Source organism: Acinetobacter sp. YH12096 (assembly GCF_013419215.1).
GTDB classification, from domain to species: domain Bacteria; phylum Pseudomonadota; class Gammaproteobacteria; order Pseudomonadales; family Moraxellaceae; genus Acinetobacter; species Acinetobacter amyesii.
Genome location: NZ_VPAM01000021.1, coordinates 1 through 57,671, shown reverse-complemented (window position 1 = coordinate 57,671; position 57,671 = coordinate 1). Strand labels below are relative to the sequence as shown.

Here is a 57,671-nt window from a genome sequence, read left to right as displayed (position 1 = left end):
TAGACAGTGGCAACACAATAGGCTGTTCACAATTCGCAGCCATCGTTTCAATGACCTCTTGGCTAAACAGTCCCGGTTGTCCCGAAACGCCAATCAGTACAGTAGGTTTGGCATTTTTCACCACATCCAACAGTGAAATCATAGATTCGGCATCAGCCCAATGTGCAACATTGTCTGTAGATTGGGCAAGTTTACGTTGGAAATCTAAAAGATTCGGCTGATTTTCAGTAATTAAACCAAAGCGATCGACCATAAACACCCGCGCACGCGCTTGAGCATCGGTTAAACCTTCCGCCACCATTTGCTTGATGATCTGCTCTGCAATCCCGCAACCTGCTGAACCTGCACCTAAGAATGTGACGATTTGATCTTTGAGCTGCTTGCCTGCTGCACGTGATGCCGCAATTAAACTTCCGACAGACACCGCTGCTGTTCCTTGAATATCATCATTAAAGCAGCAAATTTTATCGCGATATTTTTCCAATAAAGGCATCGCATTTTTTTGTGCAAAGTCTTCAAATTGAATCAGCGCTTTTGGCCAACGTTGTTGAATGGCTTTAATCACGTCATCGACAAATTGATAATATTCTTCACCGCTGATACGAGGCTGACTCCAACCCATATAAATCGGGTCATTCAACAGCTGTTGGTTATTGGTTCCGACATCTAAAGTAATCGGCAATGTATAGGCTGGACTGATCCCACCACACGCGGTGTACAGTGACAACTTACCAATCGGAATCCCCATCCCCCCAATGCCTTGGTCACCAAGTCCAAGAATACGTTCACCGTCCGTAATAACGATCACTTTCACGTTCTTTTTATTCACGTTATGAATAATTTGGTCAATATGATCACGGTCAGGATATGAAATAAAAATCCCACGATGACGACGATAAATGTCCGAGAAGCGCTGACAAGCCTCCCCCACTGTTGGTGTATAGATGATCGGCATCATCTCACTGAGGTGGTTTTCAATTAAGTGATAGAACAATGTTTCATTGGTATCTTGAATATTGCGCAGGTAAATATGCTTATTGATATCACTATTAAATGCACAATATTGCTGATAAGAACGCTGACTTTGTTCTTCAATGCTTTCTGTAACGTGTGGAATTAAACCGTGCAAATTAAAGCTCTTACGTTCATCTTCATTAAACGCAGAACCCTTATTTAAAAGTGGGAGTTCTAAAAGTGTATTTCCGGCATAAGGAATATATAAAGGTCGTTTCGTTTTCAAATTTTCACTGGGCATTATTTAACTCGTTTAATTAATCTTTTGTTTCGCACTGCAAAAAGCGAAATGCACAAAAGTGACTATCTCGTTATTTGTTATAGCCTATCCTGATTCGAGCGCTTTGGGGCATTTAGTAAATTGATAGTAGTTTTAGTTAGATTTTATAATCTGATAACTCGATCATGCATCCAATCATCGCAACGCCTATTTTGGCTGAAATGTATACGACTTTTAGCGAATCTTAGAAAATAACAAAAATAATTAATGATTAAATTTCAATCAATTAAATAAATTCAAAACAAAGCCTTAATTTTGGTAGGTCTTTGGTAGGTGTGAATTTAAAACATCCCTCGCAATACTCAGTTTAGGTGAGTATCACCCATAACAAATGACAATGAATGGTAGAAGGAATCGCACCATGGCTTTTAAAAATATTGCAGATCAAACAAACGGTTTTTACATCCCTTGTGTTTCACTTTTTGGCCCCGGCTGTGCTAAAGAAATTGGTGCAAAAGCGCAAAATCTTGGCGCAAAGAAAGCGCTTATCGTGACCGATGCCGGTCTTTACAAATTTGGTGTAGCAGATACGATTGCCGCATATTTAACTGAAGCTGGCGTAGAAAGTCACATCTTTCCGGGCGCAGAACCCAACCCAACTGACACCAACGTGCATAGCGGTGTTGATGCCTACAATGACAATGGCTGTGACTTTATTGTCTCTCTCGGTGGCGGCTCTTCTCATGACTGTGCCAAAGGCATTGGCTTAGTCACTGCCGGTGGTGGTCATATTCGTGACTATGAAGGCATCGATAAAAGTACAGTTCCAATGACTCCACTCATTGCGATTAATACCACCGCAGGTACGGCATCAGAAATGACCCGTTTCTGTATTATTACCAATACCGACACCCACGTTAAAATGGCGATTGTCGATTGGCGTTGTACCCCTCTTATCGCCATTGATGACCCGAAACTGATGATTGCGAAACCTGCGGCGCTCACTGCAGCAACCGGTATGGATGCATTAACACATGCGGTCGAAGCTTATGTTTCTACAGCAGCCAATCCTATTACCGATGCTTGTGCTGAAAAAGCCATTGCAATGATCAGTGAATGGCTCAGCCCTGCCGTCGCCAATGGCGAAAACCTAGAAGCACGTGATGCAATGAGCTATGCACAGTACTTAGCAGGGATGGCATTTAACAATGCATCTTTAGGTTATGTCCACGCGATGGCCCACCAACTCGGCGGCTTCTACAACTTGCCACATGGCGTATGTAATGCCGTGCTGTTACCACACGTTTGCGAATTCAACCTGATCGCCTGCCCTGACCGCTATGCACGTATCGCGCAGCTCATGGGTGTGCCAACCGATGGTTTAACGGTGACTGAAGCGGCTTATGCAGCGATTACAGCAATCCGTGAACTCTCTGCTTCGATTGGCATTCCATCGAGCCTTTCTGAACTTGGTGTGAAAGAACAAGACCTCAGCATCATGTCTGAAAATGCGCAAAAAGATGCCTGTATGCTCACCAACCCACGTAAAGCGACTCATGCTCAAGTGGTTGATATTTTCAAGACAGCGCTTAAAGCCAATGCCTCTGTGGTCGACTTCAAAGCAGCCGTTTAAGTTAAGCCCAATAGGTCTTCATGTTTAAGTGACCCAAGTGCCTACATTACCCTTTGAGTCTGGTGATGTAGGCTCAACTGAATCCATTTCACCTTTTATTTCAGGAAAGCGACTATAGATTGGTCGCTTTCATACTGAGGTCACTCTTTTTTAGTCCGCATAACAGCATCGATTATTCATTTGACAAAAGCTCATGGCTCATCAAGGATAAAGCATAATGTCCAATAATATTGATGAGTATAATAATGAGCCATTCACCAATTCAGTATCAGCCTGACATTTTGGGCGCAGGCTATGAACAAGCCACGCTGACCTTCCCGGATGATTATGAAGGCCCTGTGGTTGCCACACTGGTTCGCAAAAAAGCAGCGGCCCCCACCTCCAAAGCGGTGCTCTATATCCATGGCTTTATCGATTATTTTTTCCAAACCGAAATGGCGGGACGCTTCAATCAGCACGGTTTCGACTTTTATGCCTTGGATTTAAGAAAATATGGCCGCTCCATCCGCCCGCATCAAAAATACTATAATGTGCATGAACTATCTGAATACGATGCCGAAATAGATCAAGCCCTAACGATCATTGCTGATGAAGGTCATGATGCCTTGCTGCTCTGTGGTCATTCTACCGGTGGCTTAACCACCACTTTGTATGCAGCCCATCATCCAAATCATCCTTTAATTCAAGCCCTTTGGGTCAATAGCCCATTTTATGATTTCAACATGAATCCAGTGAAACGCGCACTGGGTATTCCACAGCTGAGTAAATTGGCAAAAACCTTTCCCAATTTAAAATTCCCAAGTGAACTGAATAAGTGGTACACCGCCAGCTTACACCGCGAACTCAAGGGTGAATGGGACTTCAATTTAGACTGGAAAAAGACCCGCTATCCAATGGTGTATTTAAGTTTCGTGCGGACAATTTATGAGGCTCAAAAAGAGATTCATCGAGGTATCAGCCTAGATGTACCGGTCTTGGTCATGCACTCGCATCAAACTAAAAATCCCAAAAAATGGGGTAAAGCAGCGCAGACCACTGATGTGATTTTAGGTGTAAAAGATATCCAAAAATATGCCAAGAAAATTCAGGGCGATGTCACCATTCAAAGCATACACAATGGCTTGCATGATTTAGTGCTTTCGGAAAAAACCGCGCGTGAACAAGTCTATACCCAGCTCTTTCAATGGCTGGCCAATAAAGGTTTTTAACAGCCCGAATGACATTGCAACTTACTGTTTTAATTTCAACAAGGTCTGATGTACGGGATGCGATCTCGGCATCAGCTCGATCAGGCGTTCAACCGCATCAATAGCTTCAGGAAAACGCGCGACATGCTTGAGCAGAACATCTGTTTCTTTGGCATTAAAAATCGCTTGGCTCAATCGTGACTCAAGACAATCACGCCATGCCCCTAAAAAAGGACTTTCGGTTTTGGCCAAGAAAACCCCTGAACACAGTTTTAACGCCGAATCGAGATAACCTGCATCTAAGGCTTGCTCGGCTTGCAAAAAATCGGCTTCGACTTGCGCCAATAAACGATAGGGTCTTGAGCCTAACATGCCGCCCAAAATATCGCGTAGCTGCGACATTTCCGCTTTTAAAGTCCCAACACTCACCTTGCGTTCACCATATAAGGCTTGATGCAATGTATCTAAGGTCATGCCTTGTGGACATAGCGCCAAGATGGTCAAAATTTCAATTTGCCGTGGGGTCAGCACCATCACTTTGCCATTAAATAACACTTGCGGCACTGCAAAGGCCCGAATGTACAAATGCTGTTTTTGAAAATCGAGCAAAGCCGATTGAATAATCGAAGCGCAGCGTTCAGCCGCAAGTAGCCCTAAACTATTGTGGTTTTTCCACACGGTGGATAAATCAACCACGCCCAAAATTTGCTGCGTGTGTGGATCGATAATTGGTGCTGCATAGCAGACCCATTCATGTACAGACGGCATATAATGTTCATTTGAAAACACACAACTCGACTGTTGGGTTTTTAGAGACAACGCTAAAGCATTGGTTCCGACCAATTCTTCGCGCCATTGCCCACCTGCAATAAAATGCACACTTTCCGCAGCACTTTGCATTTGCCGACTCGACGCACTCCAAATAATCGTGCTACCCACATCACCCACGGCAAGTACCATCGACGACTGTTCGGCAATGTGTTTTAAATCTTCGGCACAATGTTGCAACGCATGATGCAATGCCGACTGTTGTTGACTTTGAGGGCTTAAATTTACCAAAGGCGCAGCACTCCGATTTTCCGGAATTTCCGCCTGCGCCGATCGCTGCCAAGAACTCGCAATGCTCTCATTCAATTGCGAAGTTTGCTGCTTTGACAGACTCATGCCCTGCCTTAACCGTTCGACATTCTGTCGTTTTTCAGATAAATCCTTCTGTATCATCATTCATTATTCTCACAACAATTCATGACTAAAAATCCGTTTCCTGGCTTTTGTTTTTAAGACTGAAAAAAAATATTGTAAACCTTCTTGTCTCCAACCTTTTTCCAACCTTATACAGGCTATGCTAATCAAATAATGTACAAAAGTACCTTATACCAAAGCTGTAGATTGCCACAGATGGGCAGCCCAACAAGATCATAATAAACAAGCAAAGGAAAATTCATATGCGTTATGTCGATCCTAATCAACCCGGTTCAAAAGTTCAGTTTAAAGCTCAGTATGAAAACCTGATTGGTGGCCAATGGGTCGCGCCAGTGAAAGGTGAATACTTTGAAAATATCTCCCCTGTAGACGGTAAAGTTTTTACCAAAGTGCCACGTTCTTCTGCTGAAGATATTGAATTGGCTTTGGATGCAGCGCATAAAGCCAAAGCCCAATGGAACGCCTCTTCCCCAACCGCACGCTCAAATATTTTATTAAAAATTGCCGATCGACTTGAAGAAAACCTAGAGCTCCTTGCGGTCGCAGAAACATGGGACAACGGTAAACCGATTCGTGAAACCTTAGCCGCTGATATTCCACTGTGTATCGATCACTTCCGTTATTTTGCCGGTTGTATCCGTGCCCAAGAAGGCGGCATTTCTGAAATTGACGAAAATACCATTGCGTACCATTTCCATGAGCCACTTGGCGTGGTCGGGCAAATTATTCCGTGGAACTTTCCAATCTTGATGGCGGCTTGGAAACTTGCTCCAGCATTGGCTGCGGGAAACTGCATCGTGTTGAAACCTGCGGAGCAAACGCCTGTCAGCATCTTGGTCTTGGCTGAACTCATTCAAGACCTACTCCCACCGGGCGTGCTGAATATTGTGAATGGTTATGGTGTTGAAGTCGGTCGTCCATTGGCGACCAATCCACGCATCTCAAAAATCGCCTTCACAGGTTCAACCGCTGTCGGTCAAATGATCATGCAATATGCGACTGAAAATATCATTCCTGTGACTTTAGAACTTGGTGGAAAATCACCAAATATCTTCTTTGAAGACATCATGGACAAAGACGATGAGTTCTTAGATAAAACACTCGAAGGTTTTGCCATGTTTGCGCTCAACCAAGGTGAAATTTGCACATGTCCATCACGTGCATTGGTACAAGAAAGCATTGCAGATCGATTCTTGGAAATGGCAGTAGAACGTGTGAAACGTATTAAGACGGGTCATCCACTCGATACCGATACCATGATTGGTGCACAGGCATCGCAAGAGCAGCAAGACAAAATCTTGGGCTGTATTGCGACAGGTAAAAATGAAGGTGCACAGCTCATTACTGGTGGTGATCCACGCAATGAAGTCGGTACAGGTTTCTATATTGAACCAACCATTTTCAAAGGCACCAATGACATGAAGATTTTCCAAGAAGAAATCTTCGGCCCTGTGCTTTCAGTAGCAACCTTTAAAGACTTTGATGATGCCATTAAAATTGCCAATGACACGATTTATGGTCTAGGTGCAGGGGTTTGGTCGCGTTCAGCACATACTTCATATCGTGCGGGTCGTGCCATTCAGGCGGGCCGTGTATGGACCAACTGTTATCACATCTATCCTGCACACGCTGCATTCGGCGGCTACAAAAAATCAGGGATCGGCCGTGAAAATCACAAAATGATGCTTGATCATTATCAACAAACCAAAAACCTCTTGGTGAGCTATGACACCAAGCCGATGGGCTTCTTCTAAGTCTTGATTTGAGTTAGATCATAAAAAAGCGAATCGAGGTTCGCTTTTTTCAATTTTTTTAAATGCTCCATACATGTATCACCAAGCGTTACTGTCCTTGTAAAGCATCCTCTACAAAATGTAGATGATCTACACCCCAATACAGCTCATCATTCACAAACCAACTTGGCGCCCCAAACACACCCCGTTCAATAGCTTCTTCGGTCACCACTTTCAGCTCAGATTTGACTTTTTCATCATCCAACCACTGTTTCACTTGTTCTGCACCTAGCCCCAGTTCTTGCATGAGTTGCATGAAGGTGGTGAGATCATTTAAATTGCGTGGCTGACCAAACATTGCGTTAAAAATACCCGTCAGTACATTGAGAAATACTTCAGGCTGAAATAATTGGACTGCGGTTATCAAACGCATCAACTGCAAAGTATTGATCGGAAAATACGGATTCATCTGTACGGGTATCTGCCATAACTTTCCCCAACGTTGAAGATCAATCATGGAATAACGTGCCTTCGCAGGTACCGCCATTGGGCTACTATTGCCTGTGGCTTTAAACACTCCACCGAGTAGCATCGGCTTCCAAATCAGCTCGGCTTGATACTGCTGCGCAATCTGTTGAATGCGATGAAAACCGATATAACTATATGGGCTGCCGACATCAAAATAAAATTCAATGACTTTCATGTTTTTCGTCCTTTTTTTGCTTATTTTCCTAACTGATGTTACGCACGTAAAAGTAACATCGTATTTTTTAAATGATTTTTAAGCCGATTTGACGGAGTCTTACATCCAGGGTTTAAATAAAGGGATTAGCCTTCGGCTGGAGGTACTTTTGTTTCGGCAAAAGTACCCAAAACCATTGTCATCCGCAAAACTCGTTCACTAGCGTCTAATTATTCAAAGTATCGCAAAAACATTTTTGAATAGATGTAGTCCTGTCTCAAACACTTGCGGATGACCTTACCGCGTATCGTTCTTTCATTTGAATCAAATTACGCTTACCAGCGTTCCATCCACGGTCGCAGATCTAATTCATGCGTCCATGCATCTCGTGGTTGCTGTGAGAGATGCCAATAATTTTCTGCAATATGTACGGGATTTAAAATACCATCTTGCGCTTTTTTTGCGTACAAATCGGGAAAAGTCTCTTTAATAAAGTCGGTATCAATCGCCCCATCAACCACCACATGCGCCACATGAATATTTCTAGGCCCAAGTTCACGCGCCATGCTTTGTGCCAAGGCACGAAGCGCATGTTTTGCGCCAGCAAAAGCGGCAAAGCCTGCGGCACCACGAACCCCAGCCGTCGCACCCGTAAAAATAATTGTGCCAGATTCACGGCTCACCATGCGCTTCGCCACTTCCCGACCCGTTAAAAATGCCGAGAAACATGCCATTTCCCAAATCTTGAAATATTTACGTGCGGTTTCTTCCAAAATACTACATGGCACATTGGCACCAATATTAAAGACCATGACCTCAATCGGGCCAATGTTTGATTCAATGTGCTCGATGAGTTCAATCACTTGCTCTTCTTTTCGAGCATCAGAAGCAAAACCATAGGCTTTACCACCCAGTTGTTCAATCTCATCAATTAAAGGCTGTAATTTGTCTGCATTCCGACGTGTCATACAGGCAATATAACCCTCTCGCGCAAAACGCTTGGCAATTTCACCGCCGGTTGCATCACCTGCACCAATCACTAAAGCGACTTTTGCTGAAGTCTTGTTGATTTGTTGCATAGTCTCACTCCATTGCTGTTTTATTTTTATTCCACGCTCATTTTATTTACGCGTCGGTTTTAAACCACACTTTATTAAATAACGATCGTTACTATAACGAATACTATGTTATGATTAATTTATCGTCAATCATAATTTTTTAGGGTCATGCACATGCGCTATAAACCCGAATACAAACAACAAAAACGACAAGAATTGCTCAACATTACGGGGCAAATTGCGAAAAAAAATGGCTTTGCTGCAACAGGTGTTGACAGCTTAATGAAAGCTGCAGGTGTAACTAGTGGCGCATTCTATTCACATTTTTCGTCAAAACAGGATTTACTCAAAGCATTGGTTGAATATGAATTGCAGCAAAGCTTTAACATGTGGCAAAGCAACCCGCATCATAATGCAGCCGACTGGATTAATTTTGAATTAGACCGTTACTTAACCCCTTCCCACCTTGAACATCCTGAACAAGGCTGTGTTTTGCCGACACTTGCGACCGAAGTAGCTCGTGCAGATGACACGATTAAACAGGCCTATGAAAAGGAATTACTGCGCGGTCATGCTTTATTTAGCGCACATTTGGCGAGTGAAGAAAAAGCTTGGGCCATGATGTCCCAATTGGTCGGTGCGGTTTTAATTGCACGGGCAATGCATGATCCCGAATTACAAAAAAGCATTTTGCAGGCCAATAAAATGATCATTCAAGATTATTTAGCTGCACACTCAGCTGCATAAGTGACGATTATTTTATGTGATCCTTCATGTAGTTATGCGATTAAATGCTTCCGATAAACTGTCAGCTCCCTATGGCTTAATTATTCAATATCCGTATAAGGTTGCCAATTTTTATGCTTTTCAATCGCTTAAAGATTGGGCATAAATGGCATAATTCAAATAAAGTCCTCTTTTCAAGGTTCTGACGACTGTGTATAACAATGAGCCATTAAAGGAAAATGATAAGCATAGGCAAAGAACGCAAAAAAACGTTAGACTATGCAACAATCAATGCAAGTAAATGTCATTCGATACAAACAAAAAGGTGAAGATTGATGCCGCTCAATACTGTTGAAGAGCTCGTAGCTGATATTCGTGCAGGTAAAATGGTCATCCTGATGGATGATGAAGATCGTGAAAATGAAGGCGACCTTGTCATCGCTGCGACCCACGTACGCCCTGAAGATATCAACTTCATGATTACGCATGCGCGTGGTCTTGTATGCTTAACCTTAAGTAAAGAGCGTTGCCAGCAGTTAAATTTACCTTTAATGGTCGATGCAAACGGTGCACAGCACGGTACAAACTTCACATTGTCGATTGAAGCAGCAAATGGCATTTCAACAGGTATTTCTCCTGCTGAACGTGCGCACACCATTCAAACAGCGGTGGCTGCACATGCTAAACCGGCTGATATCGTACAGCCAGGCCATATTTTCCCGCTGATGGCACAGCCTGGTGGTGTCCTTCACCGTGCCGGTCATACTGAAGCAGGCTGTGATTTATCGCGTTTAGCCGGCCTAGAACCCGCATCTGTGATTTGTGAAATCATCAATGAAGACGGCACTATGGCGCGTCGCCCAGATCTTGAAGTCTTTGCTGAAAAGCATGGCTTAAAAATGGGCACGATTGCGGACTTAATTCACTACCGCATGACCAATGAGCAAACCGTTGAGCGCATTGATCAACAAACTTTAGATACTGAATACGGTACTTTTGAATTGTTCCGTTACCGTGAAATTGGTAACCCAGACATTCATTTGGCACTGGTTAAAGGCGAACCAAAACAAGGCATAACCACAGTCCGTGTACATGGTTTCAGCCCGGTTCGTGACTTATTAAAACTCAATAAACAAGATGGTGCTCCGGCGTGGAATCTCGATAAAGCACTCAAAGAAATCGCATCCAGCGATCGTGGTGTTTTAGTATGGATTGGTCAGCGTCATTTACAGGACTTAGGCCCTGCTTTAGAAAATTTAACTGCACCGAAAAATGTTAAATCCAATGCAGCACTGTCACAGCAGTACCAAACCATTGGTGTCGGCGCACAAATTTTACGTGATTTAGGCGTGGAAAAAATGAAGCTTCTTAGCTCGCCATTACGCTTTAACGCATTATCAGGTTTTAACTTAGAAGTGGTGGAATACATCACCGCAAATCAAACATCAGAGAAATAATCGAGGTTGCTATGGCAGTTCGCCGTATTGAAGGTATGTTACATCTCGCGAACGAAGACCGTTATGCGATTTTAGTTGGTCGTTTTAATAGCTTTGTTGTTGAACATTTGCTAGAAGGTGCCGTTGATACATTGAAACGTCATGGCGTATCAGAGGATAATATCACTATTGTTCATGCACCGGGTGCTTGGGAACTTCCTGTGGTTGCAAAGAAACTTGCAGCTTCAGATCGTTTCGATGCCATCATCGCGCTTGGCGCAGTGATTCGTGGTAGCACGCCTCACTTCGATTTTGTTGCTGGCGAATGTGCCAAAGGTTTAGGCGTTGTTGGTCTAGATACTGGCTTACCAGTAATTAATGGTGTATTGACTACGGATAGTATTGAACAAGCGATTGAACGCTCAGGTACAAAAGCAGGCAATAAAGGTAGTGAAGCTGCCTTAACTGCTATTGAAATGGTTAACTTGTTAAAGGCTATTTAACGCTATGTCGCAAACACTTCAAGCAACTTATGCAGCAAAACGTAAAGCACGTCGCTTTGCTGTACAAGGAATTTATGAATGGCAAATGAGCCGCAATCCTGTGCATGAGATTGAAGCACGTACGCGTGTGGAAAATGCCATGCACAAGGTAGATCTCGGCTATTACCACGAGTTATTGACCGAGGTTGTTGCCAATCATGAAGCATTGGATGCGCTTTTAATCCCTGTACTCGATCGCGAAGTTGAAGCCTTAGATGGCGTTGAACTTGCAACCCTTCGTTTAGGCGCGTATGAACTCAAAGAACACCTTGAGATTCCTTACCGTGTCGTACTCGATGAAGCGATCGAGTTAGCTAAACATTTTGGCGGTGCAGACAGCCATAAGTACATCAATGGTGTATTGGATCGTTTAGCGACTACATTGCGTGCAGCAGAAAAGCAACAAGCTAATTAATTTATTAAGTAGTACGTTGTATGGCTGAGTTCTCTATCATTGATACCTATTTTAATCGTCACAGCAGTAGTGCTGTCGATTTAGGGGTCGGTGATGACTCAGCCTTGCTCACCCCTCCTCCACAGCAACAATTGGTCATCTGTGCCGATACTCTCGTTGCTGGACGTCATTTTCCTCTCGACACCAACCCACATGCCATTGGCTGGAAATCTGTTGCCGTCAATTTATCTGATATTGCTGCAATGGGCGCCAAACCGCATAGTATTTTACTGGCATTAAGCCTACCCCAAATTGATCATGAATGGCTCAAAGACTTTAGTCAGGGTTTATATGATTGTTGCGATCAATTTGGTGTGAGTTTAATCGGTGGGGATACCACTCAAAGTCCTCATCTGACGATTTCAGTCACAGCATTAGGCTGGGTCGATATAGGCAAAGCAGTAACCCGCTCAGGCGCTCAAGTTGGTGATTTCATTTGTGTCAGCGGTCAAGTTGGCGATGCTGCGTACGGATTACAGCATTTAGGACACCCACTGCAAAAGCGTTTAGATTATCCAACACCACGTTGCCAACTTGGTCAACAGCTCAAAGGCTTAGCTCATAGCATGATCGATGTCTCTGACGGCTTGGCTCAGGACTTAGGACATATTTTGCATGCCTCTAAAGTGGGTGCAGAAATCGAGTTAGATCAACTTCCTATCGACGACCATGTAAAACAATTACAACAAGAATCCCAATGGCAGTACGCACTCGCGGGTGGTGATGACTATGAGTTATGCTTTACAATAAGCCCGCAGAATTATCAAAAAATTCTGCAACTAAAATTAGATGTAAACATTAGTAAAATCGGTCAAGTCACCCCAAATTTGGGAATCCGTTATAACAATCACGGTGTTGACCAAGTCATAAAATTTAAGGGATACCAGCATTTTGCATAAGCCAGCCATTAACTTTAAATCCATGTCTTGGTTTAACCGAGTCATCGCCTTTTGTGGCGTGGGATTTGGTTCGGGTCTTGCACCCAAAGCACCGGGCACCTTTGGCTCTGCTTTTGCTTTGTTGTTTATTCCAGGTTGGCTTGCAATCGGCTTTTTCAACTCCATTATAGTCATGATCATCATGTCGATTATTGGGATCTATATTTGTGGTCAAACCGCCAAAGTCATGGGTGTTCATGACGATGGCCGCATCGTATGGGATGAATTTGCCGGTCAGTCCATTACCTTCCTCCCGATTTTATATCTTGGGCAAATGAGCTGGACTTGGGCATTGATTGGTTTTGCTTTATTCCGTTTATTTGATGTCTGGAAACCGTGGCCTATTCATGTCATTGACCGTCAAGTCGGTGGTGGCTTTGGCATCATGTTTGACGACATAATTGCGGGTCTTTGGGCCGCGCTTTGCATCTGTATTTATTTTTATATTTTGTCTATGTAATAGAAACACCTAGGATTAAACATGTCTACTAGCGTTATTATTCTTGCTGCAGGTAAAGGGACACGTATGCGTTCTCGTTTACCCAAAGTATTACAACCACTCGCAGGACAACCTCTACTCGGCCATGTCATCAACACTGCGAAAAAACTAAATGCAGAAGAAATAATTACCATCTATGGACATGGCGGCGAATTGGTTCAAAACGCGTTTGCACATGAAAATGTCAAATGGGTTGAACAAGCAGAACAATTAGGTACAGGCCATGCAGTCAAAGTGACTCTGCCTGTCCTAGCAAAAACTGGGATTTCTTTGATTCTCTCGGGTGATGTGCCTTGCATCACTGAAGCAACATTACAAAAACTATTAGATGCATCTGCTCAAACAGGTATAGGCTTAGTAACCCTAACGGTTAATGATGCGACAGGTTATGGTCGTATTGTACGTGAAAATGGCAAAATTCAAGCCATTGTTGAACACAAAGATGCCTCTGAAGAACAACGTAAAATCAAAGAATTTAATACCGGTATTTATGCAGTAAGCAATGCTAAATTGCACGAATGGTTACCAAAATTAAGCAATAATAACGCGCAAGGTGAATATTACCTGACCGATATCGTTGCCATGGCAATTGCTGACGGTCTCGAAGTGGCATCTGTTGAGCCAGAACGTGCTTTCGAAGTGGAAGGTGTCAATGACCGCGTACAATTGGCTGCCCTTGAACGTGAATTTCAAGCATTCCAAGCTAAACAACTGATGCAACAAGGCGTTCACCTGATTGATCCTGCACGTTTCGACTTACGTGGCACACTGACTGTTGGTCAAGATGTCCGTATCGATATCAACGTGATTATTGAAGGTGATGTTGAACTCGGTGATAACGTAGAAATTGGTGCAGGTTGTATCATTAAAAACACCAAGATTGCGGCAGGTACTAAAGTTCAACCATATAGCGTTTTTGACAGCACTATTGTTGGTGAAGACGCTCAAATCGGTCCATTTGCACGTTTACGCCCAGGCGCAAACTTGGCCAATGAAGTGCATATTGGTAACTTTGTTGAAGTTAAAAATACCACTGTCGGGTTAGGCTCAAAAGCCAACCACTTTACCTATTTAGGTGATGCAGAAGTCGGCGCAGGTTCAAACATTGGCGCAGGCACCATTACCTGTAACTATGATGGCGCAAACAAATTTAAAACCATTATCGGTGACTCAGCTTTCATCGGCTCAAATAGCTCATTAGTCGCTCCTGTCACCATTGGTCATGGTGCAACAGTGGGTGCTGGCTCAACCATTACACGTGACGTGGCAGACAATAGCCTTGCGGTAGAACGTTCGAAGCAATTTACCAAAGAAAACTATCAACGTCCCCAAAAATTGAAGAAATAAGAGGATTAAACTATGTGCGGTATTGTCGGTGGCGTTGCAGAACGTAGTATTACCAATATTTTAATTGAAGGCTTAAAGCGTCTTGAATATCGTGGCTATGACTCTGCGGGTTTAGCGCTGATTAATAAAGGCCATGTTCTACGTGAACGTCGCGTAGGTAAAGTTGCAAATCTTGAACAAGCCGTTGAAGAAGCAGATATCGCAGGTTCGGTCGGTATTGCACATACGCGCTGGGCAACCCATGGTAAACCGACTGAAAATAATGCCCATCCGCATATTTCAGGCAATGTTGCTGTAGTTCATAACGGCATTATTGAAAACTATCAAGAGCTTAAAGATGATCTTGAAGCGCTTGGTTATGTCTTTACCTCACAAACAGATACAGAAGTTGTCGCGCATTTAGTCAATGACGCTTTAAAAACCACCCCGAGTCTTTTAGAAGCAGTTAAAAGTGTCGTGCCTCAACTCAAAGGTGCTTATGCACTGGGTATCGTACATACCGACCATCCTGATGAATTAATCACGGTGCGTGAAGGTTCACCTCTTGTGATTGGTGTCGGTATTGGCGAGAACTTTATTAGCTCGGATCAATTGGCACTTTTACCGATTACCAACCGTTTTATCTACCTTGAAGAAGGTGATATTGCACGTTTGACACGTAATACCATTGAAGTATTCGTCGAGGGTAAATTGGTGAATCGACCAGTCAAAGAGCTTGATGCGACTGTAAGCAATGCTTCAAAAGGTGAATATAAACACTATATGCTCAAAGAAATTTATGAGCAGCCTGAAGCGATTAAGCAAACGATTTCACAAGCCTTAAATGGTAATGCGCTTCGTGATGATTTCCTTGCCAATGCAGCTCAAGATTTCAGCCAAATTCAACAAGTGCAAATCATCGCTTGTGGTACTAGCTACCATGCCGGCATGATTGCCAAATATTGGTTTGAACAACTGATTGACGTGCCTTGCCAAGTCGAAATTGCCAGTGAATTCCGTTATCGCTCGCCTGTGATTGTGAATAACACACTGTATGTTTGTATTTCTCAATCAGGTGAAACAGCCGATACTTTAGCTGCACTGCGTGATACGCAAAAGCGTGCAGCAGCGAAAAGCTTGAATATCACCACCATGACCATTTGCAACGTGGCAACCTCGTCGATGGTCCGTGAAACCAACTACAGTTTGTTGACGCTCGCAGGCCCTGAAATTGGTGTTGCTTCGACCAAAGCATTTACCACACAGCTTGCGGCATTAATGCTATTGGTATTGAAAATTGGTCAAATTAAGCAAAGCATTTCAACTGACCGTGTTTCTGAAATTATTGCAGCGCTTTGGCATACACCAAAAGTGATTTTAGATACTTTACAAAATAATGCTGAGATTCTACGTCTATCAGAATTATTTGTTGAAAAAAATCACTGTCTATTCTTGGGTCGTGGAACTGAGTTCCCTATCGCACTTGAAGGTGCTTTGAAACTTAAAGAGATTTCATACATCCATGCTGAAGGTTATGCGGCTGGTGAGTTAAAACATGGTCCATTGGCACTGGTTGACAATGATATGCCTGTGGTGATTCTTGCTCCACAAGATGACATGTTGGATAAACTCAAATCGAATATGGAAGAAGTGCAAGCGCGTGGTGGTGAATTGTTTGTTTTTGCAGATGAAAACAGCGGCATCAAAGCGAAAGATCGTCAACACGTGGTTTATGTGCCAAGTGTGAATGAAATCTTGTCACCAATCGTATACAGCGTACCCGTGCAATTACTCTCATACCATGTTGCCGTGCTGCGTGGAACAGATGTCGATCAGCCACGTAACTTGGCGAAGTCAGTGACGGTGGAATAATAATTTTTGATCAAGGGCTGGTGTTGTAATAGAGTAAAAATGTTTAATACTATGTAATAAATTTCTTTACTCTAAAATAAAGTTTCATACTTTTTCTATAATTAAAATATATTTAAATATTTTTCAATATATTAAGAAATAAGTATGGAACTTTTTTATTTTTAAATGAATCAAAAATTATTTTGTTATTAGTAGTATGAAACTTTTTTTAATTAATACTAAAAATTTATTAATTAAAATCAGTTATTTATAAATTGCATAGTATGAAACTATATTACCTTACAATATAAAACACTCAACTCTGTCAATTCTTATCAAAATTCCCTCAAAACTTTATCCGAAGAGATAACTTTTTATACGGACTAGCTTTGTTATCCAAAGATTCATAGGGCAGAGCTACCCTTAATTATTCAACTTTAAGATGCAGCTTAGGTATGAGGACAGATTAATTCTATAAATCTATTGAGTACTACTACATGTGCATACATCTCACTACTCTCACTAGAGAAGCTCCTTACTGGCAATTTATCGTCTAATAATTTGATGCGATGTATCGTGGCTTCCACCAAACCTTCGAAGACGGCACTCAGACCAGAGACCCTCCTAGATGTCTGACTGTTTTTCTTTAATGCCTTACCATATCCAAATAAATGCAGCTGGATAAATTTAAGCTTAAATCCCGAAGAATATTTTTCATAGAAGTAATATTTTAAATTTAAACTGAGCTAAAGAAAGTTCAACTTTTAAGGTGAGATTATCATGATTTTTTTTGATCGCTCATCGCAATATGCTTTTTTCTTCTACACAGCATTGTGTACTCTAGGGATGTCGCATTTCATCCGCAAAGTTTAATCAGACTTTGAACCAAACCTCCCCCGCTACTTAAAGAGACTTAAAATAGAGCTTTGATCATTGAATAATTGTATCAGAGTAGATTTGATTCTTACTTTATTTTCCTTTTGGCTGATCATACCACCGATTCTAAGTATGAAACCGAATGGAAAGATTGTCTGGGCTAACCAAGGATCCATGATAGGAAGACTAATTGGTTGTGCGAAAAATTTTAGGAATAGGCTTATTCATTTTGAGATTATATTACTCAATAAGCCTCCTATATGAGCTTTGTGTAACAAAGCCATATACAACTAACTTCTATGTCAAAAATATGAATAGATTAGACCTCTTGCGAAAGTAAAATCACCTCCATATAAATTTCATGAGATATCAGAAATTAAACCGTTTTTCAGATTCTGAATTCAAACGCTTGGTTGGCGTACCTCGACAAGTTTTTACTGAGGTGGTAGAGGTTTTAGAAAAAGCAGAATCACTCAAAAAGAAATCAGGTCGACCTCATACTTTAGATATAGAGGACCAGTTGTTATTAACTCTCCAATTACTTACGTAACTACAGCACTCAACTGGAATTAGCGGCAAATTACCATATTGCTGAAAGTAATGTGAATCGGACGATTAAAAAAGTTGAAAATGCATTGATGAAATCAAGACGTTTTACCCTGCCAAAACGAAGCATAACCACAGCAGAAGAACACTTTAACTGGGTCATTATTGATGCGACAGAATGTTCAATCGAACGCCCGAAAAAAAAATCAGAGTAAGTTCTATAGTGGTAAAAAGAAGAAACATACGCTAAAAGCTCAAGTGATCTATCATCCGAAGAGTAAACAAATCATAGGGCTAGATATATCGAATGGCAGTCAGCATGACATTACACTGGCAAGAAAAACGGTTAAGAAATTTAAACATTGTGAATATGTTATGACCGATTTAGGGTACTACGGATTAGAGCAACATGGCTTTAAATTATTGATGCCCATAAAGAAAAAGAAGAATTTCCCCTTATTTAGTGTTGAGAAAAAGTACAATAAACTGATTGGAAAAATACGAGTTGTGATCGAACACATCAATAGTCAATTGAAAACATTTAGAATATTAAGTGAACGCTATCGAAATAGACGGAAAAGATTCGGTTTACGCATTAACTTAATTACTCCACTGGTAAACCGAATAAACTTGCAATAACAACTTTCGCAAGAGGTCTATTATTTGTAAGTAAATATCTATCTAAAAAATTATATATATTATTGATTTTAAAAAATTAAATAAATTTTAGACCAATAATACTCAATACATAAGAAGAAATAATCATTCATACAGAGTAAAAAAAATTAATATTTTAGAAATAAAGTAGGAAACCATATTGATTAAAATTAAATCAAATGATAGTTTCTAAAAAAAAAGAGATGAGTTCTAGGATGGTTTCAAGACAACAACAATTACGTTGGCTGCAAGAAGGACGTGGTCAAGGGCAATTAGATACATACAAGCCTTTTTTGAATGTCAGAGATAATAAGTCGCTGACTGAAAGATCGAGTCGTGTATATGGTTATAAGACCCAAAGGACTCACCATTTATTTTCTGACTTAGAATTAGCACTATTTTTAGCACTAGATAGAATTCAGGATATTGAAGATATACGGGAGCAAATCCCACTCGATCTTGAAACTACTGTTCAAATTGCTGAAGATCTAAAAATTCCACACCCTATTGAAAAAAATGTCCATCAAATCCTTACCTCAACATTTTTTATCGTCAATCACTCTCCTCTAAAGCCCCCTTGCTTTGTTGTAAAAGCGCTTAAGTCGATACACCTAGATCAAAAAAGGACCATTGCTCAATTAGAACTCGAGAGACGTTATTGGGAGCAAAAAAACATACCTTGGTTTCTCTTTACAGAAAAAGATATTTCATCTACAGCTATAGATAATATTAAATGGCTATATCCCTTGAATAAAGTAAATAATGATATCTACACCTTCTCAAAAATGGATTTCTACCAAAATTATTTTCTTCAAAAACCTGAACTTACACTGATAGAGCTATCAAAATATCTTGATACTCACTACTCAATGGAAGCAGGTGCCTCTCTTCTAGAAATTAGGGAATTGCTTGCTCAGCGCTATTTTCTTTTCGATATCACTAAAGGCTATAGAAAGATTTGTGGTCGTGACATTGAGATCGGAAACATTCAACATTTGGAGAAACTTCGCAATGTTTCAGGTGAATAATGTTTATCAATTAGATCATGTTTTATTTCGGATTCTAAAAATATACCCTCAGTATTTAGTGTGGATGGATATACAGTCTAATAAAGCCTTGCCTGAACTTATCCCAATTTCTGAACTTAAACAACACGTTATCTCTGGTCAAGCCCAACTAGCACATGACCCATTTTCAGATCTCTGTTTACTCTCTGTAGATACAGGATCTATTTACCAGATAAAACGTGATCAAAACTTTGCCATAATTAAAAGAATTATTGAGCATGAACGCTTTTATGATCCTAAAGAACGAGCTTATCTAATTGAACAAGTTGTACAACAAAAAATCGCGACTAAACAAACGATTTATCGTCTATTACGATGCTATTGGCAACGTGGTATGACACCTAATGCGCTTATTCCTCAATATTATAATTCTGGTGGAAAAGGGATAAAAAAAACCGTCACTGAAAAAAAATTAGGTCGACCACGTGTTATTTCTGTTGGTACAGGTGCATTAATTGATAAAAGCGTGGAAAAATTATTTAAGAAAGTTATCAATCAATACTTACTCAATGACAAAAAAATTTCCATTAAATACGCTTACCGTAAATTTCTGATACTGTATCAGGAGGAATACCCTGATATACCAAAGACTGAGTATCCTTCTTTTTGGCAATTTAAATATTTTTATGAAAGAGATTTTAGCCGCACTTTTAGGCTTAAAAAGCGTTCTCCTCAAATTCAATATTTGAAAGATAACAGACCTTTATTGTCTACAACAAATTCACAAGTTTCAGGGCCAGGTTCTCGATATCAAATTGACGCAACAATTGCAGATATATATCTCATTTCTGACTCTGATCGCTCATGCATTATTGGTCGGCCAACTGTCTATTTTATGATAGATGAATTTAGTCGTATGGTGACCGGTATGTATGTTGGTCTCGAAAATCCATCATATGTTACGAGCATGCAAGTTCTACGTGTTGCCATGTGTGACAAAGTCAAATATTGTCAAAGTTTTGGCCGTGAAATACGTTCTGAGGATTGGCCTTGCATCGGTTTACCTGAAGCCATTTTAGCAGATCGTGGTGAACTACTCGGTCATCAAATTGAACACCTAGAAAAAAGTTTTGCTCTCCGAATTGAAAATGCCCCTGCATATCGAGGTGATCTTAAAGGGATTATCGAGCGATATTTTCGTACCATACAGGCTGACTTTAAACCCTATGCACCAGGTGTTGTACAACCTATTAAAGAAAAGAAACGTGGGGGTAAAGATTATCGGCTAGATGCTACTCTGACTATACATGAGTTTACCAAGATTATACTTAATTCTGTGTTAATGCATAATCAGACGCATGAAATCAGATCTTATGATCGTGATATCGATATGCCGACAGATCTTCCAAATATTCCATTACATCTGTGGAATTGGGGGATCCAAAATAGGACTGGTAAATTAAGAACAGCTTCTGAACGTGCGATCTACATTGCTCTCCTCCCACGGACTGAAGCTACACTGTCGCATTTAGGCCTTAAAGTTTTTGGTGTTTACTATATTTGTAAAGAAATCTTAGAAAATGGTTGGATGCATCGCTCTACATCAATACAGCGCCCACAAAAATTAACCATAGCCTATGATCCGGCTAATGCTGAAAAAATATATGTGTTTTTTTCGCAGCCTAACTCTGAGTATTGGGAAGCACAATTAGCACAACGTTCAAGAGAATTTATAGGCTGTAGTTTTTGGGAAGTTTGGAAAGTTAAGAAGGAGCAAAAGTCTAGCCAGGCAAATTACCATACCTCATTACAAATTGCCCGTGCTGAATTAGAACGTTCAAATGAAGAAATCATTCAAAAAGCCCTTGAATCGACACGACAATCAACCCGAAGCAATGCTGATCGCCTTTCAACCATTAAAGAGAATCGTATAAAGGCACGCGACCAAGAAAGAGAAGTGCTCAAAGAATCAGTGCCTACCTGTAAATCAAATCAAGAACGACCAAGCAATATCGTTTCTTTTTCAAAAGGTAAAGCACACACAGATGACCAGGATCAATACGATCGACCTGCATTTTTTGATCAATTATTCGATGATGATTAAAGTGAGGAAAAAAGATGAAAGTCAACGCCATTTATCAACCGAGCTTTGGTCAATATAAAGGCAATCCACTTATAGAAGCATTGCCGCCAATACGTAATTTCAACGATATTAAAACAGCCTTGAAATGTACAGTAGATATTAGTCCGCTTGAGAAACATGAACCCGGAGTGGTTAGAAGTCATCTGATTTCTCAGCTCATGAATAGTTTTTTTCTGCCTATTTCAAGACACTATTCACTTGAGCAAAAGCTTGGCATTATGATTCGTGATGGATATGTCGCACGTAATCTTGAAAAAGGTGAATTAGCTACTCACCTGCAAAATGGTTACGAACGAATGATGACAGGGGATATCCATGCGTTTCGATTTAAAACAGCACAATCGACTGCCAAGAGTATGTCTTTTATTGGCTGCTCAGGGAGTGGAAAAACCACCACATTAAATCGAATTCTAGCAACATATCCTCAGGTCATTTTTCACGAAAAATATAACTTCACCCAAATTGTCTATCTTAAAATTGACTGTCCACACGATGGATCATTAAAAAGTTTATGCTTACATTTTTTCAGAGCTGTGGATTCTGCAATTGGCTCAGATTATGAAAGAAAATATGCTTTAAAAAGGCATGGTGTTGAAACGCTGATGCATCTAATGAGCCAAATTGCCAATCTTCACGCGATTGGCTTATTAATTATCGATGAAATTCAACATTTGAGCGTTAATAAATCTGGGGGAGAGAAAAAGATGCTTAATTTTTTCGTCACCCTCGTCAATATCATCAGCTTACCTGTTGTAATGGTCGGTACACCAAAAGCACGCCCTATATTTGATGCTGATTTCAGATCAGCTCGAAGAGCAATTGGATTTGGGGCAGTATTATGGGAGCCGATCAAAAATGAAAAAAATAGTGTTTCTCCTCACACTCAGCAAGTGATCAAGTCTGAATGGGTGGGGTTTACAGATACACTTTGGAAATATCAATGGCTGACTAAAGCAGATCTTTCTCTATCTGAAGATATACGGGAATGTTGGTATAAACTATCACAAGGTATACCAGATGTGGTGGTGAAACTGTTTGTATTGGCTCAGATCAGAGCGATCGAGACTGGGGTAGAACGTATTACGATCAGACTGCTAGAAACCACCTACATGCAAGATATGATCCCAATCCATGCCATGATTGAGGCATTACGCAGTGGGGATCCTCAAAGAATTGCACAGTACTCAGACTTAAGTATCCCCGAAGTCGACAAAAAATTACTGTACTTGCAGGAAAAGATTAGACAAGAACATGGCGAGAAAGATGATGTCGATATCTATGATGGAAACTCACAGGCGATTCGTCTGCATCGACTATTGGTTGAATTGGGGTATCAATCAGATCTACTCCCAAACATGATTAAAAGAGCATTTCAGTCTTATCCAAATACAGACATGCAAACTTTGTTGCCTGTGATTATGCAATGGCTCAAAGATGAAAATGACCTCGAAAAAGTCATGGAAAATGATCAGAAAAAAGCGCTCCAATCCCCTCGAAAACCTACCATCAAAGCTGCAGCATGGCATCAGTTAGATAATGCTGACTTACGTTTTCAATACAGTCAAAAAGACCCTCTTCTTTCATTTTATCAACACCTGAAAGATCACACAGGGTATGTAATTGATATTGAGCAATGGCTCAGGGAGAGTCATCAACATGTTTAATTTTCCCACGCCTTATCCTGATGAGTTGATCTACAGTACTGTAGCACGTGCTGGAATACGTTTGGCCCTCAGTAGCCCGAAACAACTCCTTGATGAAGTGTTTCAAAATCGTAAAGTTTCTGCAACGGTAGATCTGCCATGTCATCTTGAAAAAATTTTGCACTGGCTACCCCAAAGACTTTATGATTTAAATCATCTTATTGATAAACACACACTATTCCCAATATATGCTTGCTTTATTCCCGAAGAAAGACGCCAAAACTGCTTACATTTCATGCAAGGAGCATCGCATGGTGCTTTGCACTTAGCTGTAGGACTCAATGCATCAAAAGTTAATATTCCGGAATACTTACGCTACTGTCCTCGATGTTTCGAAGAACAATTACAAAGCTATGGCGAATGGTATTGGTCTAGACTGTGGCAAATTCCAGGTGTTAGTTGCTGTCCTCAACATGGGAAACTCCTCAATAGTAGCGTGCAATATAGACCCGTCCATAAGCATGAATTCAAAGCCGCTTGTTTAGAGAACTGTCCAACACATGCCCAAGAACCCGCCTCCCTAGATGAAATTTTGATTGCACAAAAAGCCATTGAACTTTGTTCACTTACAAACACCCCGTCTGCTAACTTAACGCAATGGACACTTTTTTATAAAGACCTTGCCTTAAAACATCATATGGTCAAAGGCAAACATCACATAGTACATGAACTCATTTACCAAAAGATTATGCAACGTTGGCCGATGTCATTTCTAATACAGCATGGACTAGGTGATCTGTGTACGGAAAATAGCTGGCTTCATCATATGTTTAGAAAACATCGACGCAGTTTTTCTTACTTAGAACATTTCATCGTGATTGAAGCATTTTACGGTGGGAAGTCTTGGACTTTTCAAGAGATTCTCAAAGTGGTGAAAGCATATTCACCTACGCCAACAAGCTTCTGTGACAACACCGTAGGCGAAAAGTTACAACCCACAGTTATCCATACCCAACGTCATTTATGGTTAACTGCTTTAGCACAAACCTCTATTGTGAATGCAAGACGACAAAATACAGCCCTGTATGCTTGGTTATACCGTAATGATAAAAAATGGCTAGTAGAAACCAATGCTCAGAAACAGATGCCATTTATTCCATCTGGGAAAAAAGTCAATTGGAAACAACGTGATTGGGAAGGCGTCAAAACATTACTTCGCTTACACCAACAATTGCTGGAAAACCTTGACTCTCCTCGAAGAACAAGAACCTGGTGGATCAAACAATTAAAAAGCCCATCAACTATTGAAAAGAATTTAGATAACTTACCATTAATCGCAAAATTTCTAAGCAAATACCAAGAAGATGTCAGCTGCTATCAAATTCGGCGCTTATCACGTGAACTTCTGCTAAATAAACTCAAAAATGAGTCTATCCCCTTGTGGGTATTACTCAGAAAAGCTGGCTTAACAACAGACAGAATGACAAAAGAAACCCAAAACTTCCTCAACCAGGTCATACAATATGATCAGATTATTAAGGTGTAATAATGCTGAAAAATTTTCCTGAGAATGCCTTTATTCGTTCCATGGGGACTATTTATAGAGAACAAAAAAACAAAGCTTGGATGATCGAACTTCAGCTCAACGACCTGATGTCGAAAAAAAAAATATCCTGTCGGGGTTAGATTCTCAAATATGCATTTACTTGCACGTCAAAGATGTTTAAAACCAACTCCAGAGTACAAATCGGCAGATCCACTCATTCTGACATATAAAATTGAACATCTCAGACGCTGGCACAATACATGCAACATCTACAGCCAACAAAATCAGTTGTCTCAGATCATGACTGATCTTGATCATCGCTATGAAAATACCTTAGTGCATTTACCCAAGCTTGAACTTGCCCGTGCCTTGTTTTTTCATAATGCATACTTTGCCCGTAATGTGTTCAATCCTGAATTTTTGGATGCAGAGTTTGCTGTCAAAAAAATAAACAAAGATCATTACATCATTCATGAATTGGTGTCAAAAAGTTTTCCTACTACGCTTTATAACTCTGTTGAAATACGCAGTGTTCTCGCTTGGATCCTAGTTAATCGTGAAATTAAAGCCTGCTATAAAAGTATTGCCGCCCACTTAATTTCACAAAAATATCAAGACAAATCAAGAGAGAAATGGAATTTCGACTTTAGCTGTCCGTCTTTAAGAAATACAGAAATTACGGTAAAAGCCTATTATTCAAAAGAATCAGATCAGATTTATATCAATGAAATTCTTGAAATTAAAAATATACAACCCAAACTTCCTAAGCTGGTTGAGTTTTCTAGCTCTCAATTTATCCAAAAACAAAACGAAACGACCAATACAACAAAGGGTAGCTATCGCATTGAAAAAACGCCAGAAGAACCGGCTATTGATGATCTACAGGAAGCAAGTTCAGATAAAGGTACGGTAATTATTAAATCTGAACCAGTACTGTTAAGTTTTCAGCAACCAATCCGTACTGCCAAACGCTATATAAAACTCAAGGGGATGAACAAGTCATATGGGGAAGAACGAGGTACCTTTGATGATCCAGATGTCGTTGCGACAGATGAACCATCAATATTAGGGACCCTTGGACAAGGTGAATTCATGGGCCTCGCAGATGATCTTCAATATCTAGAATATTACAGTGAAAGCCTTACTGCATTCAAAGAAATGATCATAGGCTTAAATGAGTCAAAGGTTATTGTATTAGACTCTGAAGATCCACATTACCATCGATTACCCAAAGTGGGTAAATCGCGGCTACACTATATTCATAAAGATCATCCCCGAACATTGCTTGAGTTCAGATTCAAATATCAAGACAGAGCTTCAAGTATTTTTGAAATTGATCTTGATGATCGTGCGAAGAGTATTTCTACTCTAATAATTCAATGGAATTCTGACACGCATCCTAGTCAAGAGGTCATCAAGAAACTTACACTAGAGATTGTGAGACTCTCTTTACGTTGGCCTGCTAAGGAAATACTTTCAGAATGGGGATTATTTAAAACTATTAATCATCCTAAAAAGTCACAGACATCAATGACATATACTTCGGAAGAAATAGAGCTATGGCGGCTGAATATCATCAGACACCTATCTATCCTGGGGCATTCCACATTCAATTGATATTAAATAATACGATTAAAAATCATGCGGTAGATATATCATTTATTGATGGCATATACTGTAAACATTGAAGTATTTTTCCCATAAAGGATGTCTATCGGTAATTTTTGAATAAAGACCTATTCAGGCTGTTAAAATGCTTAGCTGAGATGTGTATATCAGATGCTCATCTTTAAAATATATATTTATATCTTTTCCTTTTTTGAGGGATATTGCAGGATTACATGACAAAACTAACTTGCTTTAAAGCCTATGACATTCGCGGCAAACTTGGTACAGAACTCGATGAAGAGATTGCTTATAAAATTGGTCGTGCGTATGGGCAAATTTATCAACCAAACAAGATTGTGATGGGCTGCGACATCCGCCTCAGCAGTGAAGATTTAAAACAAGCCACCATCAAAGGCTTAAATGATGCGGGTGTTGATGTATTAGATTTAGGCATGACAGGGACTGAAGAAGTCTATTTCGGTGCCTTTCATCTAGATGTGCAAGGTGGTATCGAAATTACTGCGAGCCACAATCCAATGGACTACAACGGCATGAAATTGGTCCGTGAAAATGCACGTCCGATTGGAGCGGATTCAGGGTTAAAAGAAATTCGTTTATTGGCTGAATCAGGCAACTTTAATGAAGTTACCACAAAAGGCAAAACTGAAAAATACAATATTCTTCCTGAATATATTGATCATTTAATGTCTTATATTGATCCTGCCAAAATTCGCCCACTCAAATTAGTCATGAATGCTGGTAATGGTGCTGCGGGCCATGTGGTTGATGCCATTGAAGCAAAATTTAAACAGTTCAATATGCCTGTTGAATTTGTCAAAATTCACAACGATGCCGATGGCACCTTCCCGAATGGTATTCCCAACCCGATTTTAGTTGAAAACCGTGACAGCACCCGTAATGCGGTGATTGAACATCATGCAGATATGGGTATCGCTTGGGATGGCGACTTTGACCGCTGCTTCTTATTTGATGAGAAAGGCCAATTCATTGAAGGCTATTATATTGTCGGTCTATTGGCACAAGCATTCTTACTGAAACAATCTGGTGAGAAAATTGTGCATGACCCTCGTCTGGTTTGGAATACCTTTGATGTGATTGAACAATACCAAGGTGAAGCGATTCAGTCTAAATCAGGGCATTCATACATTAAAGAAAAAATGCGTGAGCACAATGCAGTATATGGCGGTGAAATGTCAGCGCATCATTACTTCCGTGATTTTGCTTACTGTGACAGTGGTATGATTCCTTGGTTATTGGCGATTTCTGTACTCTCAGAAACCCAGCAAACATTGTCTTCACTGGTTGAAGGCATGATTGAAAAGTTCCCTTGTTCGGGTGAAATCAATTTTAAAGTTGCGGATACTCAAGCCACCATTCAAAAGATTTTTGATCACTTTGCCGATCAAAATCCTGCGATTGATAAAACAGATGGTGTCAGCCTAACTTTTGGTGCATGGCGTCTAAATGTACGTGCTTCCAATACTGAACCTTTATTACGTCTCAACATTGAAAGCCGTAAAGACCAAAATCCAAAACCAATGCAAGATTATGTCGATGAATTAACGCAGTTGATTCAAGGGTAAATTTTTCTGCATGCTAATAAAAAACCATTCAACTTATCATATAAGTTGAATGGTTTATTTTTAGCTTAACTAGAAAGAAATTCTATTTAAGCTGACGACTGATTAAAATAGTGAACGATCCAATGGAATTTCGACTCCGATAGACACTCCCGCATCTTGACCATAGACATCAGAATCACTCACCCATCCATTCAGTTTCAATGGCGCATTTGGTTTTAAGTAATGTGTCCAAGTAAGATCTAAAGCTTTAATTTCATCTTTTTGCGCAAATGCATGATTATTTATTGAATTTGACTGATTCACTTTGGCCATCATTACTCGACCATTTAAGCGATTCATAACATCAAAGCGAATGTCTCCACCGAGACTTAGCATTTGACCATCCCCACCCATGGTATGCCCTAACGGGAAGCCGTGTTGATAATAGCCATCTTGATAAATATAGTGATTATAGGAAATACCTTGTACGTCGCCATTGGTTCGAGTATCAGTCCATTCCGCATACACCTGGAAAGGTAAATTATTCAATTGTGAAGAATAATCTACCCCTGCTAAATACATTTTTTTTGAAGGAAGAAGCCCAGCTTCATCTTCACCTACATATTGCCCATAAAGGCTAATCGGGACACCACTCCAGTGGTTTAAATTAAGGCGTGCATCAAAACCTGCAATTTGATTAGACTTATCTAGATCGCCATCATAAAAGTTGTCATTACCTTTAATTGCATTCCATAATGAGTCAAAACTTTCTGAGCGCCCCTCACCTCCCCATTGAAGAATTCGAGAAGCACCAAGCTCCAAGTACGGCAATGGCTGTGCAGTTAAACGAAATCCTAATAATTTGGCATCGGGAATTGCATCGTAATCATCTAATTGACCTGCAAAAGCTTGATATTGCCAAGGACCAATCCATGACAGCCACTTTGTTTCAAAGGCCTGTTGTTCAGCACGCTGCATGGTCAAACCATAAACAGGGCGACTCGCATCACCACGAATTAAGCTACCATCATGTCCAGGACCCCAATAGGTAGGGATTTGACCCGCAATCAACCATTGATTCCACAATTTACCAGCAAGATATGAGCCTTCCACATTGACATCTTGTCCATGATCAATGATTGGATCTTTTTCAGCATTTACTCGCAATTTTGCATCCCACTGCGTTCCACCTGCATTCAATTCAAGTGCCGCTTGATATTGCGATTTTTGCTCATCTGCAAATTTTTGCGGGATATTTTGTGGATCTGTTTCAGCAAATAAAGCGAGCTTAATAGAGGTATTTTCTGCTTCTAAATTTGCCATAACCGAATTGACAACTTTCTGCTGAGCAGTGTTTTCAATTTTCGCAGTGGATAATGCACGCTGAATTTCTTCGCCACTCAATGGCCAAGTCGAAGTGCTAATTTGGATCACACCTTGCTGATTCAGCCAATTTAGATCTGTACGTAGATCATCATTATTCAAAATGATCCCTTGAGCGTAAACTGGCAGAGCTAGAGAAGAAAAAATGGCAAATGATAAAACCCTAAGAGTTTGATATTTCATATATTATTTCAGTCAATTTATCTTTCACATATGATAACGATTTTTTTCAAACAAAAGATAAGATCTATTATTATTTTTGCACAATCAATACACGACTCACGACTTAAGTTAAATAGTTAGAAGTATGGCAAATACAAAATTTGCCATACTGTCTTTAATGAATTTATACACTAAATTTAAATCTTAGTTGTATCCATTTGGATTTTGCTTTTGCCAGTTCCAGCTATCCTTCAACATATCTTCTAAACCATATTGAGGCTGCCAATCTAACTCTGCGACAGCACGGGCATTATCAGCAAATGAAGTTGCAACATCACCTTCTCGACGAGGTACATATTCAAAGGGTATCTCAATACCATTTACCCTCTCAAAAGTATCTCGAATTTGTTTTACTGAAATCCCATTGCCTGTACCAATATTCCAAGCACGGCATCCTTGCGTTTTTAAACGATGATTCAATGCGCATAAATGTGCATTGGCCAAATCAACCACATGAATATAATCACGCACACCTGTACCATCTACCGTGTCATAATCATTGCCAAAAATTGACAACTTATCACGACGGCCGACTGCCACCTGTGTGACATAAGGCATCAAATTATTGGGTATCCCTTGTGGGTCTTCACCAATTTGACCACTTTGATGTGCCCCCACAGGGTTAAAATAACGCAATAATGCAATCGACCAACGCTCATCAGCAAGGGCTGCTTTTTGTAAAAGCTGTTCTACTATCAGTTTGGTATAACCATAGTTATTGCTTGGCATGCCCGTTGGCATCTCTTCATTCAACGGCGAAATATTGGCTTCATCATACACCGTGGCCGATGAACTAAACACCAGTTTAAACACATGCGCACGTTGCATCGCCTGAACCAGACTAATTGAACCTGCAATGTTGTTGTCAAAATAGCTCAGTGGAATTTGTTGGCTTTCTCCCACTGCTTTGAGTCCTGCAAAATGAATCACTGCATCAATTTGATGTGCAGCAAACACAGCATCCAAAGCAGCAGCATCACGAATATCACCCTGAATAAACTGCAAGGTTTTGCCCGTCAGTTGCTGCACACGTGCTAAAGACTCTGCCGAACTGTTGCATAAATTGTCTAGCACCACCACACTATGCCCTGCATTCAGCAACTCGACACAGGTATGTGAACCAATATAGCCAGCACCGCCTGTTACTAATACATTAACCATCTATTTTTCCTAATAAAATTTTTAATAAACCTTGAGTCGATGCATCGAGTGCGGATAAATCCTGCTGCTGCCCATTTAAAATAGGCAAAAGCTGATTGGCAATTTCCTTACCTTTTTCTACGCCCCATTGGTCAAAAGGATTGATATTCCACAGCACCGATTGTACAAAGACTTTGTGTTCATACAAGGCAATCAACATGCCCAAGCTATACGGATTGAGTTCTTGCAATAAAATACTGCTACTTGGCTGATTACCACTGTACTGCTTATACGCAGCTAAGCCATCTAATTCCTGCTGATCTAAAGCCTGATTACCAAAGGCCAAAAGCCGCGACTGCGCCAAGCAGTTGGACAAGGCCAAATGATGCTGCTCTACCAAAGCCTCAGCATTTTCCGCATAGGTAAATTGATTGGCATTATAACGCTGCACAGGGGCAATAAAATCACAGCTGACCGCATGTGTCCCTTGATGCAACAATTGATAGAATGCATGCTGTGCATTCGGTCCGACCTCACCCCAAACAATCGGGCAAGTATCCAAGCTCACCGCCTCGCCATTACGCTGAATCGACTTGCCATTCGATTCCATTTCCAGTTGCTGTAAATACGAAGCGAAGTATTTTAAACGTCCATCATAAGGCAATACTGCATGAGTTTGAATGTTGAGAAAGTTGTTGTTCCACACGCCCAACAAACCCATCAACACTGGGATGTTCTGATCAAATGCAGCCGTTTGAAAATGCTGATCAACCGCGTGTGCACCTGCTAAAAACCGCTGAAAACCCGCAACGCCAATGGTCAGGGCAATCGGTAAGCCAATACACGACCATAGCGAATAGCGACCACCCACCCAATCCCAAAGCAAGAGCTGATTTTCAGGACAAATGCCCCAAGCGGTCATTTTATCGGCTTTGGTGGATACCCCAATAAAGTGATGTTTCAGAATTTGCGCATGTGTACCCAAGGCCTTTTCTAGCCATTGTTTCACCGTTTGCGCATTGGATAAGGTATCAATGGTGCCAAAAGACTTGGACGAAATAATAAATAAAGTAGTTTCAGGACGCAGACGATGCAGCAATTCAGATAGCTGGCTGCCATCCATGGTGGACACAAAATGTACATTCAGTGGTTTTTCAGTTGCCACTTTAAAATCAGATAAGGCTTGGGTCACCATCAATGGGCCTAAATCTGAGCCACCCACACCAATATTGACCACATCCTGAATCACTTCACCCGTGGCACCACGGTATTGGCCTGCATGGATTTTTTCCACCAAGGCATACATACGCTCAAGCTGGGTATGCACTTGCTCAGTCAATGCAGCGTAGGCATCGGTCTGTTCGGAAGAGCTTGCTGCTATGCTAGCTGCGGGTAAACGCAAGGCCCAATGCATCGCATCGCGCTGTTCGGTATAGTTGATTTTCTCTGAGCCTGTTGCCGTTGAAAATAAACGTTGAATCCACTCAGTAAGCTGACTCTGCTGTGCAAACCGAACCAGGGTCTGCAACACCTTGGCGTCAATCCGATGCTTGCTATAGTCAAACAGCACGCTGTCCAAAGCCACCGAGAAACGCTGAAAACGCTGTGGATCTTGAGCAAACAGCTGATTTAAATGCAGCTGCTGAAACTGTTGCTGCAATTGTTGTAATTGCTGCAAGGCGGTTTGCTGTGGCTGATTATTTGCCTGTGATGTTGTGGTACCCATCATTAGCGACCGACTCCCATATAAGCAAAACCTTGTGCCTTCACAAATTCAGGATCATAAATATTACGACCATCCAAAATCAGCGGATGCTGCATCTGCTGCAACAAAGTTGGATAAGCCAAACTCCAGTACTGTTTCCAAGCGGTCAGCACACATAATGCCGAGGCGCCTTCGACGGCTTGGTATTGGTCTGTACATAAAATCAGATCATCGCGCTGACCATACTGGGCCACAATTTCAGGCAAGGCTTGTGGGTCATGCAATTTGACCGTCACACCCTGCGCCCACAACGCAGGCAACATCACATGAATGGGAGAATGTTGCACCCTTGCGGTATTTTCTTTAAAGGCTGCACCCCAAATGGCCACAGTTTTGCCGTTTAAATCGCCCTGATAATAATTCCACAGCTTTCTAAACAAGAGTTCTTTTTGTTGTTCGTTAATGTCCCAAACCTGCGCCAACAGCTGACTTTTTACCCCTGTGGTGGATACGGTACTGGCCAGAGTCTGAATATCATGGCTAAAGTTTTCACCACCAAACCCCGCACCAGGATACATATACGATGCACCAATACGGCTATCTGCCGCCATACCCTGCCGCACATGCTCAATATCAATCCCCAATTTTTCTGCCACCACCGCCAAGTCATTGATATAACTGATACGGGTTGCCAACATACCTGAAATACTCAGTTTGGTAAATTCTGCATCCAACACGGGCATAAACAGGTATTGCTGTGCACGTGGAAATAAAGGGCGGAGTAATTCTTTGAGTTTGACTTGCGCACGTTCATTTTCACAACCCACCGTGAGTTGCTGTGCGCGGGTCATACTTTGAATGGCATTGCCCTCTTGAATCATGTCGGGCAAATACATCCAGTCATCTTGTGGCAAGATTTTTTGCAGGCGCTGTGTGCCATTTAAACCCAAAGTCGAGGCATTGATCATCAATTTAGGGTGAATGATCGGACGTTGTTGCAACTGCCCCAATACCGTTAAAGCATGTGCTTCTTCAGTCGGGTTCAAACTGAGTAGATACACATCCACATCTAAAGGCAATGCAGCAAAATCACAATAGTGTAAAAAGCCTTTGCTGCATTGTTGTTGTAATAACAGGCTCAAGGCTTGGTCTTGAAAGCTGAGATGTTGCTGTTCGAGTGGATGGGAAGCATCCTGAAAGATATCGCACCAATAGACTTGATGCCCACATTCTGCCAAGAGTGCAGACATCACGCCTGCATAGAGGGTTTTTCCAAAGACTGCGACTTTCAAAATGTGTTCCTGTGTATTGGTTGATGCCGTTTACTTCACGTGGGTTCCTCCCTGAGCAAGAGTTTAAGCACTGCTTTAAATTCTTGCGTAAGAAGGGAGGCTAGGAAAGATTTTCTAATCTTTCCCCCCTTAATCACCTTTAAGATTCAATCTTTAACTCTTGAATCAAGGCTTTAAAATCATCGCCTAATTTTGGATGATCGAGCCCATAATGCAACACTGCTTTTAAGTAACCCAACTTACTGCCACAGTCAAAAGTCTGACCTTGCATACGGTAAGCTTCCACCACACTATTTTGCTGCAACATGGCAATCGCATCGGTCAATTGAATTTCATTGCCTGCCCCTTTAAGGGTGTTTTCGAGCAAAGTCATAATTTCTGCAGGCAAGACATAACGCCCTACCACCGATAAATTAGAAGGTGCCGTGCCTACTGCGGGTTTTTCGACAATGCCCTGCATCACGGTACTTTCACCTTCAGCAGGTGCTGTGGCTACATCGACAATACCGTATTGATCGACCAAATGATCTGGCACTGCTTCGACCATAATCTGTGCGGCATGGCTTTGCTCAAAACGCTGAATCATGCGTGCCAAGTCATTTTGTGCAGCATCATCTTTAACCAATACATCGGGTAACAGCACTGCAAAGGCGTCATTGCCCACTACAGATTTAGCACATAAAACCGCATGCCCTAAGCCTAAAGGTTGTGGCTGACGTACACTCACGACACTGACATGTGCAGGTAAAATTTCGGTAATTTCTTTGAGCAAATCCAGTTTTTGTTTTTGTTCCAAAGTGGTTTCTAGCTCAAAGTTACGGTCAAAGTAGTTTTCAATGGAGGCTTTAGAGGAATGGGTCACCAAAATAATTTGCTCAATCCCTGCTGCAACTGCCTCCCGTACTACATATTCAATCGCAGGACGATCGACCACAGTCACCATTTCTTTGGGAATGGCTTTACTGGCTGGCAGAAAACGGGTGCCTAAACCTGCAACGGGTAAAATGGCTTTTTTAATCATCTCAGATACCTAATTTCACACAAATTTTTTAGTTAAATTTTACTCATCAACAAGTTGAACTGACTTACTTCAACTTAGTTTTTGAAATTTAGTTCACCTTAATTTCTGTCCCACGGGCATAACCATCCACGTAGTGTTCAAGCTGTGCTAAAGCCCAGTCGATATCACTTTGAATTGCGGTTAAGTCATGCATACGCTCGAACACCATCAGCAATTCATCCAACGGATACATTTTTTCATAAGAACGTAAAATACGACTGTGCTGGGTCACTTCGGTATTATCGGCATCAATCAACAATTCTTCGTAAAGTTTTTCGCCTGGGCGTAAGCCTGAATATTGAATTTCAATATCACCTTCCTGACTGCCTGTTTCTCGTACTTTTAAACCACTCAGTGCAATCATTTGACGGGCCAAGTCCTGAATGCGTACAGGTTCCCCCATATCCAGCAGGAATACATCGCCCCCCTGACCTAAAGCACCCGCCTGAATCACCAATTGCGAGGCTTCTGGAATGGTCATAAAGTAACGGGTGACTTCAGGATGAGTCACGGTAATGGGCCCACCTTTGGCAATTTGCTGTTTAAACAACGGCACCACCGAACCCGATGAACCCAAAACATTCCCAAAACGGACAATGCTAATTTGGGTCTGATCTTGCGCTTCTGCCATCGCCTGACAATACAATTCTGCCATACGTTTAGACGCCCCCATGACATTGGTCGGACGCACGGCTTTATCGGTAGAAATGAGCACAAAGGTTTCTACACCTGTTTTGACCGCTGCATTTAAGCTAAATGCTGTACCAATGGCGTTGTTTTTCAAACCTGCCAATGGGTTACATTCTACCAAGGGCACGTGTTTGTAAGCAGCCGCATGGTACACGGTTTGAACCCTATACTGTTCCATCACTCGCTCTAGTTTGGCCTGATCGAGCACTGAACCTAAAATCGGGATAATCGTGACATCGCTATTTAATCGTAATTCTTTGTCAATGCTATACAACGCAAATTCGGTCAGTTCATAAATCACCAAGGCTTTGGGTTTATTTTTGACAATTTGGCGACACAGTTCAGAACCAATGGAACCACCCGCGCCTGTGACCAAGACCATTTTGTTTTGAATATTCTTAGCCAACAATTCGGGTACAGGCGGCACAGGGTCACGCCCGAGCAAGTCAATAATATCGACTTCCTGAATATCTGATACGCGAATTTCGCCATCGACCAGTTTGGTTAATCCTGGAATTTCGGTAATTTTAATATGTGCAGGTTCTAAAAATTTGACAATCTCACTTTTACGCATCCGCCCGACAGAAGGCAGTGCAATCAAGATTTCATCGACATTTTTTTTAGCCAGTAATTTTAATGCGCTGTCTGCGTCGTAGACTTTCAAACGACCCAACTGTTGCCCAGTGAGTGAGGGATCATCATCAATAAACATCACGGGTAAGTGTTCATCGGAATTGTATAGCGCTGCTGCAATTTGCTGTCCAGCATTGCCTGCACCATAAATCGCGATGCGTTTTTTTTGTACATCGGCTTGTAAATAAGAACGCACGATAAAGCGAATAAAACCACGGCTAAACCAAACCCATGCGAACATGAGAAATCCGAACATAAGCGGAATAGAAGTGGGAATAAAGGCATCGGTAAAGTAAGCCAACGCATACAACCCTGCCACAGTCAAAGAGGTACCCAACCCCAATTTGACCATAAACAGTTCGCTGTAGGTGCGCACAATAAAGCGATACACCCCAAAAATAAACAGCGATACAACGGCAATCACACTTGCCCATACCGAACCAAAAGCCAAGTTGGGCACCACTTCTGCCCCTAGGTCAAACTGGCGGATGGCATAACATAGCCACAGCAAGACAGGAAATATACAAAAGTCCAGCACCATTAAAAATGCAAGTTTGACTAAGCGGGGGGATTCTACAGCAGGTTCGATAATGGATTTCATAAATATACAATTATTAATATTTGAATTTTAAAACACCGTATTACTTTAATGCAGAATACAGGTTCCAACCTCTAAAAATGAATGTGCGGCGATAGTTTGACCACCTGCGACTTTTACCCCCACGCTTAAATGGGCAAATTGCTCAATAACCACATCATGATCTAATAATGTACCAATATTTAAAATTACACCGTCATTGATCACAGTTTTACGACTAATTACACACCCTGCCATCACACTGACCCCTAGACCGATTTGAGCGGTTGGACTAATCATGCTGTGTGGATGAATAACCGATGTCAATTCTATACCCAAGGCTCGCAAGGTCTGTTGCCATTGTTGACGTAAGGCATTATTGCCTACCGCCACAATCGCTTGAAGATGCGTAATCTCCAGCTGATTCAAACTGGCAATATTTGTCACAATATTATAGCTATCTACATGCTGTGTTGCAGGCCAACGGTCATCGGCAAATAGAATCTCTTGCCATTGTCCACTCAGTTCTGCAGCTTCTGCAACAGCCAAACCGTATCCACCTGCACCTAAAATTAACAAGCTGGGTTTATTAAGCATCTGGATGACCTGCTTTGAATTTTATAGCCACAATTAACAATGGTATATAGGCAATCAGTACTGCCAACTCAGGGTATGCCCATGCTTGTGTAACCGTCATATAAGCGATAGGAAATAACCACAATAGGTTAATCGCAGCAACCGCCAACGTCACGGGGGTATGACTCCCGCATTTGCGCGATAAAATTTGATAGCTATGGCTTCGATGTGCATCATACATTTTATAGCCGCTCAATACGCGTTTTATCAAGGTATAAGTCGCATCGACCACAAATACACCTAGACAAATGATCCACGCACAAAACAGTGCCAAGTTTTCTTTGAGGGCGATGAGCGCCAAAATACCCAAAGTGAGGCCAAGAAATCCGCTACAGGCATCGCCCATAAAAATTTTAGCCTTGGGAAAGTTCCACAGTAAAAAGCCAAATACACAGGCTGCCAATAACCACAATATGTCTGAGTTTAATGTAGTATTCAGTACATAATACAATATGGCCATGCTAACGACAGTGGTAATGGCTTCGACACTAGCAATGCCGTTAATGCCATCCATAAAGTTGTATAGATTGAGCAACCACACCAAAAATAATACTGCAATGATATTGGCTATAAAGCCGAGTTGCAGACCATTAAAAGCTGTAACTTCGCTAAAGCCACCCAAGCTGATCACCACGCCAATGGCAACCAAGAAATGTACGGCTAAACGCAGCATGGAGTTAATATGTCCATGGTCATCTAAAAAACCAAGTAAAGCGATGACAAAACCCGCTGCTATCAGGGTTAAACCAATATGTACGGTCAATTGTTGGCTGTATATCAGCACAGCCAGTGCCAATAAGTAGCTACACACCACCGCAACACCACCTCCACGTGGCGTAGGTACACTGTGGGAGCTACGTTCATTGGGGTTGTCTATGATATTTTTCTTGAGGGCGTAGGCGCGCATGAAATAGGTCATCGCAAACGCAAGTAAAAAGAAAATAAAAAGGGATAGCATGGACATATTTGTGACTAGGCTCAGTTTTGATGCGCTGTGTTAAACATTTTTTCTAGGCTTGTATCGACATTATACGGTGCTGTCCAACCTAAAAGTTGTGTATTTTTAGTGGTATCTACCACCAGTTCTGAACATAAACGTGAAGCCACTGCTTTTTTCCCCACCAAGCTTGCCATAAAACTGATCAAGCTTTTTGGTACAGGTAGCATTAGCAATTGATTATTTTGATATTTTGCTAATTTTTCAAATAATTGTTTGACTGAAATGTCATCCTGATCACTGGCTAAAAATACTTCACGGTTGGCATTTGGATGCGTCATACACGTATGAATCAGGTCAGCCAAGTTATAAACACTCACCATACTGCGTTTATTATCTAAGCAACCAATTGGTAGAGGGAGTTTTTTACTTGCCAAGTTCACCATACTTTTAAAGTTGGCTTTTACATTAGGGCCATAAATGAGGACTGGACGAATAATGACAACTTCTAAACCTGTACGTTGAGATAGCGCAAGTAAGGCTTGTTCTGCTTCATATTTAGATAAACCATACGGATCTTCTGTGTGGACATCATCATTGGGGTGAAAGGCTTGCGTGATAGTATGTTCGCCATTCACTTTAATACTGCTTAAGTAGATAAAGCGTTTAACGCCACTTTTTACCGCTTTTTGTGCAAGATTTAATGTGCCTTGTACATTGGTTTGGCGATATGCTTCAAGTGGTGATGCAGCAGTTTCATTCATGACATGCGCACGACCTGCACAGTGAATAATAACTTCAATCTTACTCAGATCAATTTTGTCCAAACTATCATTTAAGTCAAAGTTGATATTGCGAATATTTGGATGATCAAATGTTTGGGCTTTACGAGTTTGAGCTAAAACTAGATAGTTTTGTTCAGCTAGAAACTGACAAAGATAGTGTCCCAAAAAACCGTTGCTGCCTGTCACAAGTATTTTAGTTTGCATGCTGACTCTGTACTAAGTTTTCATAAATATTCATATGTGTTTTTACTACTTGCTTTATATCAAATTTATGTTCTGCTAAAGCACGTGCATTGCGACTAAACTCTAAACATAATTCATCATTGATGATCATTTTTTCTATCGCATTCGCTAAACTGTGTTCATCTTTCACCTGTGCAAGAAAACCTGTCTTGCCATTTTCTATAGCTTCACGACAGCCTGGCACATCTGTAGTTACAATGGGCCGGCCTAAAGCCTGAGCTTCTAATAATACTTTTGGCATTCCTTCACGATATGAAGGTAAAACGACTACGGTGGCTTGGCTCAAAACTTCAGACATATTATTTTGATGTCCCCACCACTCCAAGTCTCCTTTTTGTACCCATTCATTTAACTCTTGTTCAGTTAAGGAAGCAGGATTATCAGGATCAATACCTCCCACTAAAACAAATCTTACATCAGAATATTTTTCTTTCAATAATTGGGCACTTTTATGAAATTCATATACACCTTTATCTGCCAATAAACGGCAAGCCATCAGTACAATTTTATTTTTTAAAGGTAAGGGCTGAAAATCAAATTGTTCTAGATTTACACCAGAGCCAGGAATAAGCACGGTTTGAGACTCAGGAATAGAAACATATTGTCTTAATATTCTTAAATCATCTAAATTTTGAACAATAACTGTTTTATTTTTAGCACTCAGTGCAAGTCGATATAGAGGAATGATGCCTAAGCGTAGAATTTTAGCTTTTAACATGGTATTCGTAAAAATAAAGCCAAGCCCTGAAATTGCATAGACAATAGCAGGCACTTTAGCCAAAATTGAAGCTAAGCCACCAATAAGCACAGGTTTAATAGTGACCAAATGAACCACATCTGGTTGAATTTTTTTAAGTTTATTTTTTAAATCAAAAAGTAATTTTAGTGTTTGAAAAGGATTAATACTTCCTCTTTCAAGATTAATAGAGTGAACTTGTAAACCTAAAGATTCAAGATAACTCATTCTACCAGTATCTTTAGCAAAAATATGTACTTCATGACCTTGAGTTAAAGCCTCCAAGGCAATTGGTAGTCTATGTGATATAAAAAACCAATCTACATTAACAATATAGGCAATAATCAAAATACTTACTCCCTATATACTTTTAATATTATTTTTAACAATTCTAAACTTACCACTTTTTTCTTTGTCTATATAATCCACATAATTAATACTTAAGTGTACTTCTTTTCCAATCCTTTCACGCAAGGCGGAAATAAAGTTAGACTCTTGCACAGCATCAAATTCTTTATTTATAACAAGCTTAACTTCAATATGATCAATACTATTTTGGACAAGTTGAAAACACACAATCCCTTTGGTGTCTTTAGTCGAGTTACTAATATTACCCAAATTCACCTTACCATGCGTAGGTGAAAGAATATAATCATTAGTACGTCCCTGTATACTTTCCACTAATGGAAAAATAGAGCCACAAGAGCATTGCTTTGAAGCGTTTGCTAAAGTTATTGAATCACCAATTCTATATCTTATGAGTGGGGTTCCATGAGTAGTGAAAGAAGTGACTAACATCTGACCAGCTTGAGCGGGGTTCAAATTTTCATCCACAACTTCAAAAATTCCCGTTAAAGGATGAATATGCAAACTCCCCGCACTGCATTCTAATATAAATGGCGCACCTTCTGAAGAAGCGTACTGATCTACCAATTTACACCCTAAAACTTCAGAAATTACTTGTCTATGTTCAGCTAACACTGTTTCTGCGGTAGGAAAAAAAACTTTTGCTTTGCCTGAATATTTTAAACCTTTCGACTTTGCTATTTGACAAATTTCAAAAACACTTGATGGAAAACCGACTAAAAATTCAGGTTGAAATTCATTCAATGACTTCCAATATACATCAAAGTTTTTTTCATTAATTAGAAATGTAGAATAAAATCTAATCTTATTTACAAAGTCATAATGTGAACAAATACCCTTCGCTAAATCCTTTTGGGTAACCAAATTCTTACCAGAAAACCAAGCTGTTTTTTTACCTAGCTCATAACCGAATTTGGATCTAAAATGATCTAAAATAGCAAATCTTTCTTGCATATCTTCTTTTGTATATACAACTTTCATAGAGGCACCTGTAGTACCTCCTGTTAAGCTAATAAGGCCTTCCTTTTCATTTATTGTTTTAATATTATCGAGATTTAATAATATATCTGTTTTTTCAAGAATAGGGAAATTAGGAAGATCTTTACCTTTATACTGACTATACCAGCTAGAAGCATTAGTCACAAAATTTAAAAAATTATCCAACCTTTTATTTAATTCTTCATCAAGTTGTTTTTTATTAAGATTTTCTACTTTCATATAATAATCTCTATATTGATGATATTTCCCAGAATGTCTAATGCGATAGAGATTAGTATTAATTAAAGAAATTACTAAGTTTTGAATAAAGTAAGGCATCTTAAAAAATAAAGATTTTATTAAATACATCATAGATCCAAATTAAGTTAAAGATTTATTAACAATAGTATTAACAACGGCTTGAAGCTCTTTCTCCTCAGTAATAGAAGAAAATTTCATGTTACGCTTTTTAGCAAGATTTTGAACAAGACCAAATATACTCAAAAGTCTTACAATTAAACACTTCATCTTAACTTTTAAAAAGTTTCTTAAACCTGAATTTATACCAAAAACCTGACGAATTTTATAACTATCATTATATGAATTTATTAACTTATTTGGATCTATATTTCCAAACTCTCTATAGAATAAGAAAATATCAGGTAATATAGCTATTTTTAAATCTCCAACACTAGAAGTTCTACACCATAACTCGTAATCCTCAGCTCTAGGATAATTCAAACTATATGAATTACGTAAATACCAATCTCTTCTAGCCATAACTGTAGGATGCACTATAGGATAACTTTTACTATCTTTATCGATAGTAACTAGTTTATTAACGGTTCTCATACCAGTAACATTATTTTTATGATCAATAGATACTATTCCCCCAGATACTAAATCGTAACCAGGATTTTCCAATAAAAAAGAAAGTTCTTTTTTCAATCTATCTGGATGCATAAGATCATCTGCATCCATTCTTGCAATAAATTCACCTTTAGATTCTAGTATTAGCTGATTCAATCTATAAGGTAATTTTCTATTTTTTCCATCACAAATTACTCTAATTCGTGCATCTTTAAGTGCAAATTCTTGAGCAATTTTCAGAGAATTATCTGAAGAACCATCATCTACAAGAATGAGTTCCCAATTTTCATAAGACTGAGCAATAACAGATTGAATAGCAAATCCCAAGTACTTTTCAGCATTATAAAATGGTATTCCTATACTTATTAAAGGGTAATCATTAAACATAAAAATTAAAACCTACGTAAATTGCAATAAACATTAAAATATAATGAATCTTGATATTACCCTTAACAAAGGGAGAGTAAAATAGAGGGATAATCAAAAATGGGATAACAATCCAAGAGAACAGCCCCCAGCGGTCTGAAAATGGCAATTGAAATGCCATAAACAATATAATACTTGAGAGCATATAATAACAAACTAATTGGGTATATTTTTTTTCTAAAAAATCATTTTTTAATCTATTTTTTACATACAAAGATAGCAACAAAAAGAATGTATTAAATATCACAAATTGAGGTTTAAAACCAACCTGATAGCCGTAGTCATCATCTGCAAAATATCCTGCGCGCTTATCTTCACCTAAAAAATCTAGAAATAAAGGAGATATATTTAAAAACCCATAATTAAAATAAGATACTAAAATCATAAAAAAATAGATTAAAACTAAAAAATTAAAATACTTATATTTAGAAAATAAAATCGAAACAATAAAAATTAAAATTGGAATAATAGAAGTTAAATGAAAAGATAATGCTAAAAAAACAAAAAATAAAACCCAAAAATTACTTTTTCTTTCAACCCATAACGTATAAGAAAATAATAAAATAGATAAAGAGACCCCTTGCCTAATTACATTGATGCTCATACTTAGAAAAAAGAATAATGAAATACATACAAAAAAAGCAAAAAACAAATTCGCTTCAAATTGTTTTGTATATTTTTTCAATGCACCGTATAAAAATACATAAAACAGAATTGAAATTAAAAATAGAAAGAAAGTGTAACTTAAGTCAAAACCTCTCAATATAATAGCTAATAAGTCAAACAGAAATTCACTATTAAAGTTTAATTCTGGTTCACCCAACCAAAGTCCATTATAATAATTACCCGTATCAGTTCCAACATTATACCCTCTTAATCCAACCACAAAAATTAAACTTACTAAAGGTAAAAATATTAAAAATTTTCCTAATTTATTTTGAACTAAAATGTCTTTCTTAATTTCTATAGATAGAGCCGAAACCACTACTAGGCAAGCAGTACAAAAATAAATTAAATTATATAAATTAAAGAAAGTACTGTTATCAATTAACATAGCTTAAACTTTGTCCATATTTTTATACAAATTTTGAAGTTCAATAGCATTACTTTTAATATCAAAACCATACATAGATAAAATTTTAATATTTTGGCTTAAATTTAATTGTGGTTTTTTTATAGTTTTTATACTTTCTACCCATGCATCTATATTATTTAATTCTTTAAAATCAACAAGACCTACTCCCAAATCGACCTCTGCTGAAATATTTTTAGATACTATAGTTTTTAACCCAATTGCTTGGCTTTCTACTAACACCACAGGAAAGCCTTCATGTAATGATGGCATTAACATTAAATCAGCATCTGACATCAAATTAGGAACATCTTCTCTAACACCCAGTAAGAAAACATTTTTATCTAAATCATAATCTTGTACCTTTCTCCTAATTAAATCCTCCAAAGGTCCTTGACCAACAATAAAAAATGTAAAATCAATATTTTGCTCTTTTAATCTTTTAGCAATTTCTAAAGAGAAAGTATGGTTTTTAACTTCATTTAACCTACCTACTTGGATGATTTTTAAGTTTTGGATATCACTTCTAATCGTTTTCCAGTAATTTTTATTACTTAATGAAATTTCATTATATAATTGCAAATCTATGGCATTTTTAAGTATCCAAACATTTTTACTGCTTTTAAATAAATATTCGGCTGCCTCTTCACCACACGCAATTTTTTTTGTTGATAAATTTTTATTCAGATATATTGCAAGTCTTTCATACACATTAGCTATAATCCCAGATTTATCATTACTGGTACTATGCGAGTGTGAAATTCGATGCGGAACACCTGCTCTCTTAGATGCTAACAAGTGAAAAGCATTATTCAGTAGCATATGTGCATGTACAATCTGATATTCAGAATGCTGCTTTAAAAAGCTTGTTAACTTAAACATGCGGTCAATAGAATTATTCGCAATTATTGGATAAATCTTTCCACCTAAGGCTAAAATTTCATCATCATAGTCACCTTGATCAGTCGTGAAAGTAATAAAGTCAAATTGAACTTGTGTACGATCAATATGGCGATAAAGATTCATGAGCATAGTTTCCGCGCCAGCTCGGTCCATTTTTCCAACTATGTGTAAAATACGTAGCATTAATTATTCCTATTACCTAAATGTTTTATTAATTTCCTAATTTGAAGAGAGCAAAAAAATAATTTTGGAAAAAACGCGCCAATTAAAAAAACAAGCTTATTAAAATCAATTTTTTTACTCAATTTTATGGATTTAAAAATATAATATCTGAACATTTTTTCATCTTGGTTAAATAATGCAAACTCAAAAGCACATTTTATACATGCATGAGAATAATACTGCTTAAGTAAAGATGTTTTCTCTGGACTTCCTTCATAATACTTAATACCTTTATTAAAAACTCTTTCTAATCCTTGAGGTACGATAGGATTTATTTTTTTATTAATTAGACTCATACCTACATTTACTCTATAAGCACCTAGATTACGACCTATATGGTATATTCTTCCACGCTTTGCACTCTCAAAATGAATATCAATATCTAACAAATTTTTCTCATTTAGAAGCTCATCCCAAAATTTATCCGGAAAATCATTTCTGAACATTTTGGATGAATGAGCAAAAAAAGGAAGTTTTTCGAAAAAATTTAAAAGATCATATTCTCCATCGTTGTAAACCCAATTCTTAACCAACACTGTACTTTTAGCATCAATTCTTTTTACGTCATGACTACATATTGATATATTATTATTTTTTTCCAAAATATCTACTTGAAGCTGTAATTTATATGGTAGTGCTATATCATCACCATCCATGTGGGCAATATATTTCCCCTTTGCTTTTTTATAAACTTGCTTTATATTTTCTACTGCACCTACATTTTCTATATGAAAAATAGGTTTAATTACATCAGGATACTTAGCTATATACTGCTGGATTATTTCTCTTGTATTATCTGTTGAACAATCTTCACCAACAATTATCTCAAATTTAAAGTTTGTCTCCTGATCTACCAAACTTTGTAAGCATTCGGCTATATACTGTTCCTGATTATATGTCACCACACAAACTGAAACTTTCACTTCATTAGGACTCATACATTAACCTTTAAAAATCTCTTAAATACTTTATTTCTAAAAAATTTAGAACTAATAGTCGCAATTATGAGCGCACAAAAAGATAGAATAACAATACCTATAAGAGTAAAAAACGGAGTTTGATATTCCATAGTAATCCCTATTAACTTTACAAAGACCAAAAACCCAATCACTGGTAAATAAATTAAAATCACGTCTTTGAATAGCCAGCTCAAATGCAGTTTAGGAACAAGATTACTGTGCACATAACCTACCCAAAATAAAAAATAAAATAGATTCATGCCAAACCATGCATAGCCTGCCCCAACACCACCAAAGTGCGTTGCCGCCCAAATAATAGATGGTATTAATAGCACCACCATAATGATATTACCAATTAGGTGAAAACGTAAATTACCCAATGCATATTGTAAATAGTATGGAAATGCACCAACAGCCAATAAGGCATTTCCAAGCGCATATAAACGTAAAATAGGAGCAACTGCCTCAACCAGGGCTAAATCTCCTGTCCAAGCAAAAAGTAATTGTTTTGGATAAAAAGCAATAACTAAAGATGCCGTTCCCGCCAATACACTTACAATTTGTGTAGCATTCCGATAAACTTGAAGCATCTCCTCTCGTTTTGCCTGAGCGTGTAAATTTGCCATACGTGGCATAATCGCACTACTTACAGGCCCACTAATAATCATAATACCACTAGCCACCAACACAGCTAAGGTAAAATAACCATACTCAGCCAAAGGTAAAATTCCAGAGAGGATTAACTTATCCGTTTGTGTTACAAATACCCATACAGATGAAGTAAAAGCAATAGTTAATGCAAACTTTAAAAGTGGAGTAATAGGCTTAATGGACCAGCCTATAGCTTGAGTTAAGGTATTCTTTTTAGGTAACAATAAGTTAGCCATCCAATAAAGCCCAATAATTTCAATCAACACCACAATAAGTTGATGCAGAAAAAATACGAATGGTGTGTAACCAAAAATATTCATCGTTGCAAATACAACAATAAACTTTAGTGTAGCAATAATGGCATTAAAACTACTCAACCATACAAGTCGCTCAGCTCCTGTAATAACACCACGATATAACCCACCTAACCAACGCAATGCCACACTAATTGCCATTATTTGCACAGCAATCAGTACTTCACGAAGATCAAGCGTTGCTATCTGCAACCAATGTGATGCAACTTGCTCAGCAAAAACAAATAAGACACCACCACCAAGCACAGCAATAAAGACAAAAATTACACTTAAGGCTCGAAATAGCTGTCTATATGCAAGGGCAGACATAGAGCCACCAAAATAACGAGCTGTTTCACGCCCTATGGTTGGAGTTAAACCCAAATCTAAAACAGCAAACCATGCTTGCAGCATAGTAAAAAAGCCCACTAAACCGTAAGCTTCTGCTCCCATATATTTGATATATAAAGGCAGAATTAAAATACCTACACCTGTCACATAAATTTGACTAGTATAGTTAGCAATAATATTTTTTTTGAGTGACATTATTTAATACTGTTCAAAAATTGTTTTTCTAATTCTAATAAGTCACTTTTTCGTTCTTTAATTTTTTTTGCTGGTGTACCCATATAAACACTAAACTCTGTACAATTTTTATTTACTAAACTTAATGCACCAACAGCAACACCTGTTTCTAAAGTAACACCAGGCAAAATCACACATCCAGATCCAACAATTACATGTTTTCCAATTATTACATCTGAACTCGTTACATTTGTATATTGACTAGGCACTGTAGGATTCGTCATAAATTGACCACTATATTCATCATTACTACTATAAATAGCTACTTTGGATGAAATATTACTGAAATCCTTTAACACTATTTTGCCTGCTCCTATGAGTGAGCTATACACTGCAATATGAATATGGCTTCCTATCTCAATTCCACCTATACCAGCTGACAGTACACAAAAGTCATCAATTCTTACGTTATTACCAATTATTATATTATTACAATTATAATAAGATGCCTTATCTGAAAGTAAGCAATTTTTACCTACGTGACGAAAGCCCATAGCTTTAATTTGCTCTTCTGTTAAAAAAGCCATCTTAATTGTCCTTAATTAAATCAATAATTTTCTGTACTGAATCTAGGCTAAGATTTGGATATAGCGGCAAACAAAGCACTCCATCTGATAAGAGTTTCGCTTCAGGGGTGTCTGATTGATATTCCTTATAAATAGTCAAATCAGTCATTATCGGATAAAAATATTTTCTTGCAAAAATCCCATTAAGCTTTAATTTTTCAAACAACTCATCACGGCTAAGCGGATATGGTCCAGAAATAACGATTGGAAAATAAGAGTAGTTATCTTTTTCTACATCTACACGTTCAATACAGTGAATTCCTGATATGTCTGCAAGCTCTTTACGATACTTTTTGTCTATTTTTTGACGCGCTAATAATGTGCTATCAATAGATTTTAATTGCAATAAGCCAAGTGCAGCATGTACTTCACTCAATTTACCATTTAAAGAAATATCATCTATTGTATTTTCATTCACAATACCAAAATTCTTTAAACGATCAATACATTGCTTCATTTCAGCACTATGGCAAACAATAGCCCCCCCCTCAAAAGTATTAAATACTTTTGTAGCATGAAAGCTCATTACACTTAAATCACCATAATTGAGTAAGCTTTTTCCATGATGTTTTACACCAAAGGCATGTGCCGCATCATAGATTAATTTTAAATTATGCTTAGTAGCAATATTTTGTAGTACTTCCACATCACAAGGGATGCCATAACAATGTACAGGTAAAATCGCGACTGTCTTATCCGTTATGGCTTGCTCAACTTTTACTGGGTCAATATTCGATGTTTGTGGGTCAATATCAACAAAGACTGGCGTGAGTTTATTCCAAACTATCGAATGAGCCGTAGCAACAAAAGTGTAAGGCGTCGTAATTACTTCACCTTGTTCAAGCCCAAGTGCCTGTAGTGCTGTTACTAACGCAATTGTTCCATTATTAAATAATGAAATATAATCAACGCCCAAATACTCACAAAGCTCTTTTTCCAACTGCTGATGTAATGGTCCACAGTTGGTTAAAATTTTATTGTTCCAAATTTGCTCTAAATAAGGAATAAACTCCTCAAGCTCAGGTAAAACAGGCTGAGTGACATAAATTGACTCTTGGCTCATATCTCATTCACCAATGAAATCAAATACTGACCATAATCATTTTTACTCATGCTCTGACCAATTTCTAAAACCTGCTCTTTACTCAGCCAACCATTATTCAGCGCAATTTCTTCTAAACACGCCACTTTATAGCCCTGACGTTTTTCAATCGTTTCTACAAACTGGGCTGCCTCAAGTAAGCTCGCATGTGTACCTGTATCTAACCATGCAAAACCACGTCCGAGCAATTCCACATTTAGATCACCACGCTCTAAATACATCTGATTAACTGTGGTAATTTCCAACTCTCCACGTTCAGAAGGCTTCACTTGTTTCGCAATTTCAATTACATCATTGTCATAAAAATACAAACCGGTGACTGCAAAGTGAGATTTAGGTTGTTTAGGTTTTTCTTCTAAAGAAATTGCGCGCTTTTGTTCGTCAAACTCAACTACACCAAAACGCTCAGGGTCTTTCACCTGATAGCCAAATACCGTTGCGCCTTTTTGACGGGCGACGGCTTGACGTAGCATTGGAGTAAAACCTTGACCGTAAAAAATATTGTCGCCCAATACTAGGCAAACATTACTGTTTCCAATAAAGTCTTCACCAATAATAAAGGCTTGTGCTAAACCATCTGGACTAGGTTGGACCGCATATTCAAGCTGAATACCAAATTGAGCGCCATCACCCAATAAACGCTTAAAACCATCAATATCTTCAGGAGTACTAATAATGAGTACTTCACGAATACCCGCAAGCATAAGCACTGAAAGTGGGTAATACACCATTGGCTTGTCATAAATAGGCAATAATTGCTTAGATACCCCTTTGGTAATTGGATATAAACGTGTACCTGAACCGCCCGCTAAAATAATACCTTTTGTTGTATTTGACATTATGAATTTACACCTAATCTTTCGCGTTGGTAACTGCCATCTTGCACTCGATGACACCAATCTAAATTATTTAAATACCATTGCACCGTTTTACGGATTCCAGTTTCAAAAGTTTCCGTAGGTGTCCAACCTAATTCATTTTGAATTTTTGTAGCATCAATCGCATAGCGTAAATCATGCCCAGGGCGGTCTTTTACAAATGTAATCAGTGATTCATACGCTTGACCATTTGCCTGTGGTTTTAGTTCATCCAAAATTTTACAAATGGTTTTGACCACTTCTATATTCTGCTTTTCATTATGACCACCAATATTGTAGGTTTCACCCACTACACCTTCGGTCACCACTTTATATAAAGCACGTGCATGATCTTCTACAAATAACCAATCCCGAATTTGCTGACCATTGCCATACACAGGTAAAGGTTTAGCATCCAGTGCATTTAGAATCACCAATGGAATTAGTTTTTCTGGAAAATGATAGGGACCATAATTATTTGAGCAGTTGGTGACTATAACAGGCAGGCCATAAGTTCTGTGCCACGCACGCACCAAATGATCTGAACTAGCTTTAGAGGCAGAATATGGAGAGCTTGGCGCGTATGAAGTTGTTTCTGTAAACAAATCTTTCGTGCCTTCTAAGTCACCATAAACTTCATCCGTTGAAATATGATGAAAACGAAAGTTTTGTTGAGCTGCAGCGTCAAGCTCCATCCAATACTTTCGAGCAGCTTCTAATAAGGTATAAGTTCCCACAATATTGGTTTGAATAAATGCTGCAGGGCCATCAATTGAGCGGTCTACATGCGACTCTGCAGCCAAATGCATAATTGCATTTGGCTGAAATGCATCTATTGCAGCTGTAATTTGTTCTGTATCACAAATATCAATTTGTTTGAACTCATAATTCGAGTGTTGATCAATTTCTTTTAACGATTCTAAATTACCCGCATAAGTCAATTTATCGATATTTAGAACTTGGTTATTGGTGTTTTGAATAATGTGACGGATGACCGCTGAACCAATAAATCCTGCACCGCCTGTAACTAAAATCTTCATTTATTTATTACCTAAAAACTTTATATACCAAGGCATAGCACTTTCAATACCTCGTGAAATCACAAATTTTGGAGCATATCCAAGCAAGTTTTTAATTTTCTCAATACTTGCTTGCGAATGTCGAACATCACCAGCACGAAACTCTCTATAAATAGGCGCTTTGGTATAGATCACACCATTTTCATTGAGCGCTGCTTTTATCGCATTGAATAAATCATTCAATGTTGTTCTGTCACCCACTGCTACGTTATAAACTTGGTTTTTCGCTTCTTCATTTTGTGTGGTTGCAGCTAAAATATTGGCTTGAACAGTATTTTCAATAAAACAGAAATCTCGGCTGGTTTCACCATCACCATTAATAAAAACATCATCACCTGCTATCATAGCTGCGGTCCATTTTGGAATCACCGCAGCATAGGCACCATTCGGGTCTTGGCGCTTACCGAAGACATTGAAGTAACGCAAACCAATCGTTTTAAAGCCGTAAGTTCGGGCAAAGACTTCGGCATACAGCTCATTTACATATTTAGTGACCGCATAAGGCGAAAGCGGCTTGCCGATATTTTCTTCGACTTTAGGCAGTGCCGGATGGTCACCATAAGTTGAACTGCTGGCGGCATAGGTAAAACTTTTGACTTCTGCATCTCGTGCAGCCGTCAGCATATTTAAAAAGCCAGTAATATTGGCCGCATTAGTGGTGATCGGGTCAGCAATAGAACGTGGCACAGAACCCAAAGCTGCTTGGTGCAATACATAGTCCACATTTGCACAGGCTTTTTGGCAATCTTCTAGGTTACGAATATCCCCCTCGTAGAACTTAAAGTTTGCCCATTGCTCTGCACTCACCAAGTTTTGTACTTCGTCCAAATTATGCTGGTGACCTGTCGCGAAGTTATCTAAACCCACAACTTTCTGATTCAGCTTAAGTAAAGTTTCTAACAAGTTTGAGCCAATAAAACCCGCAACACCCGTCACTAGCCAAGTTTTTGGTGCTTGTTGTAATTGCTCACATACTGTTTGATATTGGCTCATGTTTAAGATCCCTATAATTACAGACGAAGGTCAGATTCAGATTGATCCAGTACATATTTCAGGTCATATAAAATATGTGCAGACTTGCCCAGGGCACGTAATGCCTCAGCACCCATGGCTTTAAACTGATCATGGGCAACAGCCAGAATCACCGCGTCATACTGACCCTGCTCCAGGTTTGCGACTGGGGTAATTCCGTATTCATGTTGAGCTTCGTTTGCATCCACCCATGGGTCATACACATCGGCAGCAATATTGTATTCTGTCAGCTCATTCACAATATCAATAATTTTGGTGTTACGAATATCTGGGCAGTTTTCTTTAAAACTCAAGCCCAACACTAAAACCTTAGCTCCTTCCACCTGAATCTTTTTCTTGATCATTGCTTTTACCAGCTGGGTGACTACATAAGCTCCCATACCATCATTTAAACGACGACCCGCTAAAATAATTTCAGGGTGATAACCGATAGACTGTGCCTTATGAGTCAAATAGTATGGATCGACACCAATACAGTGTCCACCGACCAGACCTGGACGGAATGGCAAGAAATTCCATTTAGTACCCGCGGCTTTCAGAACCGCTTCGGTATCAATTCCCATTTTGTTAAAGATCACGGCCAGTTCATTAATCAGGGCAATATTGACATCACGCTGGGTGTTTTCAATCACTTTTGCTGCTTCAGCGACTTTAATACTGGTTGCTTTATGGGTGCCGGCTTCAATAATTAGGTTATAGACCTGATCTACAAAATCTGCTACTTCAGGGGTAGAGCCTGAAGTGATTTTTAAAATATTGGTGACTCGGTGTAGCTTATCACCTGGATTAATCCGTTCTGGGCTATAGCCTGCAAAAAAATCCTGATTGAATTTTAAGCCCGACACTTGCTCTAAAACAGGAATACAACTTTCTTCTGTAGCACCTGGGTATACCGTAGACTCATACACCACTACATCGCCTTTTTTGAGTACTTTCCCAATACTGGTAGAGGCTTTAATAAGTGGGGTTAAATCAGGTTGTTTAAATTCATCAATGGGGGTTGGAACAGTCACAATAAAAAAATTACAGCTGCGTAGGTCTTCTAAATTGGCTGAATAGCTTAAATATTTCGCTTGTTTAAGTTCTTCTGGCGACACTTCTAAAGTATGATCTTGTCCACTTTGTAATTCATCGATTCTTTTTTGATGGATATCAAAACCAACAACTGGTTTTTTTTTACCAAATTCAACAGCTAAAGGTAAACCTACATAGCCCAACCCAATAACTGCTATTTTTAGTTCCGAGAGTTGCAACATTCCAGAGCCTTATAATTTATGATTTAATCATGTGAAAAACGCCTCATAATATAGCAGAAATCGCCCTTATATTGTTCGGGAATTATTATTTTTCGTAATCAAAAATTATAACTGCAAAATTCAACGTCTATTTTTTATCCAATATATTAATATTTGATTTTTAACACCAATTTCCTAAATGAATTTATTATGTATTCATTAACAAATATGTGTTTTATTTCACACAATAATCATTACACTGTAGCAACACATTTTGACAGCAAATCCTAGGATGTTTACTTTACATAGTATAAAATGCTGCGTTATATATTTTAAAAATCAGGCGATTGCCTTTTTTACAATTCAATTATTTTTATAAGTAGGATTTCGAGTGAGTTACTATCGTTATAGCTTCTTGTTAGCACTCAGTTTAGGTATGACGGGTTGTGCAATCACATCAGGTCTTCAAACATATGATTTACCAAAAGAAGGTGTTTTCCAAACAGATCTAGGTTCAACTGTAAATGTCATCAAATTATCACAAGACAATTTAGCAGCCGTTCAACCCGCACAGATTAATCAACAAAATTTTGCTCACCTTTTCAATCAACAACAACAACAATATCGATTAAATTCTGGTGATATTTTATCCATTTATTTATGGGCATATCCGGAAATAACGCCACCTACAAATACCATTAGTAATGAAGAGGCGATAAAATCAAACGGTTACCAAATCGACCAAAATGGATATATTCAATTCCCTATTATTGGCCGATATAAAGCTGCCGGAAAATCCCTAACAAAAGTTAATCAGGAGTTACGTAGCCAACTTGCCCGCTATTTAAAAACCCCAGATGTGATTGTTCGCGTTCTTTCCTACCAAGGCCAGCGTTATTCTGTCCAAGGTAATGTAATGAAAGGTGGTCAATTTAATCTCACCGACCAACCTACCAGCGTATATACTGCACTTGGTCTTGCTGGCGGTGTGAATACGCAATTTGGCGATAATACGTCTATTACCTTGGTACGCCAAGGACAAACTTACAACTTAAATAGTATCCAGTTAGAAAAGGCTGGCTATTCACTACATAATCTACTCATACAGCCTAACGATACAATTTATGTCAATTCACGCGAAAATCAGAAAATTTATGTAATGGGTGAATCTGGTAAAAATCAATCCCTACCAATGCGTGATCAAGGCATGAGTTTAAGTGATGTCTTGGGCGAAAGTCTTGGGGTAAACTCGCTTTCTGCAAGTCGAGGTAAAATCTACGTAGTACGTAGTGATATGAATAGTCCGATGACCGAAATTTATCATTTGGATTTAACCAGTATTGGTGACTTTGGACTCGCAAACCAGTTCAGAATGCGTAGCAATGATATTGTGTATGTTGATGCATCTGGTTTAGCTCGTTGGCAGCGTGTGATCAATCAGGTGATTCCTTTCTCAAATATGATCTATAACATCGACAGAATGGGTCAATAATGTTATTTAAAAATATTCTGGTGGTGTGTGTAGGTAATATTTGCCGAAGTCCTATGGCAGAATATCTTCTGAAAAAGAATCATCCCGATCTGAATATTTATTCAGCGGGAATCGCAGGGATGATTGGACATCCAGCAGATGAAAAAGCTCAATACTGTATGCAAAAAATTGGCATCGATATGAGTGGACATATTGCCCAAAAATTGAATGCTGAACTGATCAAGAAATCAGATTTAATTTTAGTCATGAGTTCAAATCAACAAAAGCATATTGAACAAACGTGGCCATTTGCAAAGGGCAAGACCTTTCGTTTAGGACATTGGCAAGGTAAAAATGTGCCTGACCCATACCAGCACGATCAAGCCTTTTTTGACCAGACCTCAGAACTGATCCAATCTTGCGTTGCAGATTGGACTAAACAAATTTAACTTTTGATGTACGATTATGAGCCAAAATACCAATACAGAAGATACAATTGATTTAAAAGAATTATTTTTCTCTCTGATTGCACAGTGGAAGTTAATTGCTCTATGTGTAATTTTAAGTCTTGTTTGCGCCTTACTTTATCTTAGAACCACCCCCGACACTTATGCAGTCAATGCAATGGTTCAAGTCGAAGAGAGTAAAGGGGCTTCTGCTGCGTTGTTAGGTGATCTTTCTAATATGATTGATCAAAAACAACCCGCCCAAGCAGAAATTGAGATTCTTAAATCACGCTTAGTTCTAGGTACCGTGATTCAAAACTTACATCTCGATCTAAAAATTTCAGGTACTGAAAATTCTTTCACTGATCGCTTATTTTCACCGCATGAATATGCCACCGAATATAAAAATAAATCAGTCGTTTTCAAAGATAATGAAAAAAGTTTTGAAATCCGCCAATTTGATATCCCTGCGCAATATCGTGACAAAAACCTTAGTGTACAGTTTCAAGAAAATAAATTTTCTTTAATTGATCTTCAGACAGAGCAAACAATTTTAACAGCACCATTGAACCAAAAAAATTCTTTACGTACTGCAGAAGGCCTTTGGGAAATCTCAATTTATAGTAAAGATCAATTCAAAGATCACTATTTAATTCAAAAGCAGTCTCTACCTGCCGCAGTTGATAGTATTTTGGCAAATTATTCTGTTGCTGAAAAAGGTAAAATGACGGGCGTGCTTGGCCTTAACTATCAAGGCCAAGATAAAGAACATATTACTCAGGTTCTAAATGCCATTTTAGCAGCCTACAGCCATCAAAATATTGAACGACGCTCTGCTGAAAGTGCACAAACTTTAAAATTCCTGGACGAACAACTCCCTGAGCTAAAACAACAACTTGATGTCGCAGAACGTGAATTTAACAAATTCCGTCAAGAGTTTAATACTGTCGATGTAACCAAAGAATCTGAACTATATTTAACTCAAAGTGTCACTCTTGAAACTCAAAAAGCTGAATTAGAGCAAAAAGTTGCTGAAGCTTCTGCAAAGTACACCAGTGAACATCCAGTAATGCAGCAAATGAATGCCCAATTGGGTGCAATTAACAGCAAAATTGGTGAACTGAATACCACCTTAAAAAAATTACCAGATTTACAGCGTCGTTATTTACAACTCTATCGTGAAGTTGAAGTAAAACAACAACTTTATACAGCGTTGTTGAATTCTTACCAACAGCTTCGTATTGCCAAAGCTGGTGAAATTGGTAATGTCCGTATTGTGGATACTGCCGTAGAGCCTATTGAACCAATTGCACCAAAAAAACTACAAATCTTGATACTTTCAATTTTTCTTGGTGGTTTCCTCGGTACATTACTTGCACTACTACGTAACATGCTACGCTCAGGAATCAAAGATTCTTCAGAAATTGAGAACACCCTTGATCTTCCGGTTTATGCCACTGTGCCACGTTCCCCTATTCAGGAAAGTCGCATCAAGTTACTGAAGAAGAAAAAGACCATTCCTGTACTTGCGGTTAAAAATAGCGATGATATTGCAATTGAAAGCCTGCGCAGTATGCGTACTGCCATTCACTTTGCACTGACATCTGCAAAAAATAACCTGATCATGATTTCTGGGCCTGCACCAGAAGTCGGTAAATCATTTATTTCTACCAACTTAGCTACGATTCTTGCGCAAAGTGATAAACGCGTTTTAATTATTGATGCCGATTTACGTCGTGGTTATTTAAACAAATACTTCAATCATGATAACCAACCAGGCCTTTCTGAGTATTTAAATGGTCAGCGTGATCTAGACAGCATCATTAAAACCACTGAAATTCCAAATTTGAGTGTGATTACTCGTGGTAAAAGCCCTTCTAATCCATCTGAGCTTTTAAGTTCTGGTAAATTCAAAGAATTCTTAGATTTGATTTCACCGATGTTTGATCATGTGATCATTGATACCCCTCCTGTACTTGCGGTGACAGACGGTATCATTATTTCGCAATATGCTGGTGTAAATTTGGTGATTGCTCGTTATGCGAAAACTCAGTTGAAAGAACTAGAGTTAACCGTGAACCGCTTTGAACAAGTGGGTGTGAAGGTCAATGGTATTATTCTAAACGACATTCAACGTAGCTCAGCTGGTTATGGTTATGGCTATAACTATTCTTATGGTTATAAAGCTTCAAAAGACCAAGACTAATTCAAGCCTATTCAAAAAAGCCACCGAATACGGTGGCTTTTTTTATTTTCGAAATTTATGTTGCATGCATCTTTCTGATGTGTGCTGAATTAGCAGGAGACTTTCACTTGGGAGATTCTAGGCAGCTAACCGATAAAAGTCTTCTGCCATTTGATTTGGTGTCTTAAAATCCAAGCCTTTTTGAATTCTTCGCTGATTATAA

46 protein-coding genes and 1 pseudogene (1 of these 47 running past the window's edge) are annotated in these 57,671 nt (G+C 39.1%); 21 read left to right on the top strand and 26 right to left on the bottom strand.

The features are described from left to right. On the bottom strand, window positions 1-1,255 hold the 5' portion of the coding sequence (locus FTU36_RS10245) for an NAD-dependent malic enzyme (RefSeq protein WP_168378849.1). The gene continues 446 nt to the left of window position 1, outside the view; only the first 1,255 of its 1,701 coding nucleotides appear in the window; it begins with the start codon at window positions 1,253-1,255; its stop codon lies off the left edge, out of view. 400 nt (window positions 1,256-1,655) lie between these two features. Here FTU36_RS10245 and FTU36_RS10240 point away from each other — a divergent pair, with 400 nt between their 5' ends. Both FTU36_RS10240 and FTU36_RS10235 read left to right on the top strand, forming a co-directional pair. Continuing rightward, on the top strand, window positions 1,656-2,867 hold the full coding sequence (locus FTU36_RS10240; RefSeq protein ID WP_180117773.1) for an iron-containing alcohol dehydrogenase: 1,212 nt from the start codon (window positions 1,656-1,658) through the stop codon (window positions 2,865-2,867). Window positions 2,868-3,112: 245 nt separating this feature from the next. Next, window positions 3,113-4,075: an alpha/beta hydrolase gene (locus tag FTU36_RS10235; protein WP_180117771.1), complete on the top strand. Its 963-nt coding sequence runs from the start codon at window positions 3,113-3,115 to the stop codon at window positions 4,073-4,075. 21 nt (window positions 4,076-4,096) lie between these two features. Here FTU36_RS10235 and FTU36_RS10230 read toward each other — a convergent pair whose 3' ends face one another. Next, entirely contained in the window at window positions 4,097-5,278 is a 1,182-nt protein-coding gene (locus FTU36_RS10230; protein WP_078191528.1) for a transcriptional regulator, read from the bottom strand. 221 nt (window positions 5,279-5,499) lie between these two features. Between FTU36_RS10230 and FTU36_RS10225 the strand changes: the two genes are divergently transcribed. Further along, window positions 5,500-7,011: an aldehyde dehydrogenase family protein gene (locus FTU36_RS10225; protein WP_180117769.1), complete on the top strand. Its 1,512-nt coding sequence runs from the start codon at window positions 5,500-5,502 to the stop codon at window positions 7,009-7,011. 88 nt (window positions 7,012-7,099) lie between these two features. On the opposite strand, the gene FTU36_RS10220 is transcribed toward FTU36_RS10225, so the two are convergent. Continuing rightward, the gene (locus FTU36_RS10220; RefSeq protein ID WP_180117767.1) at window positions 7,100-7,693 is read right to left on the bottom strand and encodes a 2-hydroxychromene-2-carboxylate isomerase; all 594 of its coding nucleotides are present in this window, start codon (window positions 7,691-7,693) and stop codon (window positions 7,100-7,102) included. A 314-nt stretch (window positions 7,694-8,007) separates the two neighbouring features. Then, a complete protein-coding gene (locus tag FTU36_RS10215; protein WP_180117765.1) occupies window positions 8,008-8,751 on the bottom strand; it encodes an SDR family oxidoreductase in 744 nt (247 codons plus the stop codon). Between the two features lie 153 nt (window positions 8,752-8,904). Between FTU36_RS10215 and FTU36_RS10210 the strand changes: the two genes are divergently transcribed. From FTU36_RS10210 to FTU36_RS10140, 15 genes and pseudogenes are all read left to right on the top strand, one after another. Further along, entirely contained in the window at window positions 8,905-9,477 is a 573-nt protein-coding gene (locus tag FTU36_RS10210; RefSeq protein ID WP_180110829.1) for a TetR/AcrR family transcriptional regulator, read from the top strand. A 314-nt stretch (window positions 9,478-9,791) separates the two neighbouring features. Next, window positions 9,792-10,913 (top strand): bifunctional 3,4-dihydroxy-2-butanone-4-phosphate synthase/GTP cyclohydrolase II, encoded by a 1,122-nt coding sequence (gene ribBA, locus FTU36_RS10205; RefSeq protein WP_180026167.1) that lies wholly within the window; start codon window positions 9,792-9,794, stop codon window positions 10,911-10,913. Window positions 10,914-10,924: 11 nt separating this feature from the next. Then, a complete protein-coding gene (ribE, locus tag FTU36_RS10200; protein ID WP_111885509.1) occupies window positions 10,925-11,395 on the top strand; it encodes a 6,7-dimethyl-8-ribityllumazine synthase in 471 nt (156 codons plus the stop codon). A 4-nt stretch (window positions 11,396-11,399) separates the two neighbouring features. After that, complete coding sequence (nusB, locus tag FTU36_RS10195) at window positions 11,400-11,849, top strand: transcription antitermination factor NusB (protein WP_067765594.1); 450 nt, start codon at window positions 11,400-11,402, stop codon at window positions 11,847-11,849. A gap of 20 nt (window positions 11,850-11,869) precedes the next feature. Next, complete coding sequence (gene thiL / locus FTU36_RS10190; RefSeq protein ID WP_180117763.1) at window positions 11,870-12,787, top strand: thiamine-phosphate kinase; 918 nt, start codon at window positions 11,870-11,872, stop codon at window positions 12,785-12,787. Window positions 12,788-12,809: 22 nt separating this feature from the next. Then, window positions 12,810-13,286 (top strand): phosphatidylglycerophosphatase A, encoded by a 477-nt coding sequence (locus FTU36_RS10185; RefSeq protein WP_180117787.1) that lies wholly within the window; start codon window positions 12,810-12,812, stop codon window positions 13,284-13,286. Window positions 13,287-13,307: 21 nt separating this feature from the next. Beyond that, window positions 13,308-14,672, top strand: a complete 1,365-nt coding sequence (glmU, locus tag FTU36_RS10180; RefSeq protein WP_180117761.1) for a bifunctional UDP-N-acetylglucosamine diphosphorylase/glucosamine-1-phosphate N-acetyltransferase GlmU — start codon at window positions 13,308-13,310, stop codon at window positions 14,670-14,672. Between the two features lie 12 nt (window positions 14,673-14,684). Then, window positions 14,685-16,523 (top strand): glutamine--fructose-6-phosphate transaminase (isomerizing), encoded by a 1,839-nt coding sequence (glmS, locus tag FTU36_RS10175; protein WP_180117759.1) that lies wholly within the window; start codon window positions 14,685-14,687, stop codon window positions 16,521-16,523. A 1,216-nt stretch (window positions 16,524-17,739) separates the two neighbouring features. After that, window positions 17,740-18,563 (top strand): annotated as a pseudogene (locus FTU36_RS10170) (IS5 family transposase). A gap of 233 nt (window positions 18,564-18,796) precedes the next feature. After that, a complete protein-coding gene (locus FTU36_RS10165; protein ID WP_104504133.1) occupies window positions 18,797-19,609 on the top strand; it encodes a TnsA endonuclease C-terminal domain-containing protein in 813 nt (270 codons plus the stop codon). Further along, window positions 19,593-21,692 carry a Mu transposase C-terminal domain-containing protein gene (locus FTU36_RS10160; protein WP_180117757.1) on the top strand — a complete coding sequence of 700 codons (2,100 nt, stop codon included), beginning with the start codon at window positions 19,593-19,595 and terminating at the stop codon, window positions 21,690-21,692. Before FTU36_RS10165 ends, FTU36_RS10160 begins: the two co-directional genes overlap by 17 nt. Window positions 21,693-21,706: 14 nt before the next feature. After that, window positions 21,707-23,395, top strand: a complete 1,689-nt coding sequence (locus tag FTU36_RS10155) for an AAA family ATPase (protein ID WP_180117755.1) — start codon at window positions 21,707-21,709, stop codon at window positions 23,393-23,395. Beyond that, window positions 23,388-24,920 (top strand): TnsD family Tn7-like transposition protein, encoded by a 1,533-nt coding sequence (locus FTU36_RS10150; RefSeq protein WP_180117753.1) that lies wholly within the window; start codon window positions 23,388-23,390, stop codon window positions 24,918-24,920. Before FTU36_RS10155 ends, FTU36_RS10150 begins: the two co-directional genes overlap by 8 nt. A gap of 150 nt (window positions 24,921-25,070) precedes the next feature. Continuing rightward, on the top strand, window positions 25,071-26,537 hold the full coding sequence (locus tag FTU36_RS10145) for a Tn7-like element transposition protein TnsE (protein ID WP_180117751.1): 1,467 nt from the start codon (window positions 25,071-25,073) through the stop codon (window positions 26,535-26,537). 224 nt (window positions 26,538-26,761) lie between these two features. Then, window positions 26,762-28,132 carry a phosphomannomutase CpsG gene (locus tag FTU36_RS10140; protein WP_180117749.1) on the top strand — a complete coding sequence of 457 codons (1,371 nt, stop codon included), beginning with the start codon at window positions 26,762-26,764 and terminating at the stop codon, window positions 28,130-28,132. A gap of 102 nt (window positions 28,133-28,234) precedes the next feature. Here FTU36_RS10140 and FTU36_RS10135 read toward each other — a convergent pair whose 3' ends face one another. The 22 genes from FTU36_RS10135 to tviB all read right to left on the bottom strand — a co-directional run bounded on the left by FTU36_RS10135 (window position 28,235) and on the right by tviB (window position 53,367). Further along, on the bottom strand, window positions 28,235-29,677 hold the full coding sequence (locus FTU36_RS10135) for a capsule assembly Wzi family protein (protein ID WP_180117747.1): 1,443 nt from the start codon (window positions 29,675-29,677) through the stop codon (window positions 28,235-28,237). 183 nt (window positions 29,678-29,860) lie between these two features. Continuing rightward, a complete protein-coding gene (gene galE / locus FTU36_RS10130; RefSeq protein WP_180117745.1) occupies window positions 29,861-30,877 on the bottom strand; it encodes a UDP-glucose 4-epimerase GalE in 1,017 nt (338 codons plus the stop codon). Beyond that, window positions 30,870-32,585, bottom strand: coding sequence for a glucose-6-phosphate isomerase (gene pgi / locus FTU36_RS10125; RefSeq protein WP_180117743.1), 1,716 nt, complete (start codon window positions 32,583-32,585; stop codon window positions 30,870-30,872). The genes galE and pgi overlap by 8 nt, the downstream gene beginning before the upstream one ends. After that, on the bottom strand, window positions 32,585-33,853 hold the full coding sequence (locus FTU36_RS10120; protein ID WP_180117741.1) for a nucleotide sugar dehydrogenase: 1,269 nt from the start codon (window positions 33,851-33,853) through the stop codon (window positions 32,585-32,587). The genes pgi and FTU36_RS10120 overlap by 1 nt, the downstream gene beginning before the upstream one ends. 139 nt (window positions 33,854-33,992) lie before the next feature. Next, complete coding sequence (gene galU, locus FTU36_RS10115; RefSeq protein WP_180117739.1) at window positions 33,993-34,874, bottom strand: UTP--glucose-1-phosphate uridylyltransferase GalU; 882 nt, start codon at window positions 34,872-34,874, stop codon at window positions 33,993-33,995. An 88-nt stretch (window positions 34,875-34,962) separates the two neighbouring features. After that, a complete protein-coding gene (locus FTU36_RS10110) occupies window positions 34,963-36,837 on the bottom strand; it encodes a nucleoside-diphosphate sugar epimerase/dehydratase (protein WP_180117736.1) in 1,875 nt (624 codons plus the stop codon). A gap of 45 nt (window positions 36,838-36,882) precedes the next feature. Beyond that, window positions 36,883-37,410, bottom strand: a complete 528-nt coding sequence (locus FTU36_RS10105; RefSeq protein ID WP_180117734.1) for an acetyltransferase — start codon at window positions 37,408-37,410, stop codon at window positions 36,883-36,885. Then, a complete protein-coding gene (locus tag FTU36_RS10100; RefSeq protein ID WP_180117733.1) occupies window positions 37,403-38,413 on the bottom strand; it encodes a glycosyltransferase family 4 protein in 1,011 nt (336 codons plus the stop codon). Before FTU36_RS10100 ends, FTU36_RS10105 begins: the two co-directional genes overlap by 8 nt. 14 nt (window positions 38,414-38,427) lie before the next feature. After that, the gene (locus FTU36_RS10095; protein WP_180117731.1) at window positions 38,428-39,375 is read right to left on the bottom strand and encodes an NAD-dependent epimerase/dehydratase family protein; all 948 of its coding nucleotides are present in this window, start codon (window positions 39,373-39,375) and stop codon (window positions 38,428-38,430) included. Further along, complete coding sequence (locus FTU36_RS10090; RefSeq protein WP_180117729.1) at window positions 39,365-40,498, bottom strand: glycosyltransferase family 4 protein; 1,134 nt, start codon at window positions 40,496-40,498, stop codon at window positions 39,365-39,367. The genes FTU36_RS10095 and FTU36_RS10090 overlap by 11 nt, the downstream gene beginning before the upstream one ends. 12 nt (window positions 40,499-40,510) lie before the next feature. Further along, window positions 40,511-41,734, bottom strand: a complete 1,224-nt coding sequence (locus FTU36_RS10085; protein WP_257224830.1) for a phenylacetate--CoA ligase family protein — start codon at window positions 41,732-41,734, stop codon at window positions 40,511-40,513. Between the two features lie 141 nt (window positions 41,735-41,875). Then, the gene (locus FTU36_RS10080; RefSeq protein ID WP_180117725.1) at window positions 41,876-42,751 is read right to left on the bottom strand and encodes a glycosyltransferase family 2 protein; all 876 of its coding nucleotides are present in this window, start codon (window positions 42,749-42,751) and stop codon (window positions 41,876-41,878) included. Next, on the bottom strand, window positions 42,744-43,844 hold the full coding sequence (locus FTU36_RS10075) for an EpsG family protein (RefSeq protein ID WP_180117723.1): 1,101 nt from the start codon (window positions 43,842-43,844) through the stop codon (window positions 42,744-42,746). The genes FTU36_RS10080 and FTU36_RS10075 overlap by 8 nt, the downstream gene beginning before the upstream one ends. A gap of 3 nt (window positions 43,845-43,847) precedes the next feature. Beyond that, on the bottom strand, window positions 43,848-44,948 hold the full coding sequence (locus tag FTU36_RS10070) for a glycosyltransferase (protein ID WP_180117721.1): 1,101 nt from the start codon (window positions 44,946-44,948) through the stop codon (window positions 43,848-43,850). Beyond that, entirely contained in the window at window positions 44,948-45,925 is a 978-nt protein-coding gene (locus tag FTU36_RS10065; RefSeq protein WP_180117719.1) for a glycosyltransferase family 2 protein, read from the bottom strand. The genes FTU36_RS10070 and FTU36_RS10065 overlap by 1 nt, the downstream gene beginning before the upstream one ends. After that, a complete protein-coding gene (locus FTU36_RS10060; protein ID WP_180117717.1) occupies window positions 45,922-47,436 on the bottom strand; it encodes an oligosaccharide flippase family protein in 1,515 nt (504 codons plus the stop codon). Before FTU36_RS10060 ends, FTU36_RS10065 begins: the two co-directional genes overlap by 4 nt. Beyond that, window positions 47,436-48,002, bottom strand: a complete 567-nt coding sequence (locus tag FTU36_RS10055; protein WP_180117715.1) for an acyltransferase — start codon at window positions 48,000-48,002, stop codon at window positions 47,436-47,438. The genes FTU36_RS10060 and FTU36_RS10055 overlap by 1 nt, the downstream gene beginning before the upstream one ends. A 1-nt stretch (window position 48,003) precedes the next feature. Next, on the bottom strand, window positions 48,004-49,104 hold the full coding sequence (locus FTU36_RS10050; protein WP_180117713.1) for a DegT/DnrJ/EryC1/StrS aminotransferase family protein: 1,101 nt from the start codon (window positions 49,102-49,104) through the stop codon (window positions 48,004-48,006). Further along, complete coding sequence (gene rfbA, locus FTU36_RS10045; protein WP_180117711.1) at window positions 49,101-49,982, bottom strand: glucose-1-phosphate thymidylyltransferase RfbA; 882 nt, start codon at window positions 49,980-49,982, stop codon at window positions 49,101-49,103. Before rfbA ends, FTU36_RS10050 begins: the two co-directional genes overlap by 4 nt. Beyond that, on the bottom strand, window positions 49,982-51,040 hold the full coding sequence (gene rfbB / locus FTU36_RS10040) for a dTDP-glucose 4,6-dehydratase (protein ID WP_180117709.1): 1,059 nt from the start codon (window positions 51,038-51,040) through the stop codon (window positions 49,982-49,984). Before rfbB ends, rfbA begins: the two co-directional genes overlap by 1 nt. Then, window positions 51,041-52,072, bottom strand: coding sequence for an NAD-dependent epimerase/dehydratase family protein (locus FTU36_RS10035; RefSeq protein ID WP_180117707.1), 1,032 nt, complete (start codon window positions 52,070-52,072; stop codon window positions 51,041-51,043). Window positions 52,073-52,089: 17 nt separating this feature from the next. Then, window positions 52,090-53,367 carry a Vi polysaccharide biosynthesis UDP-N-acetylglucosamine C-6 dehydrogenase TviB gene (gene tviB, locus FTU36_RS10030; protein WP_180117705.1) on the bottom strand — a complete coding sequence of 426 codons (1,278 nt, stop codon included), beginning with the start codon at window positions 53,365-53,367 and terminating at the stop codon, window positions 52,090-52,092. Window positions 53,368-53,782: 415 nt separating this feature from the next. Between tviB and FTU36_RS10025 the strand changes: the two genes are divergently transcribed. From FTU36_RS10025 to FTU36_RS10015, 3 genes are read left to right on the top strand one after another with little or no spacing between them, the layout of a single operon-like run. Further along, window positions 53,783-54,838, top strand: a complete 1,056-nt coding sequence (locus FTU36_RS10025) for a polysaccharide biosynthesis/export family protein (RefSeq protein ID WP_180022948.1) — start codon at window positions 53,783-53,785, stop codon at window positions 54,836-54,838. Further along, window positions 54,838-55,266 (top strand): low molecular weight protein-tyrosine-phosphatase, encoded by a 429-nt coding sequence (locus FTU36_RS10020; RefSeq protein WP_180117703.1) that lies wholly within the window; start codon window positions 54,838-54,840, stop codon window positions 55,264-55,266. The genes FTU36_RS10025 and FTU36_RS10020 overlap by 1 nt, the downstream gene beginning before the upstream one ends. A 16-nt stretch (window positions 55,267-55,282) precedes the next feature. Next, a complete protein-coding gene (locus FTU36_RS10015) occupies window positions 55,283-57,469 on the top strand; it encodes a polysaccharide biosynthesis tyrosine autokinase (RefSeq protein WP_180117701.1) in 2,187 nt (728 codons plus the stop codon). Window positions 57,470-57,671 lie beyond the last annotated feature (202 nt).

Coding starts and splice junctions, on each gene's coding strand:
- FTU36_RS10080 (WP_180117725.1), bottom strand. CDS start 42,751: ATGTTTAATGATTACCCTTTAATAAGTATAGGAATACCATTTTATAAT.
- rfbB (WP_180117709.1), bottom strand. CDS start 51,040: ATGAAGATTTTAGTTACAGGCGGTGCAGGATTTATTGGTTCAGCGGTC.
- FTU36_RS10020 (WP_180117703.1), top strand. CDS start 54,838: ATGTTATTTAAAAATATTCTGGTGGTGTGTGTAGGTAATATTTGCCGA.
- FTU36_RS10215 (WP_180117765.1), bottom strand. CDS start 8,751: ATGCAACAAATCAACAAGACTTCAGCAAAAGTCGCTTTAGTGATTGGT.
- FTU36_RS10155 (WP_180117755.1), top strand. CDS start 21,707: ATGAAAGTCAACGCCATTTATCAACCGAGCTTTGGTCAATATAAAGGC.
- FTU36_RS10140 (WP_180117749.1), top strand. CDS start 26,762: ATGACAAAACTAACTTGCTTTAAAGCCTATGACATTCGCGGCAAACTT.
- FTU36_RS10100 (WP_180117733.1), bottom strand. CDS start 38,413: ATGTCCATGCTATCCCTTTTTATTTTCTTTTTACTTGCGTTTGCGATG.
- galE (WP_180117745.1), bottom strand. CDS start 30,877: ATGGTTAATGTATTAGTAACAGGCGGTGCTGGCTATATTGGTTCACAT.
- FTU36_RS10135 (WP_180117747.1), bottom strand. CDS start 29,677: ATGAAATATCAAACTCTTAGGGTTTTATCATTTGCCATTTTTTCTTCT.
- ribBA (WP_180026167.1), top strand. CDS start 9,792: ATGCCGCTCAATACTGTTGAAGAGCTCGTAGCTGATATTCGTGCAGGT.
- FTU36_RS10230 (WP_078191528.1), bottom strand. CDS start 5,278: ATGATGATACAGAAGGATTTATCTGAAAAACGACAGAATGTCGAACGG.
- FTU36_RS10150 (WP_180117753.1), top strand. CDS start 23,388: ATGTTTAATTTTCCCACGCCTTATCCTGATGAGTTGATCTACAGTACT.
- pgi (WP_180117743.1), bottom strand. CDS start 32,585: ATGATGGGTACCACAACATCACAGGCAAATAATCAGCCACAGCAAACC.
- FTU36_RS10165 (WP_104504133.1), top strand. CDS start 18,797: ATGGTTTCAAGACAACAACAATTACGTTGGCTGCAAGAAGGACGTGGT.
- FTU36_RS10085 (WP_257224830.1), bottom strand. CDS start 41,734: ATGAAAGTAGAAAATCTTAATAAAAAACAACTTGATGAAGAATTAAAT.
- nusB (WP_067765594.1), top strand. CDS start 11,400: ATGTCGCAAACACTTCAAGCAACTTATGCAGCAAAACGTAAAGCACGT.
- galU (WP_180117739.1), bottom strand. CDS start 34,874: ATGATTAAAAAAGCCATTTTACCCGTTGCAGGTTTAGGCACCCGTTTT.
- FTU36_RS10055 (WP_180117715.1), bottom strand. CDS start 48,002: ATGGCTTTTTTAACAGAAGAGCAAATTAAAGCTATGGGCTTTCGTCAC.
- FTU36_RS10145 (WP_180117751.1), top strand. CDS start 25,071: ATGCATTTACTTGCACGTCAAAGATGTTTAAAACCAACTCCAGAGTAC.
- rfbA (WP_180117711.1), bottom strand. CDS start 49,982: ATGTCAAATACAACAAAAGGTATTATTTTAGCGGGCGGTTCAGGTACA.
- FTU36_RS10075 (WP_180117723.1), bottom strand. CDS start 43,844: ATGTTAATTGATAACAGTACTTTCTTTAATTTATATAATTTAATTTAT.
- FTU36_RS10225 (WP_180117769.1), top strand. CDS start 5,500: ATGCGTTATGTCGATCCTAATCAACCCGGTTCAAAAGTTCAGTTTAAA.
- glmU (WP_180117761.1), top strand. CDS start 13,308: ATGTCTACTAGCGTTATTATTCTTGCTGCAGGTAAAGGGACACGTATG.
- FTU36_RS10015 (WP_180117701.1), top strand. CDS start 55,283: ATGAGCCAAAATACCAATACAGAAGATACAATTGATTTAAAAGAATTA.
- glmS (WP_180117759.1), top strand. CDS start 14,685: ATGTGCGGTATTGTCGGTGGCGTTGCAGAACGTAGTATTACCAATATT.
- FTU36_RS10025 (WP_180022948.1), top strand. CDS start 53,783: ATGACGGGTTGTGCAATCACATCAGGTCTTCAAACATATGATTTACCA.
- FTU36_RS10220 (WP_180117767.1), bottom strand. CDS start 7,693: ATGAAAGTCATTGAATTTTATTTTGATGTCGGCAGCCCATATAGTTAT.
- FTU36_RS10235 (WP_180117771.1), top strand. CDS start 3,113: ATGAGCCATTCACCAATTCAGTATCAGCCTGACATTTTGGGCGCAGGC.
- FTU36_RS10240 (WP_180117773.1), top strand. CDS start 1,656: ATGGCTTTTAAAAATATTGCAGATCAAACAAACGGTTTTTACATCCCT.
- FTU36_RS10110 (WP_180117736.1), bottom strand. CDS start 36,837: ATGAAATCCATTATCGAACCTGCTGTAGAATCCCCCCGCTTAGTCAAA.
- FTU36_RS10065 (WP_180117719.1), bottom strand. CDS start 45,925: ATGAGTCCTAATGAAGTGAAAGTTTCAGTTTGTGTGGTGACATATAAT.
- FTU36_RS10185 (WP_180117787.1), top strand. CDS start 12,810: ATGTCTTGGTTTAACCGAGTCATCGCCTTTTGTGGCGTGGGATTTGGT.
- FTU36_RS10210 (WP_180110829.1), top strand. CDS start 8,905: ATGCGCTATAAACCCGAATACAAACAACAAAAACGACAAGAATTGCTC.
- FTU36_RS10070 (WP_180117721.1), bottom strand. CDS start 44,948: ATGCTACGTATTTTACACATAGTTGGAAAAATGGACCGAGCTGGCGCG.
- tviB (WP_180117705.1), bottom strand. CDS start 53,367: ATGTTGCAACTCTCGGAACTAAAAATAGCAGTTATTGGGTTGGGCTAT.
- FTU36_RS10105 (WP_180117734.1), bottom strand. CDS start 37,410: ATGCTTAATAAACCCAGCTTGTTAATTTTAGGTGCAGGTGGATACGGT.
- FTU36_RS10035 (WP_180117707.1), bottom strand. CDS start 52,072: ATGAGCCAATATCAAACAGTATGTGAGCAATTACAACAAGCACCAAAA.
- FTU36_RS10050 (WP_180117713.1), bottom strand. CDS start 49,104: ATGAGCCAAGAGTCAATTTATGTCACTCAGCCTGTTTTACCTGAGCTT.
- thiL (WP_180117763.1), top strand. CDS start 11,870: ATGGCTGAGTTCTCTATCATTGATACCTATTTTAATCGTCACAGCAGT.
- FTU36_RS10060 (WP_180117717.1), bottom strand. CDS start 47,436: ATGTCACTCAAAAAAAATATTATTGCTAACTATACTAGTCAAATTTAT.
- FTU36_RS10160 (WP_180117757.1), top strand. CDS start 19,593: ATGTTTCAGGTGAATAATGTTTATCAATTAGATCATGTTTTATTTCGG.
- ribE (WP_111885509.1), top strand. CDS start 10,925: ATGGCAGTTCGCCGTATTGAAGGTATGTTACATCTCGCGAACGAAGAC.
- FTU36_RS10095 (WP_180117731.1), bottom strand. CDS start 39,375: ATGCAAACTAAAATACTTGTGACAGGCAGCAACGGTTTTTTGGGACAC.